The organism is Citrobacter sp. MGH110, assembly GCF_001037515.1.
Classification (GTDB): Bacteria; Pseudomonadota; Gammaproteobacteria; order Enterobacterales; family Enterobacteriaceae; genus Citrobacter; species Citrobacter portucalensis.
Genome location: NZ_KQ089830.1, coordinates 2,290,785 through 2,348,455, shown reverse-complemented (window position 1 = coordinate 2,348,455; position 57,671 = coordinate 2,290,785). Strand labels below are relative to the sequence as shown.

The following is a 57,671-nucleotide window of genomic DNA, read 5'->3' as shown; positions in this document are numbered from 1 at the left end:
GCATTTTGCTGTGTAATTCCGGCTCGGATACAGCCCGCTCAAAATCGGCGTTGAAGCTCCTGTCGGGGAAAATTGTTGATGGCATTATCACCATGGATGCATTCTCAAAATTACCGGAACTGACTACGCTGATTGGCGATGCGCCCTGGGTTCAGTGCGCGGAATATGCTGACAAAGGCGCGGTTTCCTGCGTGGGGATTAACGATGTTGACGCCGCACAGTCGGTGATATCTCACCTGGTGGATAAGGGCTACCGACGAATTGCCTTAATCAATCATGACCTGAGTTATAAATATGCTCGTTTGCGCGAACGCGGCTATAAAGCGGCGCTGCATGCGCTGTCGCTTGAATATCAGGCTGTGGAATATGCCAGTGAATTAAGTTCCAGTGCAGGAATTGCGGCGATGAAAACACTACTTGCCGCAGAGGTGAAACCCGACGCGGTGTTTGCCGTATCGGACACGCTAGCCGCTGGTGCGATGCGCGCAATTTTCGATGCCGGATTACAGATCCCGCAGGATATCGCCGTTGTTGGTTTCGACGGTACGGAACTGGCAGAAATGGTTTCTCCACAGCTTTCGACCATTGAGCAGCCCTCACGGGATATAGGCCGCAAAGCGGTAGGATTATTGCTGAATAAAATAGAAAATCCTGACGCGCAGACGGAAAGGGTGATGATGGACTGGCGCTATATTTCACGCGCCAGTACCTGAGCTTTATCGCTGAAACGCACCAGACAGAGCACGAATATCATTTCCGGTAGGCGACTGATGAATGCGCAAGCCAAACTCTTCAACTACGGCAAATATATGGTCGAAGATATCAGCCTGAATACTTTCATATTCCAGCCAGACCACCGTATTGGTAAAGGCATAAATTTCAATCGGTAAACCATGATCGTCCGGCGCAAGCTGGCGCACCATTAACGTCATATCTTTGCGAATACGCGGATGATGACGCAAATACTCGTTCAGATAAGCGCGGAAGGTACCAATATTGGTCATCCGGCGGTGATTCAATACCGATTCAGGCGCATCTAACTGCTGATTCCACTCGTCAATTTCCTGGTGACGTGTTGTTAAATACGGTTTCAGCAGGTGGGCTTTATGCAGACGCTGGCGCTCATCCTCATCAAGAAAATGGATGCTGGTGGCATCGATGCTGATGCTGCGTTTAATTCTCCGACCGCCTGAAGCCGACATTCCGCTCCAGTTTTTAAAAGAGTCTGATACCAGGGACCAGGTGGGGATAGTGGTGATGGTGTTATCCCAGTTGCGCACTTTGACGGTGGTTAAGCCAATATCAATGACCGCGCCATCGGCACCGTATTTCGGCATTTCCAGCCAGTCGCCAAGCTTTAACATATCGTTGGCGGAGAGCTGTATTCCGGCCACCAGACCGAGAATAGGGTCTTTAAACACCAGCATTAACACGGCGGCCATGGCGCCCAGACCGCTTATCAGTATTGCCGGTGACTGACCAATCAGCAGGGAAATCATCAATATTCCGACGAGAATTGCGCTGATGAGTTTGATGCCCTGGAATATGCCTTTTAGCGGCAATTGCGACGCAGCAGGGAGTTTTTGCGACAGATTGAGAATAACGTCCAGCAGGGAAAATAGGGACAGCAGGGCGTACATCATGATCCACAACTGTGCGCAGGTCACTAATATTTCTGCTGCTTCGCTGCCTTTCTGTAGCCAGAGTGCGGCCTGTATATTGACAATGATACCCTGCAGGGTGAATGCCAGCCGGTGAAATAACTTGTTCTGCGTGATGATTTGTAGCCACAGGCGGGAGCTGGCGCTGGCGCGCTTTTCAAATGCGCGTAATACCACCCAGTGCAAAATAACGTGAACAATAATGGCGGTGATAAAAATAATGCCAAAAATCATCACCAATGAGGTGGTGTGATTTATTTCAATGCCGAGTTCTTCTACCTGAGATATCAATTCCTGCATAACGTCTCCTTAATAAACAGCGGTCTATGATGACCGCTGTGCGGAGCTTATGCAAATGCGGAGGATTAGACTTCCGTCAGCGTCGTTTCCAACGGCAGACGAGATTTCGGCAGCGCGGCGTTGAAATCTTCTATGCTGTGATGACCCACAGGAACCACCACTACGCTGGTGAAACCTTTTTCTTTCAGGCCAAATTCTGCATCCATGACAGCTGAATCAAAGCCTTCGATCGGCACCGCATCCAGGCCCATCGCCGCAACGCCCAGCAGGAAGTTACCGACGTTCAGGTACACCTGTTTTGCCATCCAGTGGTTGTCATCTTTCAGTTCTTTGCGATGCATGTCGGCAAAGAAGGTGCGGCCTTTGTGGTTTGCGGCTTTCGCTTCAGGCGTGGCGAAACGACCATCGCTTTCTTCTTGATCCACCACGCGTTCCAGCCACGCATCGTCCATCGCCGTTTTGGCGCAGAACACCACGACGTGGGAAGCATCCAGCATTTTACGTTCGTTGAATACAAAGCCGCCAGCTGCGGATTTAGCCACACGCGCCTTACCTTCATCAGTGCTGGCGACAATAAAGTGCCATGGCTGAGAGTTGGTGCTGGATGGGCTAAACTGCAGCAGCGTTTTTAATTTTTCGGCCTGCTCAGCGGTCAGTTTTTTATTCGGATCAAATGCCTTAGTGGAGTAACGTTTTAAGGCGACAGAAACAATATCCATAACTACTCCTGGTGATTTTCCATACCCTGCGGGTGCGTTTTGTTTCAGCAGGGTACAGGGTTAGCAGAAAAAAGATAAGACAGAAAAATGCAAAAACACTTATCGGGGTTAGCGATAAATCAACCTGGACGCAGGCGTTTTTGATCCCGCTTCGGCAAGCCGTCGACGACGCGGTGCCAGGAATCATTCACCAGCTCTGCCAGTAATGACTCGGTAATATCGTCACCAGGATAGACCGAGATCCAGTGCTTTTTATTCATGTGATAGCCGGGCTTAATGCTGGGGTAGATCTGCTGGTTTAACAGTGATTTTTGCGGATCGGATTTCAGGTTAATAAGTGGCCGTCCGCGAAGCTCCGTGACCAGCATAAAAATTTTACCGCCAACCTTGAAGACATCGTATTCCGGGCCGAAAGGCCAGCAGTGTTCGGTAAAAGGTAGTTCGAGCGCAAGGCGTTTCGCACAGGCAGGAAGGGTCTGGCCGTCCATTATTGTTCCTCGCGGGTCAGTGCGCGCCACATGGCTTCAAACCCCATCGAAATATATTCATTTGCGCGGGCAGCGTCGCGGGCGGCGAACTCCATGGTGGTTTCTGCCAGAGAAAGGAATAGCCCGTCGCCAAAGGCGCGATATTCATCAGACATAAACTCGGGTCGTACGGAACGATGACAAAGATCGCGCAGTTCCGGGAACATATCGTCAGCCTGTTGTTCGGTGTCCTTGCTTATTTTCTCGCTGACCGCCAACTGACGAATCGTGCGATGCCCGCAGGTGTGGTTCAGGCCCCTGCTAATGTAGCTGTTCCAGATGTAGTGAGTCATGGTTTTGGCATCGGTCACTGAACGATCCAGGTTTGCCATCATCGACTGACAAAGGTCTTGCTTCAAAAAGAGGTAAAGCTCGTTGATCAAATCATCTTTGGTCGCGAAATAGCGAAACAACGTTCCCTCCGCAACCCCTGCATTACGGGCTATCACGGCGGTCGAAGCCGCAACACCTGATTGTGCAAATGCTGTGGTTGCAGCTTCCAGTAATGCCAGTTTTTTGTCTTCACTCTTCGGACGAGCCACTACACTTTACCCTTAAGTTTGTAAAAAACATGATTGAATCACGGCGTTTGCTGCGCCGCAACGGCGAATGTCAAAGATTGAAAATCATCTTGACGGAGAACTTTCGATTTCTATAATGAGTGCTTACTCACTCATAATCAAGAGTCAGTCGCGCAAACCAGCGGAAAGGGGGCGCGTTTAAGGTCAGGATATGAAGCGTCTCACAGTTTGTGTGGTTGTTATTATGCTTATTGCTGCAGCTGCAAGTTTACCGTTTGTACTCAATGCCGGGTTTGGTCAGGCGCCGCAAGGGGCACAACTGAGTCAGGTTGAACAGTCACCGCACTATCGTGATGGACAGTTTCATAACCAGGTGCCGACACCGGGCTATACCGGCAACAAAGGCATGCTGGCGGCCTGGTGGGAGTTTCTGGTCGCTAAGCGTGAAAATGCACGACCAGCACAACCGTTACCTATGGTCGCGACCGATCTCGCCGGGCTTTCGCCGCAGCAGGATACCCTGGTCTGGCTGGGCCATTCTTCGTGGTATTTACAGCTGGCGGGTCAACGTATCCTGATTGATCCGGTTTTCAGCAATTATGCCGCACCGTTCTCGTTCCTGAACAAGGCCTTTGCCGGTGATTATCCGTGGACCGCACAGACGATGCCGGAGATAGACCTGCTCATCATCTCGCACGATCACTATGACCATCTGGATCTCGCCACTATCAAGGCGCTAATGCCGAAAATTAAGCGGGTGATTACGCCGCTTGGCGTCGGGTCGCATCTGCGTTACTGGGGGATGCGCAGCGAGATAATCGAAGAACGGGACTGGAATCAGTCCGTCAGAGTGACGGATTCGCTGATCGTTCATGTGCTGCCCGCCCGTCATTTCTCGGGGCGCGGTATCAAACGCAACCAAACACTATGGGCGAGCTTCATGTTCGAAACGCCGGAGCAGAACGTTTATTACAGCGGCGATTCCGGCTATGGACCGCATTTTAAAGCCATCGGCGAGCAGTTTGGCTCTGTCGATTTGGCGATTATGGAGAACGGTCAGTATGACCAGGACTGGAAGTTTATTCACATGATGCCGGAAGAGACGGCGCAGGCTGCGGCAGATCTGCATGCGAAAGCCGTGTTGCCAGGGCATGCCGGCCGTTTCGTTCTGGCGAAACATACCTGGGATGATCCTTACAAACGACTGGCGCTTGCCAGCCGTCATCAGGATTACCGACTGCTGACGCCAATGCTGGGTGAACCGGTAATACTGTCCGAACCGGACCAACCGTTTACGGCCTGGTGGCAACAGGTGACTCAATGAATACAGGGGAGAGCATGATGACGATTTCTGCTCAGGTAATTGATACGATTGTTGAATGGATTGATGATAATTTGAATCAGCCATTGCGCATTGATGATATTGCACGCCATGCGGGATATTCCAAATGGCACCTGCAGCGTCTTTTTATGCAGTACAAAGGCGAGAGTCTCGGGCGTTACATCCGCGAACGTAAGCTGCTGATGGCGGCGCGCGATCTACGCGATACCGACCAGAAAGTGTACGACATATGTTTAAAATACGGATTCGATTCGCAGCAGACCTTTACGCGTATTTTCACCCGTACGTTCAGCCAGCCGCCGGGAGCTTATCGCAAAGAAAATCATAGCCGAACGCATTAACAGCAGAGGGTTCTCGCGGGCCTAATCCGCCAGCGAGAACCAGCGCCGCCAGATGAAGCGCAGCACCAAATACTCAATCACGCCCAGCAGTAAAAACCACAGGCAAAACAGCAAAGTATAAAACTGATTGAGATCCATCAGATGAAAAATGGCGACGAGTTTTTGCGCCAGCACCAGGCCAAGTGAGGGGGCGGGCAGCAGCAGGCAAGACAAAAAAGCCAGTAGCAGGATCCCTGCGACAGTCATCAGTGATTCAAGCGGGTGTTTCATAACATTGTTAAACTTGAGTTAAAAAGCTATTGTCCGGGATCTCAGCGGGCAACGCAAATTCCCACGCTTACAACCCCGCCCAAATCTCACAATGTTTTTTCACCAGGCCACTCAGTGACCCGCCTTCGGCGACAAAGTCACGCATGTTTTGTGCTTCATCATGACCATTTTTAACCTGCAGATGTATAGCTTCAATCGCGCTGGTTGCGCCTACTTTATCTGCAGAAGTAGCGATATTCTCCAGTAGTCGCAATGTGTCTTCTGACAGGCGGCAGCCGTCGCCGGTATTGACGTCGGTGACGATTCCCGCCATACCAAAGCGACAGGCCTGAAAACGATTGAATTTATACAACAGGTAATCACGCTCCTGGTGCTTGAATGGACGTTTGGTGAGTAACCAGTGGGCGGTAGCCTGAATAAGTCCTGCCATATTGACCGCATGATCAAGGGTCAGCGGCGTATCCATGACCCGAACCTCTACCGTGCCAAAGTGCGGGCTGGGGCGGATATCCCAGTGTAAATCTTTAATGCTATCAATCATGCTGGTGTAAGCCAGTCGACGGAATAGCCCCTCGAATTCCTGCCAGTTATTCACCCATGGCATCGGGCCATTATCGGGAAATCCGGAGAAAATATTCAGACGCGCGCAGGCAAACCGCGTGTCAGACGTCTGCATATAAGGTGAGGCGGCCGAGAGCGCAATAAAATGGGGAACAAATCGCGACAGGCCGTGTAGCAGGTAAATGGCATCATCGCCGTTTGCGCAGCCGATATGCACGTGCTGGCCAAACACCGTCGCCTGCTGGATAAGATAGCCAAAATTTTCCAGGTTGCGCCGATAGCGTTCGTCATCGCAGACTTCCTGACGTTGCCATTTTTGAAATGGATGTGTGCCGCCGCCACAAATGGCGAGGTGATGCTCTGCAGCAACTCGCATAATTATCTGCTGCATAGCGGACAATTCAGCATCAGCCTGGTCGATATTTCGGCAAACTCCGGTCGCCATCTCCAGCATACTTTCGGTGATATCGTGCTTCACTTCTCCGGCGGTGAGCTGCGGTTTTACGGCATCAATCAGCCGGGAAGAATCCTGACTCAGGTCGTAACCTGGCGGATTGACCACCTGCATTTCCAGTTCAATGCCTAACGTAAAAGGGTCGGAAACATGAAAATCGGGTAGTGGCATAAGGCTCTCTTTCGCGTTGATTTTTAATCAGTATAGAAGGAGTGCTGATTTTCTGTTCGTCGTCAAAATCACCCTTGCGACGCTTTGAAGGTGTAATGGCCAGTGTTATAACTATTTTTTACTTCGCTACTGGGGTTGAATCGTGCCGGAAATAAATCTTTATGGGCAGACCGTCGGCGATGTCGTGCCGGACTGGAATGGCGCTGCCGTACTGCCACGGGAAACGCTGATAGGGCAATATTGTCGACTGGTTCCCCTGGATGCCGACAGCCATGCCGCCGATCTGTTTGATGCCTACGCGCAGGCGCCGGACGATCGCGACTGGACCTGGCTTGCAAGCTCTCGCCCCACAAGCGTCGAGGCCGCAGTTTGCTGGGTGCAGGGGAAAGTTACTGATGCATCTCTGGTTCCCTATGCCGTCATTGAACAGCGTTCAGGACGAGCTGTCGGACTGGTGTGCTTTATGGCGATTGAACGAGAGCACGGTTCGGTCGAAATTGGTCATGTGACCTGGTCACCGCGTATGAAAAATACGGTTCTCGGCACCGAAAGCATCTGGCTGCTGTTACGCCAGGCATTTGCGTTGGGCTATCGTCGCGTGGAGTGGAAATGCGATTCTCTGAACACCGCTTCTCGACGGGCAGCGGAACGCCTTGGGTTTATCTTCGAAGGTCGCTTTCGCCAGAAGATTGTGCGCAAGGGGCGTAATCGCGACAGCGACTGGTTATCAATGATTGATAGCGAATGGCCCCAGTGTGACGCCGTGTTACAGCGCTGGTTGGCCGCAGAGAACTTTGATGAAAACGGACGGCAACGCCAGTCGATGGCAGAGTGCTTTTCCTGTGAGACTGCCAACGTTGAGACTGTGCAGACGCAACAGCAAGGTTATCAACAGCGCTGGCAACAGGAACACGGCTCGCTGACGCAAACACCGCCTGCGCTTCTGGCTGATTTACTCGCAGCACAACCTCGCAATCCCAACCTTTGCTACGACACGCTCTGCTCAAGAGCAGGGTTAGCAGCACTGACAAAAGCAAATGTGTCCACCTCAGAACCGATGGCTGCGATTATCAATACGGAAGTGGATACCGGAGAGCGTCGCATCCCGGTACGGATTTATCGACCGGCACTGACCGGAGAGCCGAAGGTGGTGGTGTTTATCCATGGCGGTGGGCATCTGAGCGGTTCGGTGGAAGTGTATGACCCGGTTGCCCGTCATCTGGCGATGGCGACAGGGAATATCGTTGTGTCGGTTGATTATCGACTTGCGCCAGAAAACCCGTATCCGGCTGGTCTTTCCGATGCCAAAGCCGTAATAGAAAACGTCTGGTCGCTGCTCGACAGTCAGCATATTCCTTACACTCGCCAACTCACGCTTATCGGCGACAGCGGTGGCGGCGCGTTTAGCACGACGCTGGCGGCCTACTTTTCCCGCGAGCAGCCAGGATTTATTCATCGCCTGGTGCTGATTTATCCGAGCCTGGACTACACGCTGAACTGGCCATCGGTGCAGGAGAACGGTACCGGAAAGCTACTGGATGAAAGCAAAATACGCTGGTATTTTCAGCAATATTTCCGCAATGAAGAAGATCGTAAACAGACGTCTCCGCTTTACCTGCCGTTGAGCCAGGATTTTCCACCCACTCTGGTAGTCAGTGGTGGGTTGGATCCTTTACGGGATGAGAATTTTGCTTTTGTCGCCAGACTGCAAGCTGAGGGGATACCCGTACAGCATGTTCACTTTCCTGGGATGACGCATGCTTATCTGATGCTGGAGGATAAAGTCCCGCAGGAAGCAAAAGCAACCTATCTGGCGATTGGTGACTTTGTTCGCGATTAGCGCCCGCACTCAGTCGTGGCTGCGGGCGGATTTATCATGATTGCTGACTCGCTAAGGTGTTTGCCAGCGCGTACGCTCAACGGCGCTTTGCCACTCGTGCCAGCGTTTTTGCAATCGACCGTGACGCTCTGCGTTTGGCTGAAATGATATGTGGTCGGGCAAAAAATGGCGTAGCTGAGCGGTTTCTGTACCGAGCAGCGCCTTGCGTGCCAGCAGCCCGGCGCCAATGGCTGAAAGCTCGGGAATGTCGCTGCGCATTACCGGGCAACCCAGCAGATCGGACTGGTACTGCATCAGCCAATCATTTTTTGTTGGCCCGCCATCAACCATCAGCGCGCTGAGGCTGAAACCGCTGTGCTGGTGCATCGCTTGCACCACATCGGCAATTTGATAGGTAATAGACTCCAGCGCGGCGCGCACCAGATGCGCGCGTTTCACGCCGCGGCTGAGGCCATGAATTAACCCCCGGGCGCTTTCATCCCACCAGGGTGCGCCCAGCCCGGTAAGTGCCGGAACAAAATAGACGCCCAGCGTCGAGTCGACCGTGGCGGGCAGAGTATTGAGTTCATGTAACAGTTGCTCCTCCGGCAGTTCGCTTAAGCCGGTACTGTCGGCCATCCAGGCCACAGCATCGCCAGTATGGGGAATATTGCCTTCCAGACCATAGACCCGGGTATCGCCATCATGCCAGGCAATAGTTGTTGCCAGCGCATTCACCGCAGACTGCGTTGAAGATACCGGAGCCATCACCGATGAGCCGGTGCCATAGGTCGCTTTAACACAACCTTCAGCACCTAGCCCGTGGGCAAAGAGCGCGGCATGAGAATCGCCAATCATCGCCAGAATGGGGATCCCATCGGGGATGGTCGCCAGACCTTTCGTCACGCCAAAATGATGACTGGAAGGGCAAACTTCTGGCAGCGCCTGTTGCGGGATACCAAACAGCGCCAGCATCTCGCTATCCCATTGGCCGCTATGTAGATTGAGCAACTGCGTGCGCGAAGCGTTGGAGGCGTCACAACGAAACGCCGCACCGCCGGTAAGATTCCACAGTAACCAGCTATCGATAGTGCCGAGGCAAATTTCGCCTTGCTGCGCGAGCGCCATGCCGTTGGGGACGGACTCCAGAAGCCAGCGCATTTTAGAGGCGGAAAATAGCGGGGCGACGGGCAATCCGGTGATGGATTTTATTTTCGCCTCATGACCTTGCTCGCGCAACGCCCGGCAAAAGTCAGCCGTGCGCGAGCATTGCCAGGTAATGGCGGGGCCGAGCGGACGCCCGCTTGCGCGATACCAGCCGATTGCCGTTTCTCGCTGATTACTGATCGCCAGCGCCGCCACCCGCTGCGTACCTACGGCGGCAACTGCTTGCGCCATTACAGCCAGAGAGGCCTCCAGCAGCGCGTCGCCGGACTGTTCAACCCAGCCTTCGCGAGGCGTGTGGATCGCCAGCGCGCGGGAGAACTTCGCGACCACATTTCCCCGACCGTCCAGCGCAACGGCTTTGGCATTGGTGGTGCCTTCATCAAGCGCAATAATAATGTCTTTCGTTGCTGACATCGTTTTCTCCAGCCTCTCTGTTTCCCTGAGTATTAGCGATGGAACAACGTATCCACCCCGAGATAGCGGGTGAAGGCTTCATGCAGCACCTCGGCGCTGGCGGAATGGTTCATTGCCACGTGATGTTCAAAACCGTTACGACAGATCCACGCCAGTAAATTCTCCAGATGCGGCACCTGGATTACTGCACGACAGCCAACCGTATCCAGCGGATCGTCTACCGATTGGCCTTCTCCGACGTACGCTTTGATTTCACCGGTTAAATCGTCGGTGCTCAGGCGGAAATAGGTCAGTGTGCCGCTTTTCATGCGTCCATGTACCGCACCGCAGGTGTTCTCTTTCCCAACGGTGGTACCGATGATGTCCGCTGTGCCCATTTTGGGGCTCTCCAGACTGGCTGATGCAAAGTTTCCGCAGTGAAAAAGCACACATTTATCACGATCGTCGCCGAAATTGTTATTCCAGTCGGCAATGGAAGCCGGGCTTAAATTACTGCTGGCGAGGGCGTACATTGACAGCGCGCCCATCACATCCACTTCGCATGCGCTGGGCATTAACTGCCCGGACATCACGCTCATGATTGAGCATACGTTGATGCCTAAATTTTCCTGCAGCGAAGTCCAGCACTGGATCGCAGTGGTATCTATATCGTTAGCGATGACCCATTCGCTGATGACGACAAACAGTTTTGCCATTGTGACGAGTTTGTCGGCGGGAATGGCGCTGGCATCGGCGTTATCCAGCAGCAGACGACGTTTTTCATCCACACGGATATCGTCATCGCGCAGACATTTGATGCGGGTAAAGACTTCAGACAGATCCAGCGTTTCAACGGCGATACCCAGTCTTTCGAGTAATTTTTCGCTGTAGCGAACGGTATTGAATCCAGCCGGGCGAGCACCGATAGCGCCGACGCGTACGCCACGCATGCTGCTGACAACACGGCAAATCTGTTCGAAACGTTTCAGATCCTGAGCAAAAACCTCACCGGCCAGATCGCAGACATGCTGGGTGGTGAGCGTAAATGGAATGCCGTACTGACGCAGGTTATTGCACAGGGAGATTTTTCCACAGAAGCTGTCACGGCGGGTGGCAAGCCCCATTTTATCAAGGTTATCTTCCTGCGCCTGAACCAGTACCGGGACATTCAGGCCAGACAGGCGCAGCGTTTCCGCTATTGCTTTTTCATCGCCAAAGTTCGGCAACAGCACTACCACGCCGTGAATGTCGTCGCGGTGAGCGCGGAAAAGTTCGGCGCACACTTTCGCATCCTGGCGGGTTTCTACCCCGCCGAGTTCCGTTTGCGTATCGTCGAGCATAATGGTTTTAATACCCAGTCGCGCAAAGAGCACGCTGGCTTGTTCGCGGGCTTCAGCAACCAGATAGCTTGGGAAAAATCCCCGATTGCCAATAATCACCGCCATGGTCAACTGTTGAGGAATTCGTGACATCGCTTTCTCCAGTAAGTGTTCTGTTGTTATTGTTTTATCGTGTGTTGCTGCAACAGCGCGGCGGCGTTTTTCACGACGCCAGCGGCGTCAATTTCGTGGCGGGCACGCGTTGCCGCGCGATCGGCCGCGATGGCATATTGACCATCGCCAATGCCGAGTCGGCGCAGCGGAATGGCACAGCCAGCTTCTGCCAGTACCTCGGCCACCAGGCTTCCCACGCCGCCATTAATGTTATGCTCTTCCACACTGACCACGGCCTTGCAGTGGGCTAATGCCGCCAACAGTTGTTGGGTATCGCAGGGACGAATTGACGGTACACTGATTACGCTTGCATCAATACCCGCCTGTTCCAGCACTGTGGCAGCCTCGACAATTTCATGGACGGTTGAGCCCATCGCGACCAGAGCGACATCTTTTCCTTTCCGCAGAATATCGATATTACCCGGAGTGAACTGGTAATTTTCGTCGTGTAGTTCCGGTAAGGCTTTTCCGTCGAGGCGAACATAAACCGGGCCGACGTGGCTTAAGGCATAGTCGATAATCTGCCGGCATTCCACTGGGCAGGACGGGGCGTAAATTTCAATATTGCCAAAACCGCGCAGAACGGAAATGTCATCAATACTGTGATGTGTGCTGGCGAGGGGGCCGTAGCTGGCGCCCGCGTTCAGGCCGATCAGCTTCACGTTGGTGTTGTTGTAGCAAATGTCGACTTTGATTTGCTCATTAGCCCGCGAAATAAGGAACGGAGCGGCATTACAGGTGACGGCGATTTTGCCCCCCAGCGCCAGGCCGGCGGCGGCGCCAACCAGCGTCTGTTCGGCGATACCCACGTTGACCAGACGACCGGGAAATTCCTTCATAAACGGGGCGATTTTCGCCGTAGACGTTGAGTCAGCAACGACGGGTACAACGTCCATTCCGCGCTCGACCGCGGCAATTAAGGTATTCACCATCACGGTGGCGAGGTGTTCACTATTACGCATCTTTCAGTTCCTCCAGCGCCAGTTCAACTTCTTCCCCTTTTGGCACGCGGTGGTGCCATTCCGGGCGGCCTTGAATAAAGGAGATCCCGGCCCCTTTGGTGGTGTGGGCAATGACGACGTGCGGTTTACCTTCCGGGGTTAACCCTTCCAGCGTGCGCACCACATCACTCATATCATTACCGCGGCACTCAGTGACCTGCATACCGAAGGCGCGCCATTTCTCATCCAGTGGATCGGTGTTCATGATCTCTTTGGTTGCGCCGGCAAGTTGGAGGTTATTTTTGTCGTTGATGATAATCAGGTTATCCAGCTTGTAGTGGGCGGCGACCAGTGCGGCTTCCCAGTTGCTTCCTTCTGCCAGTTCACCATCACCGGTAACGACAAACACCCGGCGCTTGCTGTTGTTACGTTTAGCTGCCAGCGCAATGCCCACGGCGACCGGCAGACCGTGACCGAGCGCTCCGGTATTCAGTTCGATCCCTGGCGTTTTGTGTTTCACCGGATGACCCGGCAAGTGTGAATCGGCGTGCTGATAGGTCGCCAGCCAGTCCACGGGAATAAAACCAGCCTCAGCCAGCACGCAGTAGTAACCGCCCACTGCATGACCTTTCGACTGGATGTAGATGTCGCGCTCATCGCTTGCTATAAGCTCTGGTGAGCAATTCAGGATGCGAAAATAGAGTGCTGTCAGCAGTTCGACCTGCGACAGGTCAGCGCCGGTATGTCCCCCCGCCGGGCTTTCTGCATTCAACACGATAATGCGACGACGTACCGCACGTGCTTTCTTGACTAGCTCTGGTATTGAGAGCGAAAACGGATTCATAAGACACCTCTTGAATGTTTAATCCTTAGTGAATAAATATTCCATGTGGGTGCAGTAGTGCAACTGTCTCGCTATCCACTGCGTAATATGCAGCTAAAACAGTTGGTCGTTATCGGTTAGAATAAATATTCACTACTGATTTATTATTCATGATTAAAGATATGCCTTGTCTGAGGGTTTGTCTACGCCTTATAGCAGCAAATTTTGGCGAAAAGAGAAAAGGATCACACTAACGCGATAACCGGAAAGGCGCAGACGACTTGTTATCTATTCAGGTATGAATAAAAATAACAGGCAGTTTACCAGGGGGAATGTTATGTCAAAGCAGGATGAACAGCGGTTGCTGGTTAAGATTGCCACACTTTACTACGCCGAAAATAAAAAACAGTCTGAAATCGCCACGCTGCTGCATTTGTCGCAGTCCTTTGTCTCCCGTGCCTTGACGCGTTGTCAGAAAGAAGGGCTGGTGAAAATCACCGTCGTACAGCCGACTAATATCTTTGTCGAGCTGGAAAAAGCCATTGAAGAGCGGTTTGGTCTGCGCCAGGCGATTGTGGTGGATGTTGGCGACAACCCCAGTAGTACGCAAATTAAGCATGCCATTGGCAGTGCGGCGGCACATTACGTCGAAACTCGTCTGCGTGCCGAAGACCTGGTCGGTATTTCCTCCTGGAGTAGTACCATTCGCTGCATGGTTGATGAAATGCACCCGCAAAATATTCGGGCGGCAGGCGTGATCCAATTACTGGGCGGTGTGGGGCCAAACGGCAACGTGCAGGCCACGATTCTGACGCAACAGCTGGCGGCACACCTCGGCTGCCCGGCCTGGCTGTTGCCTTCGCAAAGTATTGAGCATTCGGTGGAAGAACGTTCTCGGCTGGTTAACAGCCCGGACGTGGCGGCGGTCGTCGAAAAATTTGCTGAAGTGGATGTGGCGATTGTCGGCATCGGGGAGCTGGAACCTTCTCAATTGCTGAAAAATTCAGGAAACTATTACAACGAAGAGATGCTGCGACTGCTGGCCGAACGCGGCGCGGTCGGGGATATCTGTCTGCATTATTACGACGCGGCGGGCAATCCGGTACTCAGCCATGAGGAAGACCCGGTTATCGGCATGGAGCTGGCGCAGATCCGCGACTGCAACCATGTGATAGCGTTGGCGGGCGGGGTAGAAAAACAGAATGCGATCCGTGGCGCGCTGCAGGGGAATTATATCGACGTACTGATCACCGACTACCCGACAGCGCGCAATCTGGTTAAAGGGTGACGCCGCGGTGAGTCAAGTTATCGCCAGCCCCTGGGGCTGGCTGTAGTTATCAGAGTTTTATTAAGCGTAGAGCAATCCATGGCTTAGCCGGTAGATCCAGCTTGTCACCGTGTTGAATAACCCCCGCAACCGGCGTGATCGTCATGGCCCAGGTATCAATGATATCGACCTTCCACGTCGTATTCTCCGGCAACATAGTCATCATCTTGTAGGCAGGGCAATGATCGCCAAAATAGAACAGTCCCCAGTTGCCCTCGCAGCTTATCCCCATCGACGTATCCCAGTGGCTACCCCACGGGAGCGGTGTCAGGCGTTTGGCTTGTCCTTCCTCAAGGATGTTGCGCAAAAAAGCGATGCGCGGGATGCTTGTTCCTTTGAGCGTGCCGCCATGTGACCACCAAATAATCTCATCTTCATTCAGGTATGTTTCGCCGTGAGTGACATAGCCGCCGAGTATTACGCCATGCCAGAACAATGCAGTCATTTTTTCTCCGGTGATATTGCCCCAGCCGAGATCGACATTGCCTTCATAGCAGCATTCGTCAATGACAATGGGTTTGGCAAATGTCTGCCGCCATTCCGGGACAAAGTGCATATCGTGGTGCTGGATGCTGGCGTGGGTGAGCGCGGGATTGTGATGATCGTACCAGTGCGCATTTGAGCGGTAGTGGATCGGCGGGTTGTGCCAGTTATGAATGGAGATCATGTGCGAAGAGGGATCCTCGCGTTTGATTTGCGCTATGGCGGCATCCCAGAATGACATCGGTTTTTCTTTCAGCAGGTCGAACTCATTGGCCAGCGACCACCAAATATTTTTAAACGATGCGAGGCGTGCCACCACGTAGCGGAGATAGCGGTGATCGGTCTCCTGCGACATGGCGGAAAATCCCCAGCGGTCGTACGGATGAAAGAGGATCAAATCCACCTCAATATTCAGTTCATCCAGCTTTTGTATTTGACTCTCCAACTGGGCAAAAAAGGTGGTATCGAAGCGGGTAAAATCAAATCCCTGGTCGAGGGTACCCGGAAAGGGGAAGCGCATCGGTTCCTGCAGATTGTAGCGATAGTGTTTAGGAAATACGCACATGCGGATTTTATTGAACGGACTCGCCGCCAGCGATGCCAGCGTTTGTTGCTGTATATCGTCCGGTTGGTAGTTCCAGACGTAGGCCGTGGTGCCAAAAGGATAAAACGCGTTGCCATTGGCATAGCGGAAGTGCCCGTCGCCATCACGCTGTACCGGGCCGGTTAACTGTGTTTCAGGGACGCAGGTAAACGTTCCTTCGACAGGGGACTGCGAAGGAATATTTGAGCTGATGCGATAGTGCCAGACGCCGGGGATATCCGGCATAAAGCGCAGTATGAACTGACCGTTACCGTTGTAAAAGCCCCAAACCGTGCGGGATTCTTCGCCGCAGGTAAAGGTGGCTGATAGCTCGGTGTCGGTAAAATGGCGAGGATCGTCAACGTCCGTGACTTGATACTCAAACCGCCCCCACAGGGCAATACTTTGTTCGCTCATAGCACCTCTCCTTTGGAATATATATTCCATTGTGATTTTATATTCACGATGAGAGTAAGGGAGGTTACCGTTAACATTCCACTGTCAAGGCGAAAAAATGAGCATGCGATCACAAAAACGCCGCCATTTCTGCTGATTACTGTGAGGTTTTTACTGTGAGACTGAAAGGAGTAAGCGTTATCTGAATGACGAGAGAAACGGCCAGCCAGCATAAACGTCTTGTTTATTAATAAGATGACATTTCGCCACTAGATGACGGCGCGCTTAGGAGCAAAAGAATGAGGTTAATTGTGATACTGGTAACAATGTCACGACTAACCACTTGCCAGCGCTAAATTCGTGGGCTTAACCTTTGTGTGAATAGTAATTCGACAATGAATATATATTCATAAAGAGGGTTTCTCATGAAGCAACAGCATAAATTGAGTATCAAAGAGAAGATCTGTTATGGGTTAGGTGATTCGTCAGCGAACATTTTTCTTGGGATGACGATGATGTTTTTGCCCTATTTTTATACCGATGTTTTAGGGATTTCGGCAGCGGCGATGGGGATATTGTTTATTGTTGCCCGTCTGGTTGATGCCTTCTATGATCCATTTATCGGTAATATCTCCGATCGCACGCGGACAAAGCACGGATCGTATCGTCCTTTTTTGCTCTGGTTGGCGATCCCTTACGGTATTTCCTGTTTTTTAGTCTTTCTGGCGCCGGACTTTTCACCCAGTGGAAAGCTAGTCTATGCAGTGATTACCTATCTATTTCTGATCCTGATGTATGCCTCCACGGTGGTGCCGTATGTGGCGTTGTTGACGACACTCACCGCCGATCCCATGGATCGTTTAAGCGCCAACTCCTGGCGTTTCCCACTGGCTAAAATGGCCTTTCTTATCTGCTCAATGGTAGTGCCGATTTTCGTCGCCTGGTATGGAAAAACCGATGAAGCAAGCGCCTACATGATGGCGATGAGCTTTATTGCCGTGCTGGCCACGGCGTTTATGCTGCTCTGTTTCTGGGGAACAAAGGAGCGATATCAGGTTAGCGTGGAGACGGATAAAGTCCCGTTTACCAAACAACTGGGAATTATGCTGAAAGCGAAACCGGTGGTTGTTTTCTATCTGTTCAAAATTACCAGCTCCATTGCTTTTGTAATTAAAGGCAGTGTGACTATTTATTTTGTGAAGTATTTCCTGAATCGTGGGGATGCCTTTGTTTCTGGTCTGCTTTCGGCCACCGCGATTGCGGGGATCATTGCGCCGATGATTGCTATTCAACTGATTAAGCGCAACAAACTCTCGAAATTAGGTACGCTGAAGGTGGCGCAACTGGGCGGTGGCGTGGCGGCATTATGTCTCTATTTCGTTAACCCTGAACAAATCTCACTGGCATGTGTTCTACTGGTGCTGTCGGTATTGATGGCTGAACTTGGCTCGATTACTGCCTGGGCGCTGCCTTCTGATTGTGCCGACTATTGTGAAGACAAATCCGGCGTCAGAATGTCTGGGGCTGTCGCTGCCGGTACGCTCTTTTCGATGAAGGTTGGTCTGGCGCTGGCGGGTGGGATGGTTGGGCTAGTGCTCTCCCTTAGCGGTTACAAAGCGGGTGAGGCGGTGTCATCGGAAACGATGACGGCGATTATGTTCTTAATTGCCGGGATCCCTGCCATTTTCCATGCCATTAGTTTGGGATTGCTGATGATGTTTAAACTGGATGATAAGGTTTCGGCAGGGCAGGCTGAAGCCGTCATGAAATAAAATTTCCCCACTGCCGGATGGCGGCGCATTATCAGGCCCATATGTCATACACGACGTAGGCCTGATAAGCGCAGCGCCATCAGGCGTAATTTCAGGGCTACTGACTTTCCATCGCCGCCTTTTGCGCAACCACTGCGGCTTTTTGCTGCATCCGGTTTTGCATCTGGTCGATAATGACCGCGACAATAATCACGATGCCCTTAATCACCATTTGCCAGAATTCGCTGACGCCCATCATCACCAGACCATCGGCCAGAAAACCGATAACGAAAGCGCCAATCAACGTGCCTAAGATGGTGCCTCGACCACCGGCCAGCGACGTACCACCAAGTACAACGGCGGCAATGGCGTTCATCTCAAATGCTGTACCGTTGGCCGGATGACTAGCGGAAAGTTGTGCTGAAACAACTATTCCGGCAATTGCAGCGCATAGTCCGGACAGGGTGTACACCCAGATTTTTACCTGCCTCACTTTTACCCCGGACAGTTCAGCTGCGCGTTCGTTATCGCCGATGGCGTACACGTGACGGCCAAAGGGCAGACGGCGGGCAACGTAGGCAATAACCAGCGCCAGCACAATCATCATCCAGATGGCCCACGGAATACCAAACAGAGTTCCCGCGCCAATTTCATCAAAACCGGTGTTACCCAACTGTGGATTGCCGGAAAGCCCGGGGAATGTTTGTCCGTCAGAGGTCAGCATCGCCGCGCCGCGCAATACGTACATGGTGCCCAGCGTACAAATAAAAGGTGCGACGTTATAGCGCGTAATAATCCAGCCATTTGCTGCGCCAATCAATCCGCCAATCAGCAGTACGACAGGTACAATCACCCAGACGCTGGGGAAGATAGCGATGCCAAACATGGGCAATACAATGCCTTTGGTGATCAGCCATCCGGCAATCATGCCGCACAGCCCAAGCGTAGCGCCAATCGAGAGATCAATGCCGGCAGTAATAATGACGAAAGTGATTCCCAACGCCAGAAACGCGTTAATGGCGATGTGCTTGATCATAATGACCATGCTGCCGCCAGAGAGGAAACCGGGGACGGTGAAGGCAAAAAATCCGACGATCAGAAACAGCGCAATAAAGGTACGTAATTTCAGGATCAGCAGCAGGATATTTTCCCGCGAGAAGGTGACGCCGGCTCGCGGTGCGACGACGGCAGATTGTAGTGTTTTCATGTCAGAACCCCTGAGCACTTGCGGTGACCAGCGCCGATTCTTCGGCACGATCGCGAGTAATATCGGCCGTGAGCTTGCCGCCAGACATCACCAGAATGCGGTCAGATACCGCCATAATTTCTTTTAAATCCGAGGTGGAGAAGACAACGGCAATACCCTGTTGTGAGAGCTGTACCATCATGCGAAACACATCGGCTTTCGCGCCAACGTCAATGCCGCGTGTGGGCTCATCAAGGAACAGAATTTTGGGATTGGTAAGTAGGGAGCGGCCAATCACCACTTTCTGCTGGTTACCCCCGCTCAGAGCCTGGATTTCAACATCCGGTGAGGACACTTTGATCGACAGATTACCAATTGTGCTGGCGACGACGGCCTCCTCATCTTTGCGGGCGATGGCAAAACCGCGCTGCAGGCGACGCCACAGGCTGGCAATAGTCAGATTGCTGGCAACCGAAGAAATGGGAAAAATGCCTGTGCGCTTGCGATCTTCCGGTACCAGACTCATTCCCATACGAATGCGGTCGGCGGTGGTTAAGCGCTGTGGAACTGGCTTGCTGTCGAGCCACAGTTTACCGAGGTAGTTGCGCTCAGTACCCAGCAAGCACTCGAACAATTCGGTTCTTCCGGCCCCCATCAGTCCATAGATACCGACAATTTCGCCCGCGTGGACGTTAAAGGTGACGTCGTTGACCACCGCATTGCCAGCGGCATTGACGCAGGTAATATGTTCCGCTTCGAGAACCGGCGCGCCGAACGTGCGACCTGGCTCAAGAAAATTACTCACCGGGTCGCTGCCCAGCATTTCACGCACAATCCACGGCACATCGATATCGCTAACTCTGGCTTCGGCCTGGAATTTGCCATCGCGTAAAATGGTGATCACATCGCCAATCGCCATCAATTCTTCGAGTCGATGAGAGATGTAGATTATCGAAACGCCCTGGCGAGTCAGTTCGCGAATCACGCGAAACAGGATCTCGACTTCGGTTTTACTCAGCGCCGAGGTGGGTTCGTCGAGGATTAGAATGTCAGCGTCCTCCGCCAACGCTTTGGCGATTTCAACCAGCTGTTGCTGTCCAACTTTGAGATTGCCGACCAGATCGCGGGGTGAAATGGGCTGATCGAGTCGGGTTAGCAGCTCCGCAGTACGCTTCTCCTGTTCGGCCTCATCAATGGGGGTCATGCCTTTTTGGATCTCCCGGCCAAGGAAAATATTTTCCGCGACGGTGAGATTCTCAAACAGGTTAAGTTCCTGATGCACCATACCAATCCCGTGCGCCGCGGCGTCCCGGGTATTGGCGAAGCGAACAGGGTTGCCATTGAGCGCCATCTCGCCGCTGCTGGGCTGCTGAACACCGGCGAGGATCTTCATCAGCGTGGATTTCCCCGCACCGTTTTCGCCAATAATCACGTTGACCTTACCGCGCCACACCTGATAATCCACGCTGTCCAGCGCAATCGTGCCGGGAAATAGCATTGAGATGGCATGTGTGCGCAGGATGATGTCCTCTGCTGAGGAATTATTCATCAGTGTGCCTCCTGTTCCAGCGCTAACGCTGCCGCGTTTTCCGCTTTTCCTGCATTCAGCGTTACGGCGAACAGTACCGTGGCACGCTTCCCTTGCCAGCTTTCGTCCACTGCGGGCAAGTGTTTTACCGCTTCGCGGTTATACGCCCGGGAAAGCTGGGCAAACTGAACCTGGTTAGTGAAGTCTTCAAACTTAAAACCACTCGCATCGCGAATGGCATTGCCGCTCATCACCGGGCCTATTTGGATGGTGACAGGGGCGTCATTGACCCTCATCACAATGCTTTTCTCGCGCGCATTGGTGGTGTCGACGTTCTCAATCTGACTGGTCAGGCGCACAAATACGCTCTCGGCGGTGGGTGAGGGCGTCTTCAGGCGTGCGCTCAGCGCTGACGCATCCAGAGCGTGTTGCTTTGCCGCATCCAGGACGCGGGATTGCCAGGTTTGTTGCGCGATCTGCTCGGGTGTTTGATTGTCGAAACTGGCTTTGGCCTGTGGGTCGGCCGGGATGATGGGGTTGCCGTTTTCGTCGAGGTCAACTACCGTGCAGGCCGTCAGCAACAGGGTGGCGCACCCAACCAGTGCAGCACCCCATTGTGTTAACGACATAGTGCCTCCGCTTAGTGGCTCAGGTTGAATTTACTCAGCTTGCTGGCATTGGTTTCATCAATCAGCACGCAATCCATGAGCTGTTTTTCTTCTTTCTGCGCTTTGCCGTTTTTAAGATAGTAATCAGCCTGCTCAACCGCCATTTGTGCCTGCTGCCAGCCGGGCTGAAGGACGGTCGCTTTAATGTTGCTCTTGTTGATGATGGAATCTCGGGTGTAGTCGCTGCCGTCAAAACCCACCACGATGACATTGTTTTTCCCGGCAGCCTTCAGGGCAGCTTCTGCGCCCAGCGCCATGGTGTCGTTGCCGGAAATGACGCCGACGATATCAGGGTTGGTTTGTAAAATAGCTTCCATACGGGTAAACGCTTCAGTTTGGCTCCAGTTCGCCGTTTGCTGGGCGACCATTTTCATATCCGGATAGTCGTCGAGCACATCGTGATATCCCTGTGAGCGCACATGCGCGTTGGTGTCGGACTGGCGTCCCAGCAGCTCAACGTACTTGCCTTTTCCATCCAGTAGTTTGGCGAATTTCTCTGCGCCGAGCTGCGCGCCCTGGTAGTTGTTCGACACGATTTGCGCGACTGCGATGCCGGTCTTATTAATTTCACGATCGATGAGGAATGCAGGCACGCCCGCCGCTTTGGCTTTTTCCAGTGGACCAACGGTGGCATCGGCGCCCGCGTTATCGAGAATGATGGCTTTCGCTTTTCGGGCTATGGCGGTCTCAATCAGTTGGTTTTGTTTATTGACATCATCATCATGAGAGGCGACCAGCGTGGTATATCCCAGCTCTTTCGCTTTGGCGACCGCGCCGTCGGCTTCGGCTTTAAAGAACGGGTTGTCGTGTGAAGGGGTGATAATCGCAATCAGTCCGTTGTCGGCAGCATACAGCGAACCCGATGCGGTAAGGATCGAGGCCAGTAATACGGATTTAATCAGGGTTTTGTTCATCTTTTTCTCCACTTTGAATATTTATTCAAATATGATTTATTATTCAAGTTAACGATAAGTCGAGATAATCGAACTGTCTACGATTTGCGCAGCTAATTTCTTAAAAGGAGAAAAGGATCACGATCCTGACAGCGTGGGTGCACACAGGGTAATGATGTTTTTATCGCGTTGAAACCAATGCACGTTAATTTCCTGATTGGCGAGGTTAGGCGAAAATGATGGCATGATTTGCAATGTTAATTGCTGATTCGTGAGTGCGGTAATTTTTGCGCTGGTGAAACCTGGTAACCCGGATGCCTGAGTGGAAAACGCCTTATACAGGCTCTCCTTGGCGCTGAATGCCAGAGTTAAGGCGAGTGGAAAGGGCAATTCAGAATGATGCAAAATCGGTCGTTCGTGGTTATCGATAATACCGTCAGCCAGCTCAACTGCGGTTTGTTGCGTAAAAATAGCTTCTATATCCAGCCCAACGGGATGCGTCGATACTACCGCCAGCGCAGTTAATGCACTGTGGCTGATGCTGCCAAACAACTTTTGTGGCCACAGCGGTTGTCGCTGCCCGCCGATGCCAGGTACAGTTTTGATACCGTATTCACGTAATGCATGTACTGCGGCAATACGCCCTGCTAAGTGCTCAGCTTTACGTTTACGTCCACAGGATTGAAGCTGAGAGTGGTGGGGGAGCCAGAGCAGGTCGTGCTCATGGAAGCTGTCGGGATCGAACTCGACCATGTGCAGCGTGTGGTCTGCGAAAGTGAGCGGTGTGTGCGTGGTGTGCATGATAGTTATAATTTCCCTCTCCCCGCAGCGAGGAGAGGGAAAGCGTTATCAGAAGTGGGTGTTTACGCTCATGAACCACGTCCGGCCCGGTTCGTTATAGGTGTACGCGCCAGCGCCCGCCATATAGTCGCCAGTTTTGATATCACTGGTTGTTTGGGCATTACCTTCACGCCACAGACGTTTGTCGAAGACGTTATCCACGCCGCCGGTCAGGCTGACGTTTTTCGTCACATCCCAGGTCGCGCTCAGGCCGACGATGCTGTACGGACTCACTTCCTGGGCTGAACTGCCGGTTACTGGTTTACCCTGGTAATCATATTTCTTCGGCTGCTGTTTGCCGTACCAGGTAAAGGTGGATTGCAGTGACAAATCTTCACGCGCCTGCCAGCTCAGCGTTGAGTTCAGCGTGTATTCAGGAATAATCGACAAGCGTTCGCCGGTCTCTTTATTCTTACTTTGCAGCATGTAGGTAATATTGTTGGTCCAGGTAACGGTTTCGCTAACCGGTACGTTCAACGTCCCTTCCAGGCCTTCTACCACAGCTTTAGGTACGTTTTCCCACTGATAGATATCGGTGTAGGTTGTTGTTTCTTTACCCGTAGTCGGGTTTTTCTGGGTAATTGACGTTCTGCTTAGCGGTACAGTCCCCGCTTCGATCTTGTTACGGTAATCGTTGCGGAACCAGGTGACGCCGGCCAGCCAACCGTCACGTTTGAACTCCAGACCAATCTCTTTGTTGATACTGGTTTCGGCCTTCAGGTCATCGTTGCCCATCATGTAGCAACCAATGCCCGTCGCAGAACCGGTGGCATAGCAACCCTGGCCTTTGCTGTACAGAATATAGTTCGGGTTAGTCTGGTACAGGCTAGGTGCTTTATAGGCCCGTGCGATACCCATTTTCAGCGTAAAGTCGTCGGCCAGACCTTGGGACAGGTTCAGGGACGGGCTCCAGTTGTCGCCAACGACGCTGTGGTGGTCGAAGCGCAGACCCGGCGTCAACATGGTGCTGTCGGTCAGCTCCATGTTATTTTCAGCAAACAGGGAGAAAATTTCAGCCTGTGAATATGGGCTACGATCGGTGCTGCTGGCACCAGGTATGTTCCCGCCCATAAAGGTCTGGGTATTGGAACTCATGTCTTTCATACGCTGCTGGTTCCATTCGGTACCGAGCGTCAGGTTCTGGTTAACTAACAGGTCGAATGGAATGCTAATTTCGCTGTGCAGGGTGACATCCGCCAGGTCAGTGTCGGTAAATTGATTACTGTTAAATAACCCTTCAAGGCCACCTGCCAGACCTTCACCCAAACGGGAGTTACGGGTGTGTTCGTATTGCGCCCAGTTGCTGGTGGTAATGCCGTTGTCCCAGCCGCCGTTCCACGTCAGCGCATAGTTCTGGCGGTACATACGGTTGGTTTCTTTACCGTAGTATTTTTTTACCAGCCCGTTAGTTTTGTTATCGTTGTTGGTGTTTTGAGTGTCACCCGCATACAGGTTGCCCTGACGGCTGTAGCCAGCTTCAAACTCCAGCGATTGCATTGGGGCAAAATCCCAACGCAGCAGGCCGTTGATATCTTTGTTTTTTACCCCTTCACGACCCGCAGGCATCGTATCGGCATATGACCCTGTACGTGCTGACTGGTGACCGTCGTTAATGTCCCAGGCATCGGCCTGGGTTTTGTCGAGGTTACCGTTCAGGCGGAAGCTGAAATCTCCGCCCAGCGGTCCATTCAGACTAAAGTTGGTACGCTTGGTTGAACCTTCCTCTTTGTGTTCCGGGGCGTTGAAATAGGTATTCCAGGAACCATGCCACTCATCGCCGCCTTTCTTGGTGATGATGTTCACCACACCGCCAGCTGCACCATTGCCATAGCGTGCTGCGGCAGGACCGCGCAGCACTTCAATACGTTCAATCATTTCCGGAGCAACCCAGGCGGTATCGCCGCGGGTATCACGCTCGCCGCGCCAGCCCTGGCGTACGGAGTTACGGCTGGTAACCGGTTTACCGTCGATCAAAATCAGGGTGTTTTCTGGCCCCATGCCGCGAATATCGATCTGGCGGTTGTTGCCACGCTGTCCGCTGGTTGAGTTACCGGTCAGGTTAACGCCTGGCATGGTACGGATGATTTCCGACACATCGCGAGCGGGAGGGTTCTTACGAATTTCATCAGCGGTAATGGTTGAAACGCCCGGCGCCTGCAGGTTCTGCTGGGCGGCGGTAACGACGATGGTGTCTTCATGAGAGACAGCGACGCTATCGGTTTGATCTTCTGCCATTGCTGGCAGGGCTACCCCGTAAATCCCTAAATTGACCAATAAGGCCAATGAATGAATCTTGTTGTTCATTGTATGTCCTGCTGTTCTTTTAGCCACGAGTACCAATGTGCCGTGGTGCGGCATTTGGCCTGATGTCGCCCGCATCTGCGTAAACTATCCATTCCAGAAAAAGTACGCAGCGCCAGGTCGGTTTATAAGTGGTGAAAAACTGTACGCGCTTCCCACAGCGCGACAATACGCTATTGCAAATGCAAATAGTTATCAATAATATTATCAATATATTTCACGCTAGATCATAAAATTTCACAATAAACATGGGGTTATGGCTGTGACGACGTTAAAGATGGGAAGCGAGGCGTGGTGGCAGTCGAAAAAAGGCCCGGAGTGGGAGCGTGAAGACAACGGAAATTATCGGGTAACCTTCTGGTGGCGTGACCCACAGGGAACGGAAAATGAGTCAGCCATTCATCGCGTTTGGGTTTATATCACCGGCGTCACCGACCACCATCAAAATGCCACCCCTCAGTCGATGCGACGCATTGATGGAACAAATGTTTGGTGCTGGAGTGTTTCCCTCAGCGCTAACTGGCGTGGCAGTTACTGTTTTATCCCAACAGAGCGCAACGATATCTTCTCCTCGCTGGCGGCGGATGCTGCGCCTGACCGAAGCATACTGCGTGAAGGCTGGCGGCAATTGCTGCCACAGGCCATTGCTGACCCCCTTAATTCGCTGAGCTGGCAGGGCGGTCGTGGCCACGCGGTGTCTGCGCTGGAAATGCCGGAGGCACCCGTACAGCCAGGATGGGATCGACCTGAAAACCCAGATTCACCCGCAGTTTGCCTGCAATGGCATAGCGCCAGGCTCGGCAATTCGCGTCGCGTATGGGTGTTTACCACCGGTGATGCTCAACCCGAAACGCGTCCGTTGGCTATCCTGCTGGACGGACAGTTTTGGGCACAGAGTATGCCGGTCTGGCCTGCGTTGACTTCACTCACGCATCGCGGACACCTTCCTTCTGCCGTTTATCTCCTGATTGATGCCATTGATACGGCTCACCGCAGCCATGAGCTACCGTGTAATGCGGATTTTTGGTTGGCGGTGCAGGAGGAGTTATTACCACTGGTGAAGACAACGACCGCGTTTAGTGACGATCCGCAGCGCACCGTGGTGGCTGGGCAAAGTTTTGGCGGGTTGTCATCGCTGTATGCCGGGCTGAACTGGCCCGCGCGCTTTGGCTGTGTGCTTAGCCAGTCTGGCTCTTACTGGTGGCCGCATCGTGGTGGTCATCAGGACGGGGCGATCGTCGAGCAACTGAAAAGCGGGAAGGTGAGTGCTCAGGGGTTGCGTATTGTCTTGGAAGCGGGGATCCGCGAGCCCATTATTTATCGCGCTAATCAGGCGCTATATGCCCAGTTACCTTCTGCACCACAGTCTATTTTCTGGCGTCAGGTTGATGGCGGACACGATGCGCTTTGCTGGCGCGGCGGTCTGATGCAAGGGCTAATGACGCTCTGGCAACCGCTTACCGACACGATTTAACCGGACGATGTTCCACGACAGGAGTTGAGTATGGAATTCAGTAACCCCTTCGATAATCCGCAGGGCCAGTTTTACATTCTGCAAAATCCCCAGCGTCAGTTTAGCCTTTGGCCGCAGCAGTGCTCGCTTCCTGCTGGCTGGCAAATTGCTTGCGAACCTCAATCCCAGGAAGTCTGCCAACAATGGCTGGAAGCAAACTGGATCACGCTGACGCCCGCGAACCACATCGATGTGCAGGAGGCTCCATGACTCAGCGTTTACCGTTAGTGGCGGCTCAGCCGGGGATCTGGATGGCCGAAAAACTCTCCACATTGCCCTCGGCGTGGAGCGTGGCGCACTACGTAGAATTAACTGGCGAACTGGACGCGCCGTTGCTGGCAAAAGCGATTGTGGCGGGTCTGGAGCAGGCCGATACCCTGCGGATGCGGTTTAGCGAAGATAACGGTGAGATCTGGCAATGGGTGGATTCTGCGCTCGCCTTTGCGCAACCTGAAATTATCGACCTGCGCGAAAAATCCAATCCACATGAGGCGGCGCGTGCGTTGATGCAGGCAGACCTGCAGCAGGACATACGTGCTGATGGCAATAAACCGCTGGTTTTTCACCTGCTTATACAGGTGGGAGAAAAGCGTTGGTATTGGTATCAGCGTTACCATCATTTGCTGGTCGATGGCTTCAGTTTTCCGGCCATTACCCGCCAGATAGCCGCAATTTATCGCGCATGGCTACACGGCGAGCCTACGCCAGACTCGCCTTTTACGCCGTTCGCCGAGGTGGTGGAAGAGTATCAACAGTACCGTCAAAGCGATGCCTGGCAACGCGACGGCGCTTTCTGGAGCGAGCAGCGAAAGCAACTCCCGCCTCCTGCTTCGCTGTCGAACAATCCGTTGCCGGGACGATCGGCCAGCGCGGATATTATTCGTATGAAGTTAACCGCGCCTGAAGGGGCGTTTCGTCGGCTTGCGGCACGTATGCCTGATGTTCAGCGTGCGGATCTGGCCCTCGCGCTGGTGGCATTGTGGCTGGGACGTTTATGCAGCCGAATGGATTATGCCGCCGGGTTTATCTTTATGCGGCGCATGGGGTCGGCGGCGTTGACCTCCACTGGACCGGTTTTAAACGTACTGCCATTTGGTGTGAGGCTGGATGCGGCAGAAAGCTTGCCTGCGCTTGCACAACGACTGGCCGGACAGTTGAAGAAAATGCGTCGGCATCAACGTTATGATGCCGAACAAATCGTTCGCGACAGCGGGCGTGCAGCCGGTGCCGAGCCGCTGTTTGGCCCGGTGCTGAACGTGAAAATATTCGACTATCAGCTGAATATTCCCGGCGTTCAGGCGCAAACCCACACGTTGGCGACAGGGCCGGTGAACGATCTTGAACTGGCGTTATTCCCGGATGAAAACGGTGGGCTGAGTATTGAAATCCTGGCCAATAAACAGCGCTACGATGCAGAAACGCTGGCGCAGCATGCCTCGCGTTTAATCGGGCTTATCGAGCAGTTTGCCGACAATCCGGCGCTATGCTGCGGCGACGCCGGGATGCTGTTGCCAACAGAACATGAGCGGCTGGCGAAGATTAATGACACCACCGTCGAGATCCCGTCCACTACGCTGAGCGCGCTGGTGGCACAGCAGGCCGATAAAACGCCGGATGCCCCGGCGTTGGCCGATGCCCGCTATCAGTTTAGCTATCGCGAAATGCGCCAGCAGGTCGTGGCGCTGGCGAGCCTTTTGCGTGCACGCGGCGTCAAGCCTGGCGACAGCGTCGCCGTGGCATTACCGCGTTCCGTGTTCCTGACGCTGGCGCTGCACGGTATCGTTGAAGCCGGTGCAGCCTGGCTGCCGTTGGATACCGGATACCCGGACGATCGCCTGCGGATGATGCTCGAAGACGCGAAGCCAAAATTGTTGATCGCGACCAATGAGCAACTGGCGCGCTTTAGCGATATTCCTGGGCTGGAAAGTCTGTGCTATGACTCGCCCCTGCCAGCAGAAGATGCTGCTCCGCTGGCACTATCTCAGCCCAATCATACTGCCTATATCATTTTTACTTCCGGTTCTACCGGTAGACCAAAAGGGGTGATGGTTGGGCAAACCGCCATCGTTAACCGTCTGCTGTGGATGCAAAATCACTATCCGCTGACCGCGGATGATGTGGTGGCGCAGAAAACACCGTGCAGTTTTGACGTCTCGGTATGGGAGTTTTTCTGGCCGTTTATTGCCGGGGCAAAGCTGGTAATGGCAGAGCCTGAGGCGCACCGCGATCCGCTGGCGATGCAGCAGTTCTTTGCCCAATATGGGGTGACGACCACGCACTTTGTTCCCTCTATGTTGGCCGCTTTTGTCGCTTCACTGACGCCGGAAACCGCGCGGGAGAGTTGTGCCTCGCTGAAACGGGTATTTTGCAGCGGCGAAGCCTTGCCTGCAGATTTATGCCGTGAGTGGGAACAGTTAACTCATGCGCCACTGCACAATTTGTACGGACCAACGGAAGCAGCGGTTGATGTGAGCTGGTATCCGGCCTGGGGGGAAGACCTTGCTGCTGTAACCGGCAACAGCGTGCCGATTGGCTATCCGGTATGGAATACCGGTTTACGTATCCTGGATGCCATGATGCGCCCGGTGCCTTTCGGCGTGGCTGGTGATTTATATCTGACGGGGATCCAACTGGCGCAAGGTTATCTGGGCCGTCCGGATCTGACAGCAAGCCGCTTTATCGCCGATCCGTTTAACGTTGGCGAACGCATGTACCGTACCGGGGATGTGGCTCGCTGGCTGGAAAATGGCGCGGTGGAATACCTCGGGCGCAGCGACGACCAGCTTAAAATTCGCGGACAACGCATTGAGCTCGGCGAGATTGACCGGGTGATGCAGCAGTTGCCTGATGTCGAGCATGCCGTTGCCCACGCCTGCGTATTCAACCAGGCGGCGGCGACAGGCGGCGATGCGCGTCAACTGGTGGGGTATCTGGTGTCACAATCGGGTTTACCGCTGGATACGTCCGCGTTGCGGGAAAAGCTGCGTGAAAAACTGCCTGCGCATATGGTGCCGACGGTTTTGTTGCAGCTGGCGGAGCTACCGCTTAGCGCGAACGGTAAACTGGATCGTAAAGCGCTGCCGATGCCGCAGTTGACGTCGCGTACTTCCGGGCGCGCACCGCGAGCAGGGACTGAAACCACCATCGCGCAGTCTTTTGCGGCTTTGCTGGGTTGCGAGGTTAATGACGTGGCGGCAGACTTCTTTGCGCTTGGCGGACATTCGTTGCTGGCGATGAAGCTGGCGGCACAGTTGAGCCGGGTTTTTGAGCGTCAGGTGACGCCGGGGCAGATTATGGTGGCCTCTACCGTTGAACAACTGAGCGCTCTACTGGAGAGCACTGATGATGAGCACTCGCAACATATGGGATTTGAGGCACTGCTGCCGCTTCGTGAAAGTCACGGCCCAACGCTGTTCTGTTTCCATCCGGCGTCGGGTTTTGCCTGGCAGTTTAGCGTGCTGTCGCGATATCTCAGCCCGCAGTGGTCGATTGTAGGTCTTCAGTCGCCACGACCGGATGGGCCTATGCAGACGGCGGAAAACCTCGACGCGGTATGCGAACATCATCTGGCAACGTTGCTCAGTCAACAGCCTCACGGACCTTACTATTTATTAGGTTATTCGCTGGGCGGCACGCTGGCACAGGGGATCGCCGCGCGCTTACATGCCAGAGGAGAGACGGTTGCATTCCTCGGACTGTTGGATACCTGGCCGGCAGAAACGCAAAACTGGCAAGAAAAAGAGGCCAATGGGTTGGATCCAGCGGTACTGGCGGAGATCGAGCGTGAACGTGAAGCGTTTCTGTCGGCGCAGCAGGGGAATGCGTCAGAGGCTTTATTTAACGCAATCGAAGGCAACTATGCCGATGCGGTTCGCCTGCTCACCACGGCACACAGCGTGCCGTTTGCAGGTCACGCTACGCTGTTCGTTGCTGAGCGCACGTTAGTACCGGGTGTCAGTCCTGAACGCAGCTGGTTACCGTGGATATCCAGTCTGGATGTTTACCGCCAGGATTGCGCGCATGTTGATATTATTTCCCCTGCCTCATTTGAGGCGATAGGGCCTGTAATAAATGCACTGATTAATAAATCTGTGTAACAAGACGAATATTGCTATCGCGGTGATCGAACAATTCCATAATGTAAATAACATGTTATGGAATTGTTCTTTTTTATGCAATGCAAGGTGATGGAAGGGGTGAATAAATTCCGAATATAATTTTTGGTAGGGCGACAAGCACAAAGATTGTTTCGGATAATTCTGACTAGCTGGTAGACTTCTCCCACAGGAATGTTTTTCTTTTAGGAAAGTTTTCAGGTCACGCAACATGTCATCATTAAATATAAAGCAAGATAACGTTTCGGAATTTACTGGGTATCCTCAGCCAACGGCAAACGCAAATGAAATCGATTTAGTGAATCTAATCGAAATCTTATGGCGTGCAAGAACGAAAATTATAGCGACCGTTTTCGCCTTTGCTTGTGTGGGTATTCTGGTCTCTTTTCTGCTGCCACAAAAATGGACCAGTCAGGCCATCGTGACGCCGGCGGAAGCGGTTCAATGGCAGGGATTAGAGAATACGCTGACCAAATTGCGCGTGCTGGATATGGATATTAGCGTTAGCCGTGGTGATGTGTTTAACCTGTTTATCAAAAAATTCCAGTCGCCGTCATTGTTAGAAGAATATCTGCGCTCTTCGCCTTACGTAATGGATCAATTGAAAGGTGCTGATATCGACGAAATGGAGTTGCATCAGGCAATTGTCAGGCTCAGTGAGAAAATGAAAGCGGTTGATACTAACCTGGGTAAGAAGAACGAAACTTCGCTGTATACCTCATGGACACTGAGTTTTACCGCACCTCAGGCCGAAGAAGCCCAGTCAGTGCTGAAGGGATATATCCAGTATATTTCTGCCCTTGTGGTGAAAGAAACGCTGGAAGATATTCGCAATAAATTGTCCATCAAAACCAGTTATGAAAAAGAGAGACTGGAGATGGATCGCGTCAGGCTCAAAAACCAGTTGGAAGCAAATATCCAGCGACTGAACTACTCGCTGGAGATCGCCAATGCCGCCGGGATTAAAAAGCCGGTCTACAGTAATGGCCAGGCGGTGAAGGATGACCCCGATTTCTCTATTTCACTGGGTGCTGACGGTATCGAACGTAAATTAGAAATAGAAAAATCAGTAACGGATGTTGCTGAAATTAACGGTGAATTACGTAATCGCCAGTACCACGTTGAGCAACTGTTAGCGATGAATGTGGGTGACGTAACATTTACGCCGTTTAAATATCAACTTTCACCTTCGCTGCCGGTGAAAAAAGACGGTCCGGCTAAATCAATGATCGTTATTCTGGCCGCATTACTGGGGGGAATGGTGGCGTGTGGTGGCGTTCTGCTGAACTATGCCATGGTGTCGCGTAAGCAAAAAATGACGTTTATTGATCAGCAACTGGTGTGATGAATTGTCGTATGGCGGCAAGCTGGCCGCCATACTGTAACGCGTGTTATTTGTTGCGTCCAAGCGGCACCACTAACGGCGTTCCGGCAACCGGATCGTCGATAATCATACAGCGCAGTCCATAGATTTTTTCAATAAGCTGCGCGGTGACGATCTCCTTCGGTGCACCCTCGGCAATAATTTTTCCGTCACGCAGCGCGATCAGATGCGTTGCATAGCGACAGGCCTGATTCAGGTCGTGCAAAACGGCGGCCAGCGTATAACCTTTTTCCCGGTTTAGCTCACTCAGCAGTTCCAGCAGATCGATCTGATGACTGATATCCAGCCAGGTGGTGGGTTCATCGAGCAGCATAATCGACGTTTCCTGCGCCAGCACCATCGCAATCCATGCACGCTGACGTTGTCCGCCGGAAAGGGTATCCACACTTTGTGATGCCAGGTGGGTGATACCCGTCGCCTGCATGGCGTTTGAGACCGCAATTTCATCCTCTTGCCGCCAGCGGGTAAACAGCGGCTGGTGTGGGTAGCGTCCGCGAGCAACCAGCTCTTGTACCGTAATATCTCCCGGCGTGGTGGCGTTTTGCGCCAGCAAACCTATTCTGCGGGCGACTTCTTTGCTGGCATAGTGCTGAATATGCTCGCCATCGAGCCAGACCTTGCCGTGCGCGGGCGTCATCAGACGACTCAGCGTGCGCAGTAGTGTTGATTTCCCGCAGCCGTTTGGCCCGATAATCGCGGTGAAATGGCCGTCGGGAATCGATACATTGAGGTTTTCCGCCACGGTAAACTTGCCATAACCCAGCGTTAACTGGTCGCCACGCAAACGGGCTACTGATTCGATCATTTTTTGCGGGACTCCTGAATTAACAAGACGATAAGATAAATACCGCCGAGGCTTACGGTGACAACGCCCACCGGAAGCTGATAAGGCATAAACAGCTGTTGGGCGCATAAATCCGCCATCAGCAACAGCAACGCGCCGCACAGCGCCGACAGGGTTAATCCCCAGCGCGATGTACCGCTTATACGTCGCGCGATATGCGGCGCGACTAGAGCAATAAACGAGATAGGACCGGCCAGCGCGGTGGCGGCAGCGGTCAGTACTACCGCAACCAGCATCATCATTAGACGTGAACGCTCAACGCTGACGCCAAGCGCACAGGCGCTGTCATCACCCATTTCCAGTAAACGCATCCGGCGTACCAGCAGCGCGGCGCACACCAGCATGATGATAATCAGCGGGGCAGAAGGCCAGGTTTTGGCCCAGGTCAGGCCATTGAGCGATCCGGCGTTCCACAGCCCAGCCGTCAGCGCGGTTTCTAATGATGCTTTCAGCAGCAGCCAGGTGTTGAACGCCACCAGCATGGCGCGAATGCCGATACCAATAATAATCAGCCGGAAGGTGTCGATCCCATTGCGCCAGGCGAGTGCCCAGACCACCAGAGAAGTCAGGATCCCACCCAGCATGGCCGCCAGCGCGATAGCGGTGAGATGCTGTCCGAACAGCACCATTGCCACCAGCACACCGCTCCAGGCTCCGGTATTGAAACCCATCACATCCGGGCTGCCCAGCGGGTTACGCATCAGTGACTGAAATATTGCGCCGCTCACGCCGAGCGCCGCGCCAATCAATAGCGCCATGAGCACGCGTGGCAAACGCCATTCGGTCACCACCAGCGTAATACTGCGCGGCGCATCGCCGAGCAGGGCGGCAATAATTTGCTGGGTTTCCAGCGTAACAACGCCGCTACGCAGGCTCCACAAACCAATGACGAGACAACCTGCAACCAGCAGCAGGCTGCTGATTATCAGGCGGCGGGAGAGGTGCATCATGCGCCACCCCCGCGCGATTTACGGCGTACCAGAAAGATAAGCACCGGTGCACCGATAAACGCACTGACTACCGACACGCGCAGCTCGCCGGGGACAATCAGGCGACCGATTATATCGGCAATCAGTAACAGAGTAGGCGTTGCCAGTAGGGTTACGGGCAGTGACCAGCGGTGATCCGCCCCCACCAGCCAGCGCGCCATGTGCGGCATCATCAGGCCGATAAAGGCGATAGGACCAACAATCGCGGTCGCACTGCCGCACAGTACGGTAATAACCAGCAGGCCAATAAACTGCGTGCGAGCGACTTTACTGCCAAGCGCGGTAGCGGTGTCGCTGCCGAGACTCAGGCTATTCAGAGCGCGACTGAGGAACAGTGCGACAGCCGCGGCAATCAGTACCGGTACCAGCACAACTTTCAGCGTTTGCAGGCTGCGGATATCCAGTGAGCCGGCTTGCCAGAAACGCAGCTGATCGTAAACGTCCGGGTTGAGCAGGGCGATGCCGGTGGATAATCCTTCCAGCACCGCGCCCAGCGCGACGCCCGCCAGGGTCAGACGTACCGGGCTTAACTGCCCGCCGCCCTGACTACCGGTAAAAGCTACGATCAGCGATGCAGCCAGCGCACCGCAAAAGGCCATCAGCAGCTGTTCTTGCGCAGAGGAAAAGCCGAACAGCGCGGCCCCCAGCACAATAGCGAAGCTGGCGCCGGAGTTGACACCCAGAATGCCGGGATCGGCGAGAGGGTTACGCGTGAGCGTTTGCATTAGTGCGCCAGCCAGGCCCAGCGCACCACCGGCGAGCAGCCCCGCCAGAGTGCGCGGCAAGCGCGCGTCCAGCACGATGGTGCAATCAGCACTTTGACAACTGCCGGTGAGCGCATCCAGCACCACGGAGGCAGGTAGCGACTTGGCACCAATAACCAGACTTAATACCGTGGTGAGAACAAGTAATAACAATAGTCCGGGCACGGCGAAGGCGCGTGTCGCGGAAACAGAGCATGACATATCAACTTCCCTGATAATGATAGTAATTATCGTTATCGATCTTATTTGGATATGTTAGCATGTGCAGCCATCGAATGGATATTGAAAAAGTACCTGGTAAGGCTCTGTAATGAATCGACAATCCTGGCTGCTCAATCTCAGCCTGTTAAAGACCCACCCAGCATTTCGCGCTGTCTTCCTCGCCCGTTTTATTTCCATTGTCTCTCTGGGGCTACTCGGCGTGGCGGTTCCGGTACAGATCCAGATGATGACCCAGTCGACCTGGCAGGTGGGTTTGTCGGTGACGTTGACCGGTAGCGCAATGTTTATTGGCCTGATGGTGGGCGGAGTGCTGGCCGACCGCTATGAGCGTAAAAAAGTGATCCTGCTGGCGCGTGGAACCTGTGGTATTGGCTTTATTGGCCTGTGTCTGAATGCGCTGCTGCCCGAACCGTCGTTGCTGGCGATTTATCTGCTTGGCTTATGGGACGGTTTCTTTGCCTCGCTGGGCGTGACCGCTTTGCTGGCAGCGACGCCAGCGCTGGTTGGGCGCGAGAATTTGATGCAGGCAGGGGCGATTACCATGCTGACGGTGCGTCTGGGATCGGTAATTTCACCGATGCTTGGCGGGGTGCTGCTCGCGACTGGCGGCGTGGCCTGGAACTACGGACTGGCGGCGGCGGGAACCTTCATTACCTTACTACCGTTGCTGAGCCTTCCTGCGTTGCAGCCTCCGCCGCAGCCGCGCGAGCATCCGCTGAAATCGCTGCTGGCAGCATTTCGCTTTCTGCTTGCCAGCCCGCTGATTGGCGGCATTGCGCTGCTCGGTGGTCTGTTAACCATGGCGAGCGCCGTGCGTGTGCTGTATCCGGCATTGGCGATTAACTGGCACATGTCGAGTGCGCAAATTGGCCTGCTGTATGCGGCTATTCCGCTGGGGGCAGCCGTGGGCGCATTGACCAGCGGACAACTGGCGCACAGCGTTCGCCCGGGACTGATTATGCTGGCATCGACCGTGGCTTCATTTCTGGCTATCGGCCTGTTTGGCTTGATGCCCGTCTGGCAGCTTGGTGTGGTTTGTCTGGCGCTGTTTGGCTGGTTGAGCGCGGTCAGCTCTTTGTTGCAGTACACCCTGTTACAGACACAGACGCCGGAAGCGATGCTCGGGCGAATTAACGGTTTGTGGACGGCGCAAAACGTCACCGGCGATGCGATTGGCGCGGCGTTGTTAGGTGGTCTGGGCGCGATGATGACGCCGGTTGCTTCGGCAAGCGTGAGTGGATTTGGGCTGGTGATTGTCGGTCTGTTACTGCTGCTGTTGTTGGGAGAAGTGCGCCGATTCCGGCAGGTCCCTGTGAATGCCTGATCGCGTTGTGCTCTATGGTTTGTAGGCCGGATAAGGCGTGAGCCGCATCCGGCGCTGAACATTAAAACAGAGCCGACAGACGTTGCAGCAGCAGCGTGGCGCTGTAGTAGTCGAGACGGAAGGTTTCCGTACCCAGGGCGTAAACGCGTTTATTCTGCACGGCTGGCAGATGCGCCAGAAGCGGATTGGCGTAAATAGCGTCGACATCTTTGCTGTCGCCTGCAAACAGGAACAGCGCTTCGCCGTTCAGGCCTGCTGCCAGGTTCTCACCGCCAAGCTGGATGATATCGTGGCGTTTGCCCTGACTCTGGCTGGTGTGCAAGTTGGCAGGCAGCGTTGCCAGCGTGAACCCTAACTGCTCCATCAGCTTGCCTTGCGCTGACTCAGGCGTCCACAGGTTGGCGCTGTGCGCCGCGGCGGTATATACCAGCGCGCTGACCGGCTGTGGTGGCAGGGTAATATGTTGCTTAACCGCCTGAAGTTGCTTATCAAACTCGGCAATTCGCGCAGCTGCCTGTTGCTCCTGACCGGTAATTTCACCTAACTGGGTCAGCAGCGACTGCCAGCTTTTATCGTCGTAATTAATGATGAGCGTTGGCGCAACGGTGGACAGCTGATCGTATAGCGCGAGGGCAGAATCTCCCCCTGTGGCGCTTACCAGAATCAGATCTGGCATTTGAGCTGCGACGGCTTCGGCGCTCGGTTCGCCGATATACAGGCGGCTCAGTTTGCGTTCTTTTGCTACTTCGCTCCACTGACGTAAAAAGCCCTGCGCATCGCCGATGCGATTGTTCGGCGTAGTGGCACCGCTGGCAATGACTGGGGCATCAATCGCCAGCAGCGAGCCGGTGAGGGTCACGCTGGTGGACACAATTCGCTGCGGCTTATGCTCAAGCGTATGCGTGCCGCGGCTGTCAGTAACCTGACGCGGCCAGTCGGCGGCGTGACCTGAAGAAATTCCTGAAAGAGATAAACCTGCCAGTAAGAGCACGGTGCGGCAAAAAGAGGGGAGACTCACGAATTGGCTTCCTGTTATCAGTATGAGTAATGCTTCTCATTTTCATTGTTAGCGAGCAAGGATGCAAGCCAAAGTCGCACATTGTGCTACCACAAGAGTTGACATACCGCCGCTTTACTTTTAGGTTAGCGACCGAAAATATAAATGATAATCATTATTAGAGCCTTTATCATTTTTGGAGGATGATATGGATACGTCACTGGCCGAGGAAAAAACGCAGACTATGCCGACGCTCGCTCCCGACAGTTTTTTCTTTATGTCGCCGTACCGTAGTTTTACGACGTCAGGATGCTTCGCCCGCTATGCGGAACCGGCAATTGATGGCGATTCGCCAGACAGCCCTTTCCAACAGAAAATGAACGCACTGTTTGCTGATGCCAAATCGCAGGGCATCGCGAACCCTGTCATGGTCGGGGCGATTCCCTTTGATACCCGCCAGCCATCATCGCTGTTTATTCCCCAATCATGGCAGAGCTTCTCTCGTACGGCGAAGCAGCAATCATCACGTTACTTTACCGCGCATCAGTCGCTGAACGTCGTTGAACGTAAATCGATCCCGGAACAGGACTTTTTTGAAGATATGGTCGCCCGGGCGGCTGCGCTGACGTCCACTCCGGAAGTCGACAAAGTGGTGTTGTCACGCCTGATCGATATCACCGCCGATGCCAACATTGACAGCGGTGCGCTGCTGGAGCGTCTGGTGGCGCAAAATCCAGCGAGCTACAACTTCCATGTACCGATTGAAGACGGCGGCGTATTGATTGGTGCCAGTCCGGAACTGCTACTGCGCAAAGAAGGCGATCGTTTCAGTTCTCTGCCGCTGGCGGGCTCTGCACGTCGCCAGCCTGATGATGTGCTGGATCGCGAAGCAGGGATCCGCCTGCTGGCGTCTGAGAAGGACCGCCATGAGCACGAACTGGTGACGCAGGCGATGAAAACGGTATTGCGCGATCGCAGCCGTGAATTGCAACTGCCTTCTTCTCCGCAGCTGGTTACCACGCCGACGCTCTGGCACCTCGGCACGCCGTTTGAAGGTAAAGCCAACCCGCAGGAAAACGCCCTGACGCTGGCGTGCCTGCTGCATCCGACGCCTGCGCTAAGCGGCTTCCCACATCAGGTTGCGCGCAAGCTTATCGCCGAGCTGGAGCCGTTCGATCGTGAACTGTTCGGCGGTATTGTCGGCTGGTGTGATGCCGAAGGTAACGGTGAGTGGGTGGTGACGATCCGCTGTGCGAAGCTGCTGCGCAATCAGGTGCGTTTTTTTGCCGGAGCAGGAATTGTTCCAGCCTCTTCCCCGGTTGCGGAATGGCGTGAAACGGGGGCCAAGCTCTCCACGATGTTGAATGTTTTTGGACTGCATTAAGAGCCTTATTGACCAGGCTTCTGAGGAGCGATAATGAGTATTCCTTTCACCCGCTGGCCGGAGGAGTTTGCCCGCCGCTATCGTGAAAAAGGTTACTGGCAGGGTTTGCCGCTGACCGACATTCTGACCCGTCACGCAGAAAGCGATCATACGGCGGTAATTGATGGTGAACGCCATCTGAGCTATCGCCAGCTAAATCAGGCCGCTGACAATCTCGCCTGCAGTTTGCGTTGCCAGGGGATCAAACCCGGCGAAACCGCGCTGGTGCAACTGGGCAATGTGGCTGAGCTGTATATCACCTTCTTTGCGCTGCTCAAGCTGGGCGTAGCTCCAGTGCTGGCGCTGTTCAGCCATCAGCGTAACGAACTCAACGCCTACGCCAAACAGATTGAGCCGGCACTGCTGATTGCCGATCGCCAGCATACGCTGTTTAGCGGCGACGATTTTCTTAACGCTTTTGTGGCCGAACACAATTCAGTGCGCGTGGTGTTACTGCGTAATGATGAAGGTGAACACAATCTGCAAACGGCGATAAACCAGCCTGCGACAGATTTTTCCGCCACGCCATCGCCTGCTGATGAGGTGGCGTATTTCCAGCTTTCTGGCGGGACGACCGGGACGCCAAAACTGATTCCTCGCACTCATAACGATTACTACTACAGCGTGCGTCGCAGCAATGAGATTTGCCGCTTCACCGGGGAAACGCGTTATTTATGCGCAATCCCGGCGGCGCATAACTACGCCATGAGTTCGCCAGGCGCGCTGGGCGTATTCCTGGCCGGTGGCACCGTGGTGCTGGCGGCTGACCCGAGTGCCACTCTGTGTTTCCCGCTGATTGAACAGCATCAGGTTAACGTCACGGCGCTGGTGCCACCTGCGGTGAGCCTGTGGTTGCAGGCGATTGCGGAGTGGGGCAGTAATGCGCAACTGGCTTCGCTGAAACTGCTTCAGGTCGGTGGCGCGAGACTTTCTGCCACGCTTGCGGCACGTATTCCGGCTGAGATTGGCTGCCAGTTGCAGCAGGTCTTCGGCATGGCGGAAGGGCTGGTGAACTATACCCGTCTGGACGACAGTCCTGAGCGCATCATCAATACCCAGGGGCGCCCGATGTGTCCCGATGATGAAGTCTGGGTAGCAGACGCTGACGGCAACCCTTTAGCCCAGGGAGAGACCGGACGCCTGATGACGCGTGGTCCGTACACCTTCCGCGGTTATTTCAAAAGTCCTGAGCATAATGCCAGCGCCTTTGACGCCAACGGCTTTTACTGTTCCGGCGATCTGATCGCTATCGATCCGGATGGTTACATCACCGTTCAGGGGCGTGAAAAGGATCAGATCAATCGCGGCGGGGAGAAGATCGCCGCTGAAGAGATTGAAAACTTGCTGCTGCGCCATCCAATGGTTATCCATGCCGCGCTGGTCAGTATGGAAGACGAACTGATGGGTGAGAAAAGCTGTGCCTGGCTGGTGGTGAAAGAGCCGCTGCGCGCGGTGCAGGTGCGCCGTTTTCTACGCGAACAGGGCATAGCGGAATTCAAATTACCCGATCGTGTTGAGTGCGTTGAGTCATTACCGCTGACTCCAGTGGGGAAGGTAGATAAAAAACAATTACGTCAGTGGCTGGCATCACGTTCACTGGCCTGAAGGAGAAATAGAAATGGCAATTCCTAAACTGCAGGCTTATGCGCTACCAACGGCGCTCGATGTTCCGGTGAACAAAGTCGACTGGGCATTTGACCCTGAACGCGCCGCGCTGTTGATCCACGACATGCAGGATTATTTTATCGGCTTTTGGGGCGATAACTGCCCGATGATGGAGCAGGTCGTCGCGAACATCGCCGCGCTGCGCCAGTACTGCAAAGAGCATAACATTCCGGTGTATTACACCGCTCAGCCGAAAGAACAGAGTGATGAAGACCGCGCTCTGCTCAATGATATGTGGGGACCGGGCCTGACGCGTTCCCCGGAACAACAAAAGATCGTTGAGGCGCTGGCGCCGGATGAAGCGGATACCATTCTGGTGAAATGGCGTTATAGCGCATTTCATCGTTCCCCGCTGGAACAGATGCTCAAGGAAACCGGGCGTAATCAACTGATCATTACCGGGGTGTATGCGCATATCGGCTGTATGACCACCGCAACGGACGCCTTCATGCGTGACATCAAGCCGTTTATGGTTGCCGATGCGCTGGCGGACTTTAGCCGTGACGAACACCTGATGTCGCTGAAATACGTGGCGGGACGTTCCGGGCGTGTGGTAATGACCCTGGAATTATTGCCGACACCGGTCCCGACCAGTAAAGATGCGTTGCGCAGCGTTATTCTGCCGTTGCTGGATGAGTCTGAAGAGCCGATGGATGACGAAAACCTGATCGACTACGGGCTGGATTCCGTGCGCATGATGGCGCTGGCGGCGCGCTGGCGTAAGGTTCATGGTGACATTGATTTCGTGATGCTGGCGAAAAAACCGACCATTGACGCATGGTGGGCGCTGCTCTCCCGCGAGGTGAAGTAATGGCTGGATTTGATTTTGCCGGGAAAACCGTCTGGGTAACCGGCGCGGGTAAAGGGATTGGCTACACCACGGCGTTGGCATTTGCGGAGGCTGGTGCTGAGGTGACAGGATTCGATCGCGAATTTCCTCAGGATAACTACCCGTTTGCGACCGAAGTGCTGGATGTGGCGAATGCCGGACAGGTAGCTGAAGTGTGCCAGCGCGTCCTCAAAGCGCGCGAGCGTTTAGATGTGTTGGTCAATGCCGCAGGTATTTTGCGTATGGGGGCCACCGATGCGCTGAGCGCTGAGGAGTGGCAGCAGACGTTTGCGGTTAACGTTGGTGGGGCGTTCAATCTGTTTCAGCAGACGATGGCGCAGTTTCGTCGCCAGCAGGGCGGGGCGATCGTGACCGTCGCGTCGGATGCGGCGCACACGCCGCGTATCGGCATGAGTGCTTACGGCGCGTCAAAGGCCGCGTTGAAAAGCCTGGCGCTGACCGTCGGACTTGAACTGGCGGGCAGCGGTGTGCGCTGTAATGTGGTGTCGCCAGGCTCGACCGACACCGATATGCAGCGCACGCTGTGGGTTAGCGATGATGCGGAGCAACAGCGCATTCGTGGATTTGGCGAGCAGTTTAAACTCGGGATTCCGCTGGGGAAAATCGCCCGGCCGCAAGAGATCACCAACACTATTTTATTCCTCGCTTCCGATCTGGCCAGCCACATTACGTTACAGGATATCGTGGTGGACGGCGGTTCCACACTGGGGGCATGACGATGATCTGGAAGCGTCATTTAACGCTGGATGAACTCAATGCCACCAGTCAGAACACGATGGTGGCGCATTTAGGCATGGTCTATACCCGGCTGGGTGATGATGTGCTGGAAGCCGAAATGCCGGTGGATAGCCGCACGCATCAGCCATTTGGCCTTCTGCACGGCGGCGCATCCGCGGCCCTGGCGGAAACGCTGGGTTCAATGGCGGGTTATCTGATGACCCGCGACGGGCAGTGCGTGGTGGGGACGGAACTCAACGCCACGCATCATCGGGCGGTATCGCAAGGGAAAGTGCGCGGTGTCTGCCAGCCGCTGCACCTCGGGCGTCAGAGCCAAAGCTGGGAAATCGTTATCTTTGATGAACAGGGACGACGCTGTTGCACCTGTCGTTTAGGCACTGCAGTGATGGGGTGAAGATAAGCGCGTCGTTTAGACGCGCTTCGTGACACCGGTTACCAGCTATAGCGCAGATTAAAACTCCCGTTGAGATCGCGGTAGTCGTTATTACCTTTCTGACCCGCCGCCTGGACGCTGACGTTCCACTGGCTATTGAGATTCGCCTGAATTCCCACTTTTAGCTCGCTGCGATCGGCAGGAAGATCCTGTTTTACCGTTGCGTTATCAAATGATACGGCCAGATCGTCGGTGGAGTGTAGCCAGTTAATCTCTGCGAATGGCCGGACGGTTGCATCGACGAATGAAAGCTGGCTGTCAATTCGAAGGCCAATACGTGTGGTCCAGCTATCGCCATTTTGCCCGTCTATGCGTGTACCGTTTGTCTCAACGCTATCTGCCTCGTAGCGTTGCCAGATAACCTGCGCCTGTGGCGTCAGGCTTACTGTGTTAGCGCTGCTCAAGTTAATGTTGTAGCGGTAACCGCTTTCCAGCGAAATCGCGTGAGCCAGGGAGTCGTAATGCGTTGAACCGGCATTGCCATTCTCGACGCTGTTATTGTAGAAGCCATACTGATACCACGTATCAACATACCAGCCGCGATGTTGCCGGGCATCAGAGAACCAGGTGGCATACGCGCCAAGATTGTAACCGTCGATATCGCCTGTGGCTGTAAACTGACTGCCATCCGCGCCGCGATTTCCGGTGCTGTCGGTACTGCCGTCAAGGTAACTGGCCATCAGGCCAAACGTGATGCTTTGCTGATCATCGCGCCAGGTTGCAAGGTCGCTGCCAAGCTGAAACTGGGTGTAATCGCTATCCATGTCGATATTGCCATTTACAGCCGATGTGTCCGTTTTTCCGCCTTTCATTCGCGCCCAGACGCTTCCTTCGGCCGAGCGGTACTGGCTCCCTTCACGATCGAACAGCGTTTGCATCTGCAGGCTACGCGCCAGCCATTGGTTGCCCAGATAAGCGCCTATATCGGCGCGATATTGTGGATTTGACGGAGTAACGTTGCTGCCGCCGTCATCAGGATCAACCGGTGTGACGTCGCTACCGCCGTCATCAGGATCAACCGGTGTGACGTCGCTATCGCCGTCATCAGGATCAACTGGCGTCACGTCGCTGCCGCCATCGTCAGGGTCGACAGGCGTCACGTCGCTGCCGCCGTCATCAGGATCAACTGGTGTCACGTCGCTGTCGTCAGGATCGATCGGAGTGACGTCATCATCCGGGTCGTCGGGTGTTTCTGCTTTGGAACGCAAATACCAGCTTTCGTTATCTTCATACAGACGATACTCATACAGGCCGATTTGAATCTGATTGCCAAGAGAAAATGCGTCATCCGATGATATCCCTCCGACGTCGACAATCTCGATACCTTGATCGGTATATGCACCCACGCCATCCACATTATTGATGTAGAGCGTGGTGCTGCCGTTAACATTACCCGAGACAATGAGCTGGTCGGTTGGTGAATTATCATCGCCTAAACTGGCGTTAAGTGAGAGCTGACCGCCGTTGCCCGTGTAGTCGCCGTTGATGATTAACGCATTCCCGGGAGTCGTGCTACTGCTGCGGATTACACCTTGATTGGTTACGTTACCATTAACGATAAACTGGCTATCTGGCGTTGTACGATCACCAAAGCTTAGCAGGCCGACGTTGTTCACAGCACCGTTGATTACCCCGTTACCGCCGAGAGTGGCTCCAGCTTCAACATCGATGCTCTGCTTGCTCCCTTCAGAGCCAATAGCGCCAGAACTAGTCAACCACAGCGTTCCCTGCTGAATGTCTGTGATTCCGCTCCAGGTATTCTTTGCGGTAAGGGTGAGCGTGCCGTCTCCTTTTTTGGTCAGACTTTTACCGTCCCATCCCGTGGTGGCGTTGGGTGAGGTATCTGCAAGCAACCCATTGACGGTAAATGTCTGGCCCGCGTTCAGGGTGAACGTACCGTGTGCAGGCGTAGAGACCGCGGCGGAGTCTCCGGCGTACCAACTGAGCCCCACGCCCAATTCATATTGGGTATTATCAAGGGCATTAACCTGACCAGAAATCGCGATATAGTCGGGCAGGGTATCCGGATCGGTTGAGATCGAAGCGAAATCGCTCACGATTGCGGAGTTGGCATCAATTAGCGTAACCGTGTCGATGTCTGCCAGTTGATTGTCTGAGGTCAGCGCGTTGAGATCCAGCGCATTACCCGAATTGCTGATGTGTAGATCGCCGCCAGGATTAACCTGTCCGCCGGTAATTAGCGGGTTAGCGGACTGACTGGCCAGCGCCGCGGCGCTTAAATCGACGCTGAGAATACTGCTTTCTTTCAGCGTGACCTCATCAGCATGCACAGTGCTGTAAGTTCCGGCTGTGTGGTCTGCCGCCAGCTCAAGGGTTCCTGCGTTGGTCAGCGTCGTGAGCGTGGAATCATCGGTAACCCGCCACTGGCTCTGCTCGGCAAGGTTAAGATTGAGGATTGAATCAATCCCCTGAGCGTTGAAGCTTTCATTAACCGAGGTTGCCCCAGCGAAATAAGAATCCGCGTCCATATTGAGGTTGATATATCCCCAGCCGCTGTTAATGATGTCGCCGGTTATGGTCATTTTCCCTGAGCCATTTACCGTCCCGCCAGGTAGAACATTCCCGCCCGAAGAAACTTTCGGATTCCAGATGGCAACGCCGCCGTCGGCGATAATGGTGGTATCGCCCGTCAGATTCACGATACCGCCTTCTTGCATCACCACGCCGTAACCACTGCCGTTAGCGCCGGTCATATCAATGGTCAGATTCTCACCATTGATGATGCCTGCATGGGTAAAATCCCCATCGCCGATGGCCCAAAGACCGTAAGGATTTTTACCGCTCATGATGATATCCGTATTGGATATATTGATCGTCGCGCCACTGTATTGGGCTGATGCGCCATAGCCGTTAACCGCGTAGATAGTGTTTCGCTGCTCTGCGGAACCGTTGAAATTTATGGTTGTCGGTGCGCTGTAAGGGGTGTTGGCCACAATACCGTTGGTCGTGTGGCCTGTGGAATTTCTTCCATCAATGCTGCTGCCTTCACCAATGTTGGCGACGGCGGCATGCATGCTGCTCATTAGTGTAAGAGCGGTGGACTGCGCGGTCGTGACGGTCAGATTTCTGGCATTGAATTCACTGTATCCTCGGCCGGTCAGGTAAATTGTTGATGCAGTCCCGTTTGCGCTAATGGCGCTGTCTGACCCTAAATCAACCACGCCGCCTTCTATTCGAAGCCCTTCCGTCTTCTGGCCGGTGACGTCAATGGTGAGGTGGTTGGCTTTTACTGTTCCGATGGCATCATCTTTACTGGTTGCCGAATAATCCTCAACAATCATCCCGTATCCTTCGGAGAAACCGTGCACGGTGATGGTGGAATCATTGCCAAAATCCACGTTGCCGCTGATGTCCGCGCCTGTACCGTTTGCGCGCTCGTTAGAGGTTGTGGAAAGGGTGATATCAAGGTTATCTGCCGTAAAATAACTTTGTGAACCAGAAACAAGTCCATATGCCGTACCTCCAGGCGTTGAGAGCGTAATTGCGCTGTTCTTGCCCAGATTAATTTGGCTGTATTGCCCCTCCTGGATACCATAAATCGTGGTGCCTGTTCCTGTCTCTGATACGGTGAAATCAATGTTCAGCCCGTTCGCGTTAACCTGGGTGTTTTTTCCAAGATAGAGCGCGCTGCCGCCGGCTGTGCCGCTGGTTAATTCTATGCGGCTGTCATCCCCAAAATTGAGCGTGGTACCATTTGCCCAGTATGTGTCGATACCTACAGCCTTACCGGTTGCATCGGTGTTAACCTGGATTAATCCAGCGTTCATGGTTAACGTATTATTGTCGTCATAGAAATAGACACCCGTCGCATTACCATTTTGGGATTCGGTGATAATTTTACTCTTGTTGCCGAAGTTCAGCGTGGTGTTTTCTGTATGAACGTTAATTCCGTAAGCATCTTTTTTACTGATGGTGTTAATTGATATATTCTCGGCGTCTATATTTGTGCCTGGACTGGTGTTGTTAATATAAAGACCTGTGGTTGATGCTGCTTTCGCCGTTCCTGTGTCTGTAACGTTAATCTGTGTACCGGTACCTAAATTATTATTGGCGCTGTTATCAAGTTTTACCCCAATAGAACCACTATCACCGATAACGTTAATGGTGGTTTTACCATTAATCTGTACGCCTTGCCCCCCTGAGGACAGACTTTCGATACCCGTGGTTCCATCGACAGATGTCACGGTATCGCCATCATTTAAGTTGATGGTTTCACCGCTAAGCGGGCCGTAGTCGCTGGCATGAACGCAATTTGCCATTAATCCAACTGCCGATAACACCAGGCCTGCGACGGTTGCACGAACCCGTTGATCGCCCTGCGAGAGTTCTGACGTCACCACAAACATATTTCTCGCGATATTCCAGACGATGCGATAGCATTTATTCATAATTTATATCCTTATACGGCCATCCTGAACAACCTGGCGCTGAAAAATTCTGCTGAATTAATTTTATTTTTTATGTGGGTTATTTTGTCATTAAAACTGGTGCTGCAGATATATTCTTTGTTTTGAAATTGGTGATTAAAGTGAAATAAAGCACTTACTGCATACAAAATCAGGATGGTCTGAATCTCTAAGTGCAATAACCGTATAAGCTGAGAAAGTCAGGTTAATATTGTTAATTAATATCCTTATTAATAATAAAAATATTAAGTGGCACGCTCAGCATCATGCTGAGAGGAGAATTGGACAAAACATAGAGGTGTTGGCACATACTGCGCAATTTTTTCAGTTGTCTCTGCGTTGATAGTGATCAAGTTAACAATACAATGTAAAAAATCAGTGATATATCTGCTTTGCATAGTTGTCAGGTTGTTAAATTCAGAAAAGATGTTATAGAAACAAAATGTAACATCTCTCTGGATCGGACAACGGATAACAACTATGAACAAATCAGGGAAGTACCTCGTCTGGACAGTGCTCTCCGTTATGGGAGCATTTGCCCTCGGCTATATCGCATTAAATCGTGGTGAACAGATCAACGCGTTGTGGATAGTCGTGGCGTCGGTCTGTGTCTACCTTATCGCTTACCGTTTCTACGGCCTGTACATCGCGAAAAATGTACTGGCGCTTGACCCGACGCGTATGACGCCAGCCGTGCGCCATAACGACGGTCTGGATTATGTTCCCACCGATAAAAAAGTGCTGTTTGGTCACCATTTTGCGGCAATTGCCGGAGCGGGTCCGTTAGTTGGACCGGTGCTGGCGGCGCAAATGGGCTATCTGCCGGGGATGATCTGGCTGCTCGCCGGGGTGGTACTGGCGGGTGCGGTGCAGGACTTCATGGTGCTGTTTGTTTCTACCCGTCGCGATGGTCGTTCCCTTGGCGAACTGGTGAAAGAAGAGATGGGCCCAACGGCGGGCGTTATTGCGCTGGTGGCCTGTTTTATGATCATGGTGATTATTCTCGCAGTACTGGCGATGATCGTCGTGAAAGCGCTGACCCACAGTCCGTGGGGAACCTACACCGTAGCGTTCACCATCCCGCTGGCGATCTTCATGGGGATTTATCTGCGCTATCTGCGCCCGGGCCGCATTGGTGAAGTGTCGGTCATCGGTCTGGTGTTCCTGGTGTTTGCCATTATTTCCGGCGGCTGGGTGGCTGAAAGCCCGACCTGGGCACCGTACTTTGACTTTACCGGCGTACAGCTGACGTGGATGCTGGTGGGCTACGGTTTTGTTGCCGCCGTCCTGCCGGTGTGGCTGCTGCTGGCCCCGCGTGATTACCTCTCTACCTTCCTGAAAATCGGCACCATCGTTGGCCTGGCGGTAGGGATTCTGATCATGCGTCCAACGCTGACCATGCCAGCGCTGACCAAGTTTGTTGACGGTACTGGCCCGGTCTGGACCGGTAACTTGTTCCCGTTCCTGTTTATTACCATTGCCTGTGGTGCGGTTTCTGGCTTCCATGCGCTGATCTCCTCCGGAACCACGCCGAAGATGCTGGCGAATGAAGGGCAGGCCTGCTTTATCGGCTACGGCGGAATGCTGATGGAATCCTTTGTCGCCATTATGGCGCTGGTTTCCGCGTGCATCATCGATCCGGGCGTGTACTTTGCAATGAACAGCCCGATGGCGGTGCTGGCTCCTGCGGGCACGGTTGACGTAGTGGCTTCTGCGGCACAGGTAGTCAGCAGTTGGGGCTTTGCCATTACGCCAGACACCCTGCATCAAATCGCCAATGAAGTGGGTGAGCAATCCATCATCTCCCGCGCAGGTGGTGCGCCGACGCTGGCCGTCGGGATGGCGTACATTCTGCACGGCGCGCTGGGTGGCATGATGGATGTGGCGTTCTGGTATCACTTCGCCATTCTGTTTGAAGCATTGTTTATTCTGACGGCGGTAGATGCCGGTACACGCGCCGCGCGCTTTATGCTGCAGGACTTGCTGGGCGTGGTATCACCGAGCCTGAAACGTACCGATTCGCTGCCTGCAAACCTGCTGGCTACAGCGCTGTGCGTGCTGGCCTGGGGTTACTTCTTACACCAGGGCGTGGTGGATCCTCTGGGTGGTATTAATACCCTGTGGCCGCTGTTTGGTATCGCTAACCAGATGCTGGCCGGTATGGCGTTGATGCTCTGTGCTGTGGTGTTGTTCAAGATGAAACGCCAGCGCTACGCGTGGGTGGCACTGGTCCCAACCGCCTGGCTGCTGATTTGTACCCTGACCGCTGGCTGGCAGAAAGCGTTTAGCCCGGATGCGAAAATCGGCTTCCTGGCTATCGCCAACAAGTTCCAGGCGATGATCGACAGCGGTAACATTCCGGCGCAGTACACCCAGTCGCAGCTGACGCAACTGGTGTTTAACAACCGCCTGGATGCGGGTCTTACCATCTTCTTCATGGTCGTCGTTGTGGTGCTGGGTCTGTTCTCCATCAAAACTGCGCTGGCAGCATTGAAAGAGGACAAACCAACTTCGAAAGAGACACCGTACGAGCCGATGCCTGAGAATGTCGAAGAGATCGTGGCGCAGGCGAAAGGCGCGCACTAATATTCTCTTTACCAACGAGCCCTCTCCTGAACGGGGAGGGCGTTTGTACGACAGGGAAACACTATGTTTGAAACACTCGCCAAAGCCGGGAAGTATTTAGGTCAAACCGCCCGATTAATGATAGGTGTGCCGGATTACGACAATTATGTTGAACATATGCGCGTCACGCATCCGGACCAGACGCCAATGACCTACGAAGAATTTTTCCGCGAGCGCCAGGATGCGCGATATGGCGGGAAAGGTGGCGCGAAGTGCTGTTGATTTTTTTTGCCGGATGGCGCTGACGCTTATCCGGCCTACAACATCGTATTGGCGTAATTTGTCGTCGTAGGCCTGATAAGGCGAAGCCGCCATCAGGCAACCCGCACCATAATCACACCGTAAACGACTCTACCTTTTCGAATGCTGCGCGCAGTGTCTCCGGCTTTAACGTTACCGGCAGGGCGTGAATGGACTCCACCGGGCGCAGAGTGTGCGCAATCACTTTGTCGATTTCGGCGCGGTTATTGATGTCCACTTCCAGTTGAGCTAATCGGGTTGGCAGGTTGAATCGCTGATAAGCGGTAATTAACTGCGCCAGCACGTCATCTTGTCCCAGCAGCGCGCTCTGCACCAGGATGCCGTACGCCACTTTGGTGCCGTGTAAAAACTTCTCGGTTTGTGGGAGGACGGTCAGGCCATTGTGAACAGAATGCGCCGCCGCCACGCGGGTGTAGCGCTCGCCCAGACCACCAACCATGCCGCCTCCGGCAATAATCGCATCCACCACATCGCAAAACGTGCGGCTTAGCGTGCCTTGTTGTTTGTCTGCCAGCGCCTGCTCGCTGCTTTCCAGCAGGACGTCGCGGATGGTCTGCGCGGCTTGAATACCCAGACGTACTGTTAATGGCAGTGTTTCCGGCTGAGGTGCGAGCACGACGGCTTCATACCACTTTGCCAGCGTGTCGCCGATCCCCGCCAGTAGGTATTCTTCTGGCGCATTGAGAACGATCTCGGGTTCGACCAGCACGAGGAAGTTCGCGTCAGGGAAGATTTCGAAATGTAGTGCCTGGCCCGCATCGTTATACCAGACGGAGAGCGGCGTCCAGGCAGCGCAGGTCGCCGCGATAGTAGGAATACCGACAAACGGCAGATCCAGACGACGGGCCAACGCTTTAGCGGTGTCGAGCAATGTACCGCCACCCACGCCAATCACCACACTGCGATCCTCTCCCGACTCTTTTGCCAGTTGAGCAACATCGGTTTCGCTGCAATATCCCGTAAACAGCAGGCGTTTAGCCTCGGCAAGATGAAAAGCCTCTGGCAGGTAAGGGCGGGCCGCATCGATGGCGCGTTCACCATAAACCCACACGGCGCGTGAAAGTTGGTCGGCAGAGAAAAAATCGTTCAGTCTCGACAGGCTGCCAGGATGGGAAAAATAGTTGGCTGGGCCGGTGACGACGCGAATTTCGGTATTACTCATGTTGTGTTGTCCTTTTGGCTGTCCTGTCCAGGCAGGTTATTTTTATATAGACGTCTGAACGTCTTGATTGCCAAATACTAGCATCGTGCTATAGTGGCTTCAACCACAACATCACACGCTGGGATAACAATAATGAGTAATAACCCGCTGATTCCGCAAAGCAAACTGCCTAATCTGGGCACCACTATCTTCACGCAAATGAGTGCGCTGGCTCAGCAGCATCAGGCCATTAACCTCTCGCAGGGGTTTCCTGATTTTGACGGTCCACTCTTTTTGCAAGAGCGTCTGGGGTATCACGTCGCGCATGGCGCAAACCAGTATGCGCCGATGACCGGCGTGCAGCCGCTGCGCGAAGCCATCGCGGATAAAACGGCAGACCTGTACGGCTATAAACCTGACGCGAATAGTGAAGTGACCATCACGGCGGGGGCCACAGAAGCATTATATGCCGCGATCACTGCGCTGGTGCGCCCTGGTGATGAGGTGATTTGTTTCGACCCGAGCTACGACAGCTATGCGCCTGCGGTTGAATTATCCGGCGGTGTGGTTAAACGTATCGCCCTGCAACCACCGTCTTTTCGCGTCGACTGGCAGGCGTTTGGTGCCTTACTCAGCGACCGTACCCGATTGGTTATCCTGAACACGCCACATAATCCTTCTGCCACCGTGTGGCATCACGCCGATTTTGACGCGCTGTGGCAGGCGATTAAAGAACGCGAGATCTTTGTCATCAGCGACGAAGTTTATGAGCATATCTGTTTCGCCAAACAGGGGCATGCCAGCGTGCTGGCACATTCAGAGCTGCGGGAACGCGCTGTTGCCGTTTCATCGTTTGGTAAGACCTACCATATGACCGGCTGGAAGGTCGGATACTGCGTTGCGCCAGCCGCCATTAGCGCTGAGCTACGAAAAGTGCACCAGTATCTGACGTTTTCCGTCAACACGCCGGCTCAGCTCGCACTGGCGGATATGCTACGAGAAGATCCGGCACACTATCGCGAACTGCCCGCGTTTTATCAGAAAAAACGCGACGTGTTAGTGAACGCGCTGCGTGACAGCCGACTGGAAATTCTGCCGTGTGAAGGCACATACTTTTTACTGGTCGATTACAGCGCCGTTTCCTCGCTTAACGACGTGGAGTTTTGCCAGTGGCTGACCACTGAAGTGGGCGTTGCGGCAATTCCGCTGTCGGTGTTCTGCGCCGATCCTTTCCCGCATAAACTGATTCGCCTCTGTTTTGCCAAGCAAGAATCGACGCTGTTAGCGGCAGCCGAGCGTCTGGTTTCGTTGTAGCTATTTCACAGTCCAGGCTTTGGAGAATCGACGGTCAGCAAACAACGCTTGCAGGCCGTTGATTTGCTTCAGGCGTAACACCTCGTCGCTGTCCATACCAAGATCCTTGCCAATTCTTTCTTCACTCCATCCCAGTTGCGATAGCTCGCGGACAATCTCGGACATGGCGTGGATTTGATGACGCCCGCGGGCGCGGTTGTGGCGAATGGTTGCCGCCATACGCTCATGGCGTTCGCGTTCTAAACAGGCAACCGGCAGATATCCTTTCAGCCTGGGCCTCAGAGAGGCTTTGGCTTTACCTAACTCGTGGCGGTGGAAACCGTCGACAATTTCGTATTCTTCAGCCGTTGAGTGAACCACTACAATGGGCTGCGTAAACCCGTCAGCTTCGAGGGACTTCAGCAGCAGCTTTTTCTCCGGTGGCGCAACGTTATTGGGGTTGTAGTCATTGGGTGAAATATGATCATTTTTAACCCAAAGAACGCAATCTACGGGCTCCTCGCGAAAGGGACTGACGCTGTGTATTGCCTTTCTGAATTCATTTATGGCTTCAATTTTCTCTGGTTCTGATAAACCAGAAAGAAAGCCGAGGAGTTCCTGAGTTAATCGCTGTTGCATAAGAGTCCCCATTCCTGGCGTTTTGTTTTCATGCGCTCATTGTAGCGTTGATAGTTTTTGGGTTTCGTTGGACTAAATGAGAGAGCCCGGCACCAATAGTCGTTATTCAGCAGGACCTTACAGATACGCCGCCACGACGGAATATCCACTGAACCAATATCTCTTTCCTGGGTTTGTGGGATAATCTCCATGCCTTTTTTCTTATACCACTGTAAATAGACGGCGATTTTATTGCGGTAATGTTCGGCGGTCGTTTCCGGCATACTCTTCAATAACAGCATGGCGTATTCCTGCCAGCTTAAATGTTCGGGTTTTAATATTTTGCGGTGACCGTAAAAATGGTTGTCCTGACCAGCATATATCCCGCCACTTTTTACCCCGCTGACGCGGGAGCACATCATTGCCCAGCGTTCAGGCTCAATAACATGGTAAAGCCACAGTCCCTGGCGTTGTTCAGGCCCAAAGGGTTCGCAGATACGCATGTATCGCGTGGGAACTCCCGCCTGATACATCAGGTTGTACAGGGGATTACACGGGAGCGTTGACTTGGCAAACCACGTCCAGATGTCAGCAGTTTTCCAGTCATAAATCGGATAAATATACCAGGTATGCCCGCCGGGGGCGCTGGTGGTCCAGGGTTTGTCATCGGCAAAACGCTGTTTTTTCGAGTTCGCAATGGCGACAAAACGATTATATGACTCATCGGCGCGGATCCCGACCATCATGGCGGCTGGTCGTTTCTGCGAAAACCATTCAGCGAACTCACGAACAAATTGCTCGAAAGTCATACCGGGTTGGTAGAAAGAGAAAAACTCGGGATCGGTAATGGCATCTGCAGGCGGTTGGCGAACCCATTGAGTACCCGGCTCCCAGCATTGCCATTCAGGCTGAAATTGTGACAGTGAATTTTGCGTCGTCAGCGGCAATGCAACCCAATAAAATTCTTCGATGACATCGGAATAATTCTCGCGTAGCGCCTGGACATAGTCGATAGTGCAGGAAAACTGAGCCTCCCAGTCGATAAATAAGACGTTTATTTTTTTCTGTAACTGGCGGGCAATGGCGGCGGTCAGATGTAACATCAACCCCGAATCTTTACCTCCAGAGAAAGAAACGCAGACACGCGGTAGAGTCTCAAGCGTCCAGGTAATGCGTTCCTGTGCTGCTTGCAGAACATTTTTATCCAACGGTATTTTATAAACAGACATATCAAATCCATATCGAATTTTTATTATTTGCAGCCATAATAAATGTCCGTAATAAGATAGGCTTTTTCTTGCGACATGCAATATTTAAATATATTCATTATTTGCATGCTATTTTGTTATTGTATATTTTATATGAATTATAATGTGCTTTTAATCATGTTATCCTTAACTATCCAAGGATAGTTTGCTTATGTATTCTGCGAAGGCTTTGTTATTCAATGATGCCCGGTTATACATTATGAATAATTTTACTTTTGGTAATTCAAAATCGGTTTTAATTTCTTTAAATTTCAATGCTGGCTGATAAATTTCATAAATTTGTCTGGGGATTACACCAATAATATCCGTACTGGCGATAACGTTAGCAATCGAGAGTAAGGAGTCGCTACTAAAACCTACTTTATGGAATGCCATCGATTCGCTGGCACGGGAACGATAATCTTTAATACCCTGATCTTCAGAGGAAAAATATGTAAATTGCTCTTGTTGGATTTGTTCGAGTGTGCTCGTCTCATTTATTCTGGGATGGTTGCCACTGCACACTAAAACACAGTCAATGATCTTGAATTGAGTACATACGATAGAACGGTTGTGGACCGGCGTTGTTGTAATCACCAGATCGGCTTTACGATAGGCAAGGATGTTTTCGGCCGTTTCTGCTGACATTAATATATCATGATGCTCAATTTCAATATCTGAATTTTCTCTGAGGCTATTAATTAAAGATGTCACATTCAGGTTGGTTGTAATTTGTGGACTGTAGATGACGAATTTATTTTTCAGGCTGGAACCGTGCATGATATTGATGGTTTGTTCCAGATTATTGAGATTTTTTTCAAGGTGAAGATGAAGGTTTACCCCTGTGACCGTAGGCGTAATGCCTTTGCCTGAGCGAATAAACAAGGGGTCGTTAAACTGTGTACGCAGTCGCTGTAATGACTGGCTGACGGCTGAAGGGGTGATATACAGTGTTGCCGCAGCTTTACTGATGCTCAAATGTTGATAAATACATTCAAAAATTACCAACAGGTTAAGATCGAATTTTTTGAGGTCATAGAGGTTAGCCATGCATACCTTCCTGTGATGGTAATGTATAGGATAATTCAATTCTTGAATAATTTAAATTCTAATCATTCTTAGAATTTATGTTTATAGCTTAATGAATAATTAACTTAAACTAAAATAACACAAATTGCTTGATGGTTACGATAAAAATACATTTTAAAGAGTGATTGAAATGAGAACCATAACAATCACTCATTCTGTTACCTTTATTTATTTCCCATAATAATATTTAATTTATCTTTATCGGGTAATCCCACTTCCTGTTGTAACGTATCGTCTTTGCTCATGTAGTAGATCGCGGGCGTCACATTAGCACCTAAATCATCCATGAGTTTTTGGTTGATATTCAGTACTTTCATCTGTTCAGGATGGACTGAAGCCGGGATTTCCAGCTTCATTTTCCCGCCGGATGCTTCATAGTCATGCCAGGTTTTGGCCGGATCTTTGGATGCCAGGATCGCAGCAGCAGTTGCCGGGCTTTCGGGCTTGATCACGCCAACCAGCAGCGTACGCAGCTGAACTTTACCGGAATCTACCCATGGGCGCGCCTGCTGCCAAAACTGTTTGCAATAAGGACAGAAGGGATCGGCAAACACGTAAACGATGACCGGGGCTTCTTTTTTCCCGTCCAGAATCCACGACGCTTTTTCCATTCGCTGCCACATCTCACGTCCGGCAGGGGCATAGATCTCTTTTTCTATGAGCGCATTACTGAGGTTTTCTCCTTTTTCATTATACATGTAGCCGGAGATGGCATGTTTACCGTCAGGCGTGACATAGATAGTGACCCCCATGTCCTGGTATTTTCCCAGATAGCCTTTCATTCCACCCGGTGCGTCGAAGGGCTTCAGGATCGTAATTCCCTGTTTCTCAATGGCTTTAACAGGGGCAGGGAGCTCCTCTGCGTGCACGATAGCGGGGAGAAGAGTTAAGAGTAAGGTGCGTTTAAACATTGATTTTCCTTATAAAATCAGCAGGAAAGTGGGCTTAATTGCAAAACCTATCACAGCCATAGGTAAGATCGACGGTCTGTCGATTGCCCTTTCTTTAGTTGGGTGATGTAATCCCCATCGCTGTTACGACCTTTGTTAAGGTAATGTAGAGCGCAACACATAGCCAGCCCTGCTGGCACTGACGTTACCTGCGGGTAGCTCGGGTAATGAGGCTCCCTGCAAAGGGGGCCTTTTTTACTTTTATCTTTAGGTTCACAACATGAGTTTGAGTGGGTTGTTAGTTAACGCTTATTGATTTGATAAAGGAAACGCATTAGCCCTGCGAAGAGATTTTCGTTAACTTATCTCTCAACGAAAACACGGAGGAAGTACAGATGTCTTTGATTAATACCAAAATTAAACCTTTCAAAAACCAGGCGTTCAAAAACGGTGAGTTCATCGAAGTAACCGAGAAAGATACCGAAGGTCGCTGGAGCGTCTTCTTCTTCTACCCGGCTGACTTTACTTTCGTATGCCCGACCGAACTGGGTGACGTTGCAGACCATTACGAAGAACTGCAGAAACTGGGCGTAGATGTGTATTCCGTTTCTACCGACACCCACTTCACCCACAAAGCATGGCACAGCAGCTCTGAAACCATCGCGAAAATCAAATACGCGATGATCGGCGACCCGACTGGCGCCCTGACCCGTAACTTCGACAACATGCGTGAAGATGAAGGTCTGGCTGACCGCGCAACCTTCGTTGTTGACCCGCAGGGTATCATCCAGGCAATCGAAGTTACCGCTGAAGGTATCGGCCGTGATGCGTCTGACCTGCTGCGTAAAATCAAAGCAGCACAGTACGTCGCTTCCCACCCAGGTGAAGTTTGCCCGGCAAAATGGAAAGAAGGTGAAGCAACCTTAGCGCCATCTCTGGACCTGGTTGGTAAAATCTAAGTCGCATAGTTTGTAGGCCGGATAAACCTAGTGCATCCGGCATTCCACAGGCGCAAATTTGCGCCTGTTTCATTCCAGCACCATGACGCAAGTTGCATTAATGCAGTCCCGCAAAATCGGCTTGCATGATGATGTTTTCAGAGAGGGAAGAAGAATGCTCGACACAAATATGAAAACCCAGCTCAGGGCTTACCTTGAGAAACTGACCAAACCTGTTGAGCTGATTGCGACGCTGGATGACAGCGCTAAATCGGCAGAAATCAAGGAACTGCTGACTGAAATTGCTGAACTGTCAGAAAAAGTCACCTTCAAAGAAGACAATACTCTGGCGGTGCGTAAGCCATCGTTCCTGATTACCAATCCCGGTTCTCACCAGGGACCGCGTTTTGCCGGTTCTCCGC

The 57,671-nt window shown here is 53.0% G+C and carries 48 protein-coding genes and 1 pseudogene (2 of these 49 cut by a window edge); 22 read left to right on the top strand and 27 right to left on the bottom strand.

The window, feature by feature from the left end:
* Positions 1 to 713: the 3' portion of a LacI family DNA-binding transcriptional regulator gene (locus tag SK38_RS11250; protein WP_003831159.1), read on the top strand. The gene continues 268 nt to the left of window position 1, outside the view; the window shows 713 of its 981 coding nt (coding positions 269-981); the start codon falls outside the window, past its left edge; the stop codon is at positions 711 to 713.
* 3 nt (positions 714 to 716) lie between these two features.
* Here SK38_RS11250 and SK38_RS11245 read toward each other — a convergent pair whose 3' ends face one another.
* The 4 genes from SK38_RS11245 to SK38_RS11230 form a co-directional block, all read right to left on the bottom strand.
* The gene (locus tag SK38_RS11245; RefSeq protein ID WP_048235920.1) at positions 717 to 1,961 is read right to left on the bottom strand and encodes a mechanosensitive ion channel family protein; all 1,245 of its coding nucleotides are present in this window, start codon (positions 1,959 to 1,961) and stop codon (positions 717 to 719) included.
* Positions 1,962 to 2,026: 65 nt separating this feature from the next.
* Complete coding sequence (gene nfsB / locus SK38_RS11240) at positions 2,027 to 2,680, bottom strand: oxygen-insensitive NAD(P)H nitroreductase (RefSeq protein ID WP_048235919.1); 654 nt, start codon at positions 2,678 to 2,680, stop codon at positions 2,027 to 2,029.
* Positions 2,681 to 2,799: 119 nt separating this feature from the next.
* Positions 2,800 to 3,168, bottom strand: a complete 369-nt coding sequence (locus tag SK38_RS11235) for an MmcQ/YjbR family DNA-binding protein (protein ID WP_008784040.1) — start codon at positions 3,166 to 3,168, stop codon at positions 2,800 to 2,802.
* The gene (locus SK38_RS11230; protein WP_048235918.1) at positions 3,168 to 3,749 is read right to left on the bottom strand and encodes a TetR/AcrR family transcriptional regulator; all 582 of its coding nucleotides are present in this window, start codon (positions 3,747 to 3,749) and stop codon (positions 3,168 to 3,170) included. Before SK38_RS11230 ends, SK38_RS11235 begins: the two co-directional genes overlap by 1 nt.
* 190 nt (positions 3,750 to 3,939) lie before the next feature.
* Between SK38_RS11230 and SK38_RS11225 the strand changes: the two genes are divergently transcribed.
* On the top strand, positions 3,940 to 5,052 hold the full coding sequence (locus SK38_RS11225; protein ID WP_008784042.1) for an MBL fold metallo-hydrolase: 1,113 nt from the start codon (positions 3,940 to 3,942) through the stop codon (positions 5,050 to 5,052).
* A 17-nt stretch (positions 5,053 to 5,069) separates the two neighbouring features.
* Positions 5,070 to 5,411, top strand: a complete 342-nt coding sequence (locus SK38_RS11220; RefSeq protein WP_048236475.1) for a RamA family antibiotic efflux transcriptional regulator — start codon at positions 5,070 to 5,072, stop codon at positions 5,409 to 5,411.
* Positions 5,412 to 5,432: 21 nt separating this feature from the next.
* Here SK38_RS11220 and SK38_RS11215 read toward each other — a convergent pair whose 3' ends face one another.
* Complete coding sequence (locus SK38_RS11215) at positions 5,433 to 5,681, bottom strand: DUF1158 domain-containing protein (protein WP_008784044.1); 249 nt, start codon at positions 5,679 to 5,681, stop codon at positions 5,433 to 5,435.
* 67 nt (positions 5,682 to 5,748) lie between these two features.
* The gene (locus SK38_RS11210) at positions 5,749 to 6,867 is read right to left on the bottom strand and encodes a YbdK family carboxylate-amine ligase (protein ID WP_008784045.1); all 1,119 of its coding nucleotides are present in this window, start codon (positions 6,865 to 6,867) and stop codon (positions 5,749 to 5,751) included.
* Positions 6,868 to 7,009: 142 nt separating this feature from the next.
* On the opposite strand from SK38_RS11210, the pseudogene SK38_RS25215 reads away from it, so the two are divergent.
* Both SK38_RS25215 and SK38_RS25210 read left to right on the top strand, forming a co-directional pair.
* Positions 7,010 to 7,699 (top strand): annotated as a pseudogene (locus tag SK38_RS25215) (GNAT family N-acetyltransferase); the annotation flags it as partial.
* Complete coding sequence (locus SK38_RS25210; protein WP_331456310.1) at positions 7,691 to 8,707, top strand: alpha/beta hydrolase; 1,017 nt, start codon at positions 7,691 to 7,693, stop codon at positions 8,705 to 8,707. The pseudogene SK38_RS25215 and the gene SK38_RS25210, both read left to right, overlap by 9 nt.
* A gap of 51 nt (positions 8,708 to 8,758) precedes the next feature.
* Here SK38_RS25210 and SK38_RS11200 read toward each other — a convergent pair whose 3' ends face one another.
* From SK38_RS11200 to SK38_RS11185, 4 genes are read right to left on the bottom strand one after another with little or no spacing between them, the layout of a single operon-like run.
* Positions 8,759 to 10,267 (bottom strand): FGGY family carbohydrate kinase, encoded by a 1,509-nt coding sequence (locus SK38_RS11200; RefSeq protein ID WP_048214730.1) that lies wholly within the window; start codon positions 10,265 to 10,267, stop codon positions 8,759 to 8,761.
* Positions 10,268 to 10,299: 32 nt separating this feature from the next.
* Positions 10,300 to 11,718, bottom strand: coding sequence for an L-fucose/L-arabinose isomerase family protein (locus SK38_RS11195; RefSeq protein ID WP_032942637.1), 1,419 nt, complete (start codon positions 11,716 to 11,718; stop codon positions 10,300 to 10,302).
* A 26-nt stretch (positions 11,719 to 11,744) separates the two neighbouring features.
* A complete protein-coding gene (locus SK38_RS11190; protein WP_032942639.1) occupies positions 11,745 to 12,701 on the bottom strand; it encodes a transketolase family protein in 957 nt (318 codons plus the stop codon).
* Positions 12,694 to 13,524, bottom strand: coding sequence for a transketolase (locus SK38_RS11185; protein WP_032942640.1), 831 nt, complete (start codon positions 13,522 to 13,524; stop codon positions 12,694 to 12,696). The genes SK38_RS11190 and SK38_RS11185 overlap by 8 nt, the downstream gene beginning before the upstream one ends.
* A gap of 316 nt (positions 13,525 to 13,840) precedes the next feature.
* Here SK38_RS11185 and SK38_RS11180 point away from each other — a divergent pair, with 316 nt between their 5' ends.
* Positions 13,841 to 14,791 carry a sugar-binding transcriptional regulator gene (locus tag SK38_RS11180; protein WP_048214728.1) on the top strand — a complete coding sequence of 317 codons (951 nt, stop codon included), beginning with the start codon at positions 13,841 to 13,843 and terminating at the stop codon, positions 14,789 to 14,791.
* 49 nt (positions 14,792 to 14,840) lie between these two features.
* Here the strand turns inward: SK38_RS11180 and SK38_RS11175 are convergent, their stop codons facing one another.
* Positions 14,841 to 16,313: an apiosidase-like domain-containing protein gene (locus tag SK38_RS11175; protein ID WP_048235917.1), complete on the bottom strand. Its 1,473-nt coding sequence runs from the start codon at positions 16,311 to 16,313 to the stop codon at positions 14,841 to 14,843.
* Between the two features lie 404 nt (positions 16,314 to 16,717).
* Between SK38_RS11175 and SK38_RS11170 the strand changes: the two genes are divergently transcribed.
* Complete coding sequence (locus SK38_RS11170; protein WP_053069339.1) at positions 16,718 to 18,064, top strand: glycoside-pentoside-hexuronide (GPH):cation symporter; 1,347 nt, start codon at positions 16,718 to 16,720, stop codon at positions 18,062 to 18,064.
* Between the two features lie 97 nt (positions 18,065 to 18,161).
* On the opposite strand, the gene SK38_RS11165 is transcribed toward SK38_RS11170, so the two are convergent.
* From SK38_RS11165 to SK38_RS11140, 6 genes are all read right to left on the bottom strand, one after another.
* Positions 18,162 to 19,250 (bottom strand): ABC transporter permease, encoded by a 1,089-nt coding sequence (locus SK38_RS11165; protein WP_048214725.1) that lies wholly within the window; start codon positions 19,248 to 19,250, stop codon positions 18,162 to 18,164.
* Between the two features lies 1 nt (position 19,251).
* Complete coding sequence (locus tag SK38_RS11160; protein WP_197089504.1) at positions 19,252 to 20,778, bottom strand: sugar ABC transporter ATP-binding protein; 1,527 nt, start codon at positions 20,776 to 20,778, stop codon at positions 19,252 to 19,254.
* Entirely contained in the window at positions 20,778 to 21,386 is a 609-nt protein-coding gene (locus tag SK38_RS11155; RefSeq protein WP_048235916.1) for a DUF2291 family protein, read from the bottom strand. Before SK38_RS11155 ends, SK38_RS11160 begins: the two co-directional genes overlap by 1 nt.
* Positions 21,387 to 21,397: 11 nt before the next feature.
* The gene (locus SK38_RS11150) at positions 21,398 to 22,339 is read right to left on the bottom strand and encodes a D-ribose ABC transporter substrate-binding protein (protein ID WP_032942648.1); all 942 of its coding nucleotides are present in this window, start codon (positions 22,337 to 22,339) and stop codon (positions 21,398 to 21,400) included.
* Positions 22,340 to 22,456: 117 nt separating this feature from the next.
* On the bottom strand, positions 22,457 to 23,119 hold the full coding sequence (gene entD / locus SK38_RS11145) for an enterobactin synthase subunit EntD (RefSeq protein WP_048235915.1): 663 nt from the start codon (positions 23,117 to 23,119) through the stop codon (positions 22,457 to 22,459).
* 48 nt (positions 23,120 to 23,167) lie between these two features.
* Positions 23,168 to 25,462 carry a TonB-dependent siderophore receptor gene (locus tag SK38_RS11140; RefSeq protein WP_048235914.1) on the bottom strand — a complete coding sequence of 765 codons (2,295 nt, stop codon included), beginning with the start codon at positions 25,460 to 25,462 and terminating at the stop codon, positions 23,168 to 23,170.
* 253 nt (positions 25,463 to 25,715) lie between these two features.
* Between SK38_RS11140 and fes the strand changes: the two genes are divergently transcribed.
* The 4 genes from fes (at position 25,716) to wzz(fepE) (ending at position 32,432) form a co-directional block, all read left to right on the top strand.
* Positions 25,716 to 26,933, top strand: a complete 1,218-nt coding sequence (gene fes / locus SK38_RS11135) for an enterochelin esterase (protein WP_075553048.1) — start codon at positions 25,716 to 25,718, stop codon at positions 26,931 to 26,933.
* Positions 26,934 to 26,963: 30 nt separating this feature from the next.
* A complete protein-coding gene (locus tag SK38_RS11130) occupies positions 26,964 to 27,182 on the top strand; it encodes an MbtH family protein (protein ID WP_048235913.1) in 219 nt (72 codons plus the stop codon).
* Positions 27,179 to 31,069 (top strand): enterobactin non-ribosomal peptide synthetase EntF, encoded by a 3,891-nt coding sequence (entF, locus tag SK38_RS11125; protein WP_048235912.1) that lies wholly within the window; start codon positions 27,179 to 27,181, stop codon positions 31,067 to 31,069. The genes SK38_RS11130 and entF overlap by 4 nt, the downstream gene beginning before the upstream one ends.
* 229 nt (positions 31,070 to 31,298) lie before the next feature.
* The gene (gene wzz(fepE), locus SK38_RS11120; protein ID WP_048235911.1) at positions 31,299 to 32,432 is read left to right on the top strand and encodes an LPS O-antigen length regulator Wzz(fepE); all 1,134 of its coding nucleotides are present in this window, start codon (positions 31,299 to 31,301) and stop codon (positions 32,430 to 32,432) included.
* Positions 32,433 to 32,478: 46 nt separating this feature from the next.
* Here the strand turns inward: wzz(fepE) and fepC are convergent, their stop codons facing one another.
* From fepC to fepD, 3 genes are read right to left on the bottom strand one after another with little or no spacing between them, the layout of a single operon-like run.
* Positions 32,479 to 33,276, bottom strand: coding sequence for an iron-enterobactin ABC transporter ATP-binding protein (gene fepC / locus SK38_RS11115; protein ID WP_032941813.1), 798 nt, complete (start codon positions 33,274 to 33,276; stop codon positions 32,479 to 32,481).
* Positions 33,273 to 34,265 carry an iron-enterobactin ABC transporter permease gene (fepG, locus tag SK38_RS11110; RefSeq protein ID WP_008784056.1) on the bottom strand — a complete coding sequence of 331 codons (993 nt, stop codon included), beginning with the start codon at positions 34,263 to 34,265 and terminating at the stop codon, positions 33,273 to 33,275. The genes fepC and fepG overlap by 4 nt, the downstream gene beginning before the upstream one ends.
* A complete protein-coding gene (gene fepD, locus SK38_RS11105) occupies positions 34,262 to 35,269 on the bottom strand; it encodes a Fe(3+)-siderophore ABC transporter permease (protein ID WP_032942654.1) in 1,008 nt (335 codons plus the stop codon). Before fepD ends, fepG begins: the two co-directional genes overlap by 4 nt.
* A gap of 109 nt (positions 35,270 to 35,378) precedes the next feature.
* Here fepD and entS point away from each other — a divergent pair, with 109 nt between their 5' ends.
* Positions 35,379 to 36,614, top strand: a complete 1,236-nt coding sequence (gene entS, locus SK38_RS11100; RefSeq protein WP_048235910.1) for an enterobactin transporter EntS — start codon at positions 35,379 to 35,381, stop codon at positions 36,612 to 36,614.
* A gap of 61 nt (positions 36,615 to 36,675) precedes the next feature.
* On the opposite strand, the gene fepB is transcribed toward entS, so the two are convergent.
* Positions 36,676 to 37,632, bottom strand: a complete 957-nt coding sequence (gene fepB / locus SK38_RS11095; RefSeq protein ID WP_048235909.1) for a Fe2+-enterobactin ABC transporter substrate-binding protein — start codon at positions 37,630 to 37,632, stop codon at positions 36,676 to 36,678.
* 187 nt (positions 37,633 to 37,819) lie between these two features.
* Here fepB and entC point away from each other — a divergent pair, with 187 nt between their 5' ends.
* From entC to entH, 5 genes are read left to right on the top strand one after another with little or no spacing between them, the layout of a single operon-like run.
* On the top strand, positions 37,820 to 38,995 hold the full coding sequence (gene entC / locus SK38_RS11090; RefSeq protein WP_048235908.1) for an isochorismate synthase EntC: 1,176 nt from the start codon (positions 37,820 to 37,822) through the stop codon (positions 38,993 to 38,995).
* 33 nt (positions 38,996 to 39,028) lie between these two features.
* On the top strand, positions 39,029 to 40,639 hold the full coding sequence (gene entE / locus SK38_RS11085; RefSeq protein ID WP_048235907.1) for a (2,3-dihydroxybenzoyl)adenylate synthase EntE: 1,611 nt from the start codon (positions 39,029 to 39,031) through the stop codon (positions 40,637 to 40,639).
* A gap of 13 nt (positions 40,640 to 40,652) precedes the next feature.
* The gene (locus tag SK38_RS11080; protein WP_048235906.1) at positions 40,653 to 41,510 is read left to right on the top strand and encodes an isochorismatase; all 858 of its coding nucleotides are present in this window, start codon (positions 40,653 to 40,655) and stop codon (positions 41,508 to 41,510) included.
* On the top strand, positions 41,510 to 42,265 hold the full coding sequence (gene entA / locus SK38_RS11075) for a 2,3-dihydro-2,3-dihydroxybenzoate dehydrogenase EntA (RefSeq protein WP_032942661.1): 756 nt from the start codon (positions 41,510 to 41,512) through the stop codon (positions 42,263 to 42,265). Before SK38_RS11080 ends, entA begins: the two co-directional genes overlap by 1 nt.
* A gap of 2 nt (positions 42,266 to 42,267) precedes the next feature.
* Entirely contained in the window at positions 42,268 to 42,681 is a 414-nt protein-coding gene (gene entH, locus SK38_RS11070; RefSeq protein WP_032944336.1) for a proofreading thioesterase EntH, read from the top strand.
* Between the two features lie 38 nt (positions 42,682 to 42,719).
* Here the strand turns inward: entH and SK38_RS25305 are convergent, their stop codons facing one another.
* Positions 42,720 to 47,129, bottom strand: a complete 4,410-nt coding sequence (locus SK38_RS25305; RefSeq protein WP_048235905.1) for an autotransporter outer membrane beta-barrel domain-containing protein — start codon at positions 47,127 to 47,129, stop codon at positions 42,720 to 42,722.
* Positions 47,130 to 47,627: 498 nt separating this feature from the next.
* On the opposite strand from SK38_RS25305, the gene cstA reads away from it, so the two are divergent.
* Entirely contained in the window at positions 47,628 to 49,733 is a 2,106-nt protein-coding gene (gene cstA / locus SK38_RS11060) for a pyruvate/proton symporter CstA (RefSeq protein WP_008784063.1), read from the top strand.
* Between the two features lie 63 nt (positions 49,734 to 49,796).
* Positions 49,797 to 49,994 (top strand): YbdD/YjiX family protein, encoded by a 198-nt coding sequence (locus SK38_RS11055; RefSeq protein ID WP_003022064.1) that lies wholly within the window; start codon positions 49,797 to 49,799, stop codon positions 49,992 to 49,994.
* Between the two features lie 112 nt (positions 49,995 to 50,106).
* Here the strand turns inward: SK38_RS11055 and SK38_RS11050 are convergent, their stop codons facing one another.
* Positions 50,107 to 51,195, bottom strand: coding sequence for an oxidoreductase (locus tag SK38_RS11050; RefSeq protein WP_048235904.1), 1,089 nt, complete (start codon positions 51,193 to 51,195; stop codon positions 50,107 to 50,109).
* 132 nt (positions 51,196 to 51,327) lie between these two features.
* On the opposite strand from SK38_RS11050, the gene SK38_RS11045 reads away from it, so the two are divergent.
* The gene (locus tag SK38_RS11045; protein WP_048235903.1) at positions 51,328 to 52,488 is read left to right on the top strand and encodes a pyridoxal phosphate-dependent aminotransferase; all 1,161 of its coding nucleotides are present in this window, start codon (positions 51,328 to 51,330) and stop codon (positions 52,486 to 52,488) included.
* On the opposite strand, the gene SK38_RS11040 is transcribed toward SK38_RS11045, so the two are convergent.
* The 4 genes from SK38_RS11040 to dsbG all read right to left on the bottom strand — a co-directional run bounded on the left by SK38_RS11040 (position 52,489) and on the right by dsbG (position 56,332).
* Positions 52,489 to 53,106 (bottom strand): IbrB-like domain-containing protein, encoded by a 618-nt coding sequence (locus tag SK38_RS11040; RefSeq protein ID WP_048235902.1) that lies wholly within the window; start codon positions 53,104 to 53,106, stop codon positions 52,489 to 52,491.
* Positions 53,091 to 54,314 (bottom strand): phosphoadenosine phosphosulfate reductase, encoded by a 1,224-nt coding sequence (locus tag SK38_RS11035; protein ID WP_048235901.1) that lies wholly within the window; start codon positions 54,312 to 54,314, stop codon positions 53,091 to 53,093. Before SK38_RS11035 ends, SK38_RS11040 begins: the two co-directional genes overlap by 16 nt.
* A 165-nt stretch (positions 54,315 to 54,479) precedes the next feature.
* A complete protein-coding gene (citR, locus tag SK38_RS11030) occupies positions 54,480 to 55,382 on the bottom strand; it encodes a DNA-binding transcriptional repressor CitR (RefSeq protein ID WP_048235900.1) in 903 nt (300 codons plus the stop codon).
* Positions 55,383 to 55,585: 203 nt separating this feature from the next.
* Positions 55,586 to 56,332, bottom strand: coding sequence for a thiol:disulfide interchange protein DsbG (gene dsbG, locus SK38_RS11025; RefSeq protein ID WP_048235899.1), 747 nt, complete (start codon positions 56,330 to 56,332; stop codon positions 55,586 to 55,588).
* A gap of 374 nt (positions 56,333 to 56,706) precedes the next feature.
* Between dsbG and ahpC the strand changes: the two genes are divergently transcribed.
* Positions 56,707 to 57,270, top strand: a complete 564-nt coding sequence (gene ahpC / locus SK38_RS11020) for an alkyl hydroperoxide reductase subunit C (RefSeq protein ID WP_002894394.1) — start codon at positions 56,707 to 56,709, stop codon at positions 57,268 to 57,270.
* Positions 57,271 to 57,424: 154 nt separating this feature from the next.
* Positions 57,425 to 57,671: the 5' portion of an alkyl hydroperoxide reductase subunit F gene (ahpF, locus tag SK38_RS11015; protein ID WP_020996553.1), read on the top strand. The gene runs 1,319 nt beyond the window's last position; the window shows 247 of its 1,566 coding nt (coding positions 1-247); its start codon is at positions 57,425 to 57,427; the stop codon falls past the right edge of the window.

What these genes read in the sequence shown, in the direction of transcription:
- SK38_RS11245 (WP_048235920.1), bottom strand. Translation starts at nt 1,961, where the DNA reads ATGCAGGAATTGATATCTCAGGTAGAAGAACTCGGCATTGAAATAAAT.
- nfsB (WP_048235919.1), bottom strand. Translation starts at nt 2,680, where the DNA reads ATGGATATTGTTTCTGTCGCCTTAAAACGTTACTCCACTAAGGCATTT.
- SK38_RS11235 (WP_008784040.1), bottom strand. Translation starts at nt 3,168, where the DNA reads ATGGACGGCCAGACCCTTCCTGCCTGTGCGAAACGCCTTGCGCTCGAA.
- SK38_RS11225 (WP_008784042.1), top strand. Translation starts at nt 3,940, where the DNA reads ATGAAGCGTCTCACAGTTTGTGTGGTTGTTATTATGCTTATTGCTGCA.
- SK38_RS11220 (WP_048236475.1), top strand. Translation starts at nt 5,070, where the DNA reads ATGACGATTTCTGCTCAGGTAATTGATACGATTGTTGAATGGATTGAT.
- SK38_RS11215 (WP_008784044.1), bottom strand. Translation starts at nt 5,681, where the DNA reads ATGAAACACCCGCTTGAATCACTGATGACTGTCGCAGGGATCCTGCTA.
- SK38_RS11210 (WP_008784045.1), bottom strand. Translation starts at nt 6,867, where the DNA reads ATGCCACTACCCGATTTTCATGTTTCCGACCCTTTTACGTTAGGCATT.
- SK38_RS25210 (WP_331456310.1), top strand. Translation starts at nt 7,691, where the DNA reads ATGGCAGAGTGCTTTTCCTGTGAGACTGCCAACGTTGAGACTGTGCAG.
- SK38_RS11200 (WP_048214730.1), bottom strand. Translation starts at nt 10,267, where the DNA reads ATGTCAGCAACGAAAGACATTATTATTGCGCTTGATGAAGGCACCACC.
- SK38_RS11195 (WP_032942637.1), bottom strand. Translation starts at nt 11,718, where the DNA reads ATGTCACGAATTCCTCAACAGTTGACCATGGCGGTGATTATTGGCAAT.
- SK38_RS11190 (WP_032942639.1), bottom strand. Translation starts at nt 12,701, where the DNA reads ATGCGTAATAGTGAACACCTCGCCACCGTGATGGTGAATACCTTAATT.
- SK38_RS11185 (WP_032942640.1), bottom strand. Translation starts at nt 13,524, where the DNA reads ATGAATCCGTTTTCGCTCTCAATACCAGAGCTAGTCAAGAAAGCACGT.
- SK38_RS11180 (WP_048214728.1), top strand. Translation starts at nt 13,841, where the DNA reads ATGTCAAAGCAGGATGAACAGCGGTTGCTGGTTAAGATTGCCACACTT.
- SK38_RS11175 (WP_048235917.1), bottom strand. Translation starts at nt 16,313, where the DNA reads ATGAGCGAACAAAGTATTGCCCTGTGGGGGCGGTTTGAGTATCAAGTC.
- SK38_RS11170 (WP_053069339.1), top strand. Translation starts at nt 16,718, where the DNA reads ATGAAGCAACAGCATAAATTGAGTATCAAAGAGAAGATCTGTTATGGG.
- SK38_RS11165 (WP_048214725.1), bottom strand. Translation starts at nt 19,250, where the DNA reads ATGAAAACACTACAATCTGCCGTCGTCGCACCGCGAGCCGGCGTCACC.
- SK38_RS11160 (WP_197089504.1), bottom strand. Translation starts at nt 20,778, where the DNA reads ATGAATAATTCCTCAGCAGAGGACATCATCCTGCGCACACATGCCATC.
- SK38_RS11155 (WP_048235916.1), bottom strand. Translation starts at nt 21,386, where the DNA reads ATGTCGTTAACACAATGGGGTGCTGCACTGGTTGGGTGCGCCACCCTG.
- SK38_RS11150 (WP_032942648.1), bottom strand. Translation starts at nt 22,339, where the DNA reads ATGAACAAAACCCTGATTAAATCCGTATTACTGGCCTCGATCCTTACC.
- entD (WP_048235915.1), bottom strand. Translation starts at nt 23,119, where the DNA reads ATGCACACCACGCACACACCGCTCACTTTCGCAGACCACACGCTGCAC.
- SK38_RS11140 (WP_048235914.1), bottom strand. Translation starts at nt 25,462, where the DNA reads ATGAACAACAAGATTCATTCATTGGCCTTATTGGTCAATTTAGGGATT.
- fes (WP_075553048.1), top strand. Translation starts at nt 25,716, where the DNA reads ATGGCTGTGACGACGTTAAAGATGGGAAGCGAGGCGTGGTGGCAGTCG.
- SK38_RS11130 (WP_048235913.1), top strand. Translation starts at nt 26,964, where the DNA reads ATGGAATTCAGTAACCCCTTCGATAATCCGCAGGGCCAGTTTTACATT.
- entF (WP_048235912.1), top strand. Translation starts at nt 27,179, where the DNA reads ATGACTCAGCGTTTACCGTTAGTGGCGGCTCAGCCGGGGATCTGGATG.
- fepC (WP_032941813.1), bottom strand. Translation starts at nt 33,276, where the DNA reads ATGATCGAATCAGTAGCCCGTTTGCGTGGCGACCAGTTAACGCTGGGT.
- fepG (WP_008784056.1), bottom strand. Translation starts at nt 34,265, where the DNA reads ATGATGCACCTCTCCCGCCGCCTGATAATCAGCAGCCTGCTGCTGGTT.
- fepD (WP_032942654.1), bottom strand. Translation starts at nt 35,269, where the DNA reads ATGTCATGCTCTGTTTCCGCGACACGCGCCTTCGCCGTGCCCGGACTA.
- entS (WP_048235910.1), top strand. Translation starts at nt 35,379, where the DNA reads ATGAATCGACAATCCTGGCTGCTCAATCTCAGCCTGTTAAAGACCCAC.
- entC (WP_048235908.1), top strand. Translation starts at nt 37,820, where the DNA reads ATGGATACGTCACTGGCCGAGGAAAAAACGCAGACTATGCCGACGCTC.
- entE (WP_048235907.1), top strand. Translation starts at nt 39,029, where the DNA reads ATGAGTATTCCTTTCACCCGCTGGCCGGAGGAGTTTGCCCGCCGCTAT.
- SK38_RS11080 (WP_048235906.1), top strand. Translation starts at nt 40,653, where the DNA reads ATGGCAATTCCTAAACTGCAGGCTTATGCGCTACCAACGGCGCTCGAT.
- entA (WP_032942661.1), top strand. Translation starts at nt 41,510, where the DNA reads ATGGCTGGATTTGATTTTGCCGGGAAAACCGTCTGGGTAACCGGCGCG.
- entH (WP_032944336.1), top strand. Translation starts at nt 42,268, where the DNA reads ATGATCTGGAAGCGTCATTTAACGCTGGATGAACTCAATGCCACCAGT.
- SK38_RS25305 (WP_048235905.1), bottom strand. Translation starts at nt 47,129, where the DNA reads ATGAATAAATGCTATCGCATCGTCTGGAATATCGCGAGAAATATGTTT.
- cstA (WP_008784063.1), top strand. Translation starts at nt 47,628, where the DNA reads ATGAACAAATCAGGGAAGTACCTCGTCTGGACAGTGCTCTCCGTTATG.
- SK38_RS11055 (WP_003022064.1), top strand. Translation starts at nt 49,797, where the DNA reads ATGTTTGAAACACTCGCCAAAGCCGGGAAGTATTTAGGTCAAACCGCC.
- SK38_RS11050 (WP_048235904.1), bottom strand. Translation starts at nt 51,195, where the DNA reads ATGAGTAATACCGAAATTCGCGTCGTCACCGGCCCAGCCAACTATTTT.
- SK38_RS11045 (WP_048235903.1), top strand. Translation starts at nt 51,328, where the DNA reads ATGAGTAATAACCCGCTGATTCCGCAAAGCAAACTGCCTAATCTGGGC.
- SK38_RS11040 (WP_048235902.1), bottom strand. Translation starts at nt 53,106, where the DNA reads ATGCAACAGCGATTAACTCAGGAACTCCTCGGCTTTCTTTCTGGTTTA.
- SK38_RS11035 (WP_048235901.1), bottom strand. Translation starts at nt 54,314, where the DNA reads ATGTCTGTTTATAAAATACCGTTGGATAAAAATGTTCTGCAAGCAGCA.
- citR (WP_048235900.1), bottom strand. Translation starts at nt 55,382, where the DNA reads ATGGCTAACCTCTATGACCTCAAAAAATTCGATCTTAACCTGTTGGTA.
- dsbG (WP_048235899.1), bottom strand. Translation starts at nt 56,332, where the DNA reads ATGTTTAAACGCACCTTACTCTTAACTCTTCTCCCCGCTATCGTGCAC.
- ahpC (WP_002894394.1), top strand. Translation starts at nt 56,707, where the DNA reads ATGTCTTTGATTAATACCAAAATTAAACCTTTCAAAAACCAGGCGTTC.